General features: G+C 71.3%; 56 protein-coding genes, 1 tRNA gene and 1 riboswitch (2 of these 58 only partly in view). Of the genes, 31 read left to right on the forward strand and 26 right to left on the reverse strand.

Translation table 11 applies throughout. The annotated features are described in order from the left end of the window. The 3 genes from BIU95_RS02575 to BIU95_RS02585 all read left to right on the forward strand — a co-directional run. Positions 1 to 536, forward strand: the final stretch of a protein-coding gene (locus BIU95_RS02575; RefSeq protein WP_042539805.1) for an ABC transporter ATP-binding protein. The gene continues 1,273 nt to the left of window position 1, outside the view; the window shows 536 of its 1,809 coding nt (coding positions 1,274–1,809); its start codon lies off the left edge, out of view; it ends in the stop codon at positions 534 to 536. 119 nt (positions 537 to 655) lie between these two features. Further along, positions 656 to 2,455, forward strand: a complete 1,800-nt coding sequence (locus BIU95_RS02580; RefSeq protein ID WP_031260262.1) for an ABC transporter ATP-binding protein — start codon at positions 656 to 658, stop codon at positions 2,453 to 2,455. A 37-nt stretch (positions 2,456 to 2,492) separates the two neighbouring features. Beyond that, positions 2,493 to 2,921, forward strand: a complete 429-nt coding sequence (locus BIU95_RS02585) for a DUF805 domain-containing protein (protein WP_017888146.1) — start codon at positions 2,493 to 2,495, stop codon at positions 2,919 to 2,921. A gap of 22 nt (positions 2,922 to 2,943) precedes the next feature. Here BIU95_RS02585 and BIU95_RS18905 read toward each other — a convergent pair whose 3' ends face one another. From BIU95_RS18905 to BIU95_RS02625, 8 genes are all read right to left on the reverse strand, one after another. Next, positions 2,944 to 3,282, reverse strand: coding sequence for an MGMT family protein (locus BIU95_RS18905; RefSeq protein ID WP_017888145.1), 339 nt, complete (start codon positions 3,280 to 3,282; stop codon positions 2,944 to 2,946). 14 nt (positions 3,283 to 3,296) lie between these two features. After that, a complete protein-coding gene (locus tag BIU95_RS18910) occupies positions 3,297 to 3,752 on the reverse strand; it encodes a GNAT family N-acetyltransferase (protein ID WP_017888144.1) in 456 nt (151 codons plus the stop codon). A gap of 104 nt (positions 3,753 to 3,856) precedes the next feature. After that, the gene (locus BIU95_RS02600) at positions 3,857 to 4,606 is read right to left on the reverse strand and encodes an SDR family NAD(P)-dependent oxidoreductase (RefSeq protein ID WP_042539809.1); all 750 of its coding nucleotides are present in this window, start codon (positions 4,604 to 4,606) and stop codon (positions 3,857 to 3,859) included. Further along, positions 4,606 to 5,403 carry an SDR family NAD(P)-dependent oxidoreductase gene (locus tag BIU95_RS02605; RefSeq protein ID WP_231564095.1) on the reverse strand — a complete coding sequence of 266 codons (798 nt, stop codon included), beginning with the start codon at positions 5,401 to 5,403 and terminating at the stop codon, positions 4,606 to 4,608. The genes BIU95_RS02600 and BIU95_RS02605 overlap by 1 nt, the downstream gene beginning before the upstream one ends. Then, entirely contained in the window at positions 5,400 to 6,749 is a 1,350-nt protein-coding gene (locus BIU95_RS02610; RefSeq protein WP_082046967.1) for an MFS transporter, read from the reverse strand. Before BIU95_RS02610 ends, BIU95_RS02605 begins: the two co-directional genes overlap by 4 nt. A gap of 82 nt (positions 6,750 to 6,831) precedes the next feature. Then, positions 6,832 to 7,896, reverse strand: coding sequence for an asparaginase (locus tag BIU95_RS02615; protein ID WP_071250222.1), 1,065 nt, complete (start codon positions 7,894 to 7,896; stop codon positions 6,832 to 6,834). After that, entirely contained in the window at positions 7,893 to 8,267 is a 375-nt protein-coding gene (locus BIU95_RS02620; RefSeq protein WP_017888139.1) for a hypothetical protein, read from the reverse strand. The genes BIU95_RS02615 and BIU95_RS02620 overlap by 4 nt, the downstream gene beginning before the upstream one ends. After that, complete coding sequence (locus tag BIU95_RS02625) at positions 8,267 to 9,169, reverse strand: polysaccharide deacetylase (RefSeq protein WP_017888138.1); 903 nt, start codon at positions 9,167 to 9,169, stop codon at positions 8,267 to 8,269. Before BIU95_RS02625 ends, BIU95_RS02620 begins: the two co-directional genes overlap by 1 nt. Before the next feature lie 195 nt (positions 9,170 to 9,364). Between BIU95_RS02625 and BIU95_RS02630 the strand changes: the two genes are divergently transcribed. The 4 genes from BIU95_RS02630 (at position 9,365) to BIU95_RS02645 (ending at position 15,610) form a co-directional block, all read left to right on the forward strand. After that, positions 9,365 to 10,417 (forward strand): LacI family DNA-binding transcriptional regulator, encoded by a 1,053-nt coding sequence (locus tag BIU95_RS02630; protein WP_082046968.1) that lies wholly within the window; start codon positions 9,365 to 9,367, stop codon positions 10,415 to 10,417. Positions 10,418 to 10,520: 103 nt separating this feature from the next. Continuing rightward, on the forward strand, positions 10,521 to 11,855 hold the full coding sequence (locus tag BIU95_RS02635) for an ROK family transcriptional regulator (protein WP_071250224.1): 1,335 nt from the start codon (positions 10,521 to 10,523) through the stop codon (positions 11,853 to 11,855). Positions 11,856 to 11,956: 101 nt separating this feature from the next. Next, the gene (locus BIU95_RS18095; RefSeq protein ID WP_071250226.1) at positions 11,957 to 12,934 is read left to right on the forward strand and encodes a hypothetical protein; all 978 of its coding nucleotides are present in this window, start codon (positions 11,957 to 11,959) and stop codon (positions 12,932 to 12,934) included. Between the two features lie 267 nt (positions 12,935 to 13,201). Then, positions 13,202 to 15,610, forward strand: a complete 2,409-nt coding sequence (locus tag BIU95_RS02645) for a lamin tail domain-containing protein (RefSeq protein WP_071250228.1) — start codon at positions 13,202 to 13,204, stop codon at positions 15,608 to 15,610. 162 nt (positions 15,611 to 15,772) lie between these two features. Here the strand turns inward: BIU95_RS02645 and BIU95_RS02650 are convergent, their stop codons facing one another. After that, positions 15,773 to 16,285, reverse strand: a complete 513-nt coding sequence (locus BIU95_RS02650) for a hypothetical protein (protein WP_071250230.1) — start codon at positions 16,283 to 16,285, stop codon at positions 15,773 to 15,775. A 144-nt stretch (positions 16,286 to 16,429) separates the two neighbouring features. On the opposite strand from BIU95_RS02650, the gene BIU95_RS02655 reads away from it, so the two are divergent. The 11 genes from BIU95_RS02655 (at position 16,430) to BIU95_RS02705 (ending at position 30,332) form a co-directional block, all read left to right on the forward strand. Continuing rightward, positions 16,430 to 17,272 carry a PhzF family phenazine biosynthesis protein gene (locus BIU95_RS02655; protein ID WP_071250232.1) on the forward strand — a complete coding sequence of 281 codons (843 nt, stop codon included), beginning with the start codon at positions 16,430 to 16,432 and terminating at the stop codon, positions 17,270 to 17,272. A gap of 201 nt (positions 17,273 to 17,473) precedes the next feature. Beyond that, positions 17,474 to 18,832 carry an extracellular solute-binding protein gene (locus BIU95_RS02660; protein ID WP_017888132.1) on the forward strand — a complete coding sequence of 453 codons (1,359 nt, stop codon included), beginning with the start codon at positions 17,474 to 17,476 and terminating at the stop codon, positions 18,830 to 18,832. A gap of 241 nt (positions 18,833 to 19,073) precedes the next feature. Beyond that, positions 19,074 to 19,958 (forward strand): carbohydrate ABC transporter permease, encoded by an 885-nt coding sequence (locus BIU95_RS02665; protein ID WP_236559590.1) that lies wholly within the window; start codon positions 19,074 to 19,076, stop codon positions 19,956 to 19,958. Between the two features lie 62 nt (positions 19,959 to 20,020). Further along, complete coding sequence (locus tag BIU95_RS02670) at positions 20,021 to 20,857, forward strand: carbohydrate ABC transporter permease (RefSeq protein ID WP_031260255.1); 837 nt, start codon at positions 20,021 to 20,023, stop codon at positions 20,855 to 20,857. Between the two features lie 104 nt (positions 20,858 to 20,961). Beyond that, on the forward strand, positions 20,962 to 23,997 hold the full coding sequence (locus BIU95_RS02675) for a glycoside hydrolase family 38 C-terminal domain-containing protein (protein WP_042539820.1): 3,036 nt from the start codon (positions 20,962 to 20,964) through the stop codon (positions 23,995 to 23,997). 421 nt (positions 23,998 to 24,418) lie between these two features. Beyond that, the gene (locus BIU95_RS02680) at positions 24,419 to 25,159 is read left to right on the forward strand and encodes a histidine phosphatase family protein (RefSeq protein ID WP_056071900.1); all 741 of its coding nucleotides are present in this window, start codon (positions 24,419 to 24,421) and stop codon (positions 25,157 to 25,159) included. Next, complete coding sequence (locus BIU95_RS02685; protein WP_017888127.1) at positions 25,149 to 26,012, forward strand: NAD(P)H-hydrate dehydratase; 864 nt, start codon at positions 25,149 to 25,151, stop codon at positions 26,010 to 26,012. Before BIU95_RS02680 ends, BIU95_RS02685 begins: the two co-directional genes overlap by 11 nt. A gap of 228 nt (positions 26,013 to 26,240) precedes the next feature. Continuing rightward, positions 26,241 to 27,383, forward strand: coding sequence for an ABC transporter substrate-binding protein (locus BIU95_RS02690; RefSeq protein ID WP_017888126.1), 1,143 nt, complete (start codon positions 26,241 to 26,243; stop codon positions 27,381 to 27,383). Between the two features lie 5 nt (positions 27,384 to 27,388). Then, positions 27,389 to 28,354, forward strand: coding sequence for an ABC transporter permease subunit (locus BIU95_RS02695; protein ID WP_071250408.1), 966 nt, complete (start codon positions 27,389 to 27,391; stop codon positions 28,352 to 28,354). Next, positions 28,351 to 29,265 (forward strand): ABC transporter permease, encoded by a 915-nt coding sequence (locus BIU95_RS02700; RefSeq protein ID WP_082509733.1) that lies wholly within the window; start codon positions 28,351 to 28,353, stop codon positions 29,263 to 29,265. Before BIU95_RS02695 ends, BIU95_RS02700 begins: the two co-directional genes overlap by 4 nt. Beyond that, entirely contained in the window at positions 29,262 to 30,332 is a 1,071-nt protein-coding gene (locus BIU95_RS02705) for an ABC transporter ATP-binding protein (protein ID WP_071250234.1), read from the forward strand. Before BIU95_RS02700 ends, BIU95_RS02705 begins: the two co-directional genes overlap by 4 nt. 165 nt (positions 30,333 to 30,497) lie before the next feature. Here the strand turns inward: BIU95_RS02705 and BIU95_RS02710 are convergent, their stop codons facing one another. Further along, a complete protein-coding gene (locus BIU95_RS02710; RefSeq protein ID WP_017888122.1) occupies positions 30,498 to 30,977 on the reverse strand; it encodes an NUDIX domain-containing protein in 480 nt (159 codons plus the stop codon). A 60-nt stretch (positions 30,978 to 31,037) separates the two neighbouring features. Between BIU95_RS02710 and nagB the strand changes: the two genes are divergently transcribed. Further along, a complete protein-coding gene (gene nagB, locus BIU95_RS02715) occupies positions 31,038 to 31,823 on the forward strand; it encodes a glucosamine-6-phosphate deaminase (protein WP_056071891.1) in 786 nt (261 codons plus the stop codon). Between the two features lie 160 nt (positions 31,824 to 31,983). Here nagB and BIU95_RS02720 read toward each other — a convergent pair whose 3' ends face one another. Next, the gene (locus BIU95_RS02720; protein WP_056071888.1) at positions 31,984 to 33,159 is read right to left on the reverse strand and encodes a MalY/PatB family protein; all 1,176 of its coding nucleotides are present in this window, start codon (positions 33,157 to 33,159) and stop codon (positions 31,984 to 31,986) included. Between the two features lie 145 nt (positions 33,160 to 33,304). Here BIU95_RS02720 and BIU95_RS02725 point away from each other — a divergent pair, with 145 nt between their 5' ends. The 3 genes from BIU95_RS02725 to BIU95_RS02740 all read left to right on the forward strand — a co-directional run bounded on the left by BIU95_RS02725 (position 33,305) and on the right by BIU95_RS02740 (position 38,513). Then, a complete protein-coding gene (locus tag BIU95_RS02725) occupies positions 33,305 to 35,752 on the forward strand; it encodes a GH92 family glycosyl hydrolase (protein ID WP_254783246.1) in 2,448 nt (815 codons plus the stop codon). A gap of 342 nt (positions 35,753 to 36,094) precedes the next feature. Then, a complete protein-coding gene (locus BIU95_RS02735; protein WP_071250239.1) occupies positions 36,095 to 37,966 on the forward strand; it encodes an alpha/beta hydrolase in 1,872 nt (623 codons plus the stop codon). A gap of 31 nt (positions 37,967 to 37,997) precedes the next feature. Then, positions 37,998 to 38,513 (forward strand): hypothetical protein, encoded by a 516-nt coding sequence (locus BIU95_RS02740; RefSeq protein WP_071250241.1) that lies wholly within the window; start codon positions 37,998 to 38,000, stop codon positions 38,511 to 38,513. A 34-nt stretch (positions 38,514 to 38,547) separates the two neighbouring features. On the opposite strand, the gene nagA is transcribed toward BIU95_RS02740, so the two are convergent. From nagA to BIU95_RS02760, 5 genes are all read right to left on the reverse strand, one after another. Continuing rightward, complete coding sequence (gene nagA, locus BIU95_RS02745) at positions 38,548 to 39,714, reverse strand: N-acetylglucosamine-6-phosphate deacetylase (protein WP_056071872.1); 1,167 nt, start codon at positions 39,712 to 39,714, stop codon at positions 38,548 to 38,550. Beyond that, a complete protein-coding gene (locus BIU95_RS02750; RefSeq protein ID WP_083389186.1) occupies positions 39,711 to 40,118 on the reverse strand; it encodes a YrdB family protein in 408 nt (135 codons plus the stop codon). Before BIU95_RS02750 ends, nagA begins: the two co-directional genes overlap by 4 nt. Before the next feature lie 8 nt (positions 40,119 to 40,126). Then, entirely contained in the window at positions 40,127 to 40,987 is an 861-nt protein-coding gene (gene purU, locus BIU95_RS02755) for a formyltetrahydrofolate deformylase (RefSeq protein WP_031260247.1), read from the reverse strand. A 91-nt stretch (positions 40,988 to 41,078) separates the two neighbouring features. Beyond that, positions 41,079 to 41,234 (reverse strand): hypothetical protein, encoded by a 156-nt coding sequence (locus BIU95_RS18495; RefSeq protein WP_159557034.1) that lies wholly within the window; start codon positions 41,232 to 41,234, stop codon positions 41,079 to 41,081. 126 nt (positions 41,235 to 41,360) lie between these two features. Beyond that, on the reverse strand, positions 41,361 to 41,816 hold the full coding sequence (locus tag BIU95_RS02760) for a MarR family winged helix-turn-helix transcriptional regulator (RefSeq protein WP_056071866.1): 456 nt from the start codon (positions 41,814 to 41,816) through the stop codon (positions 41,361 to 41,363). A gap of 75 nt (positions 41,817 to 41,891) precedes the next feature. Here BIU95_RS02760 and BIU95_RS02765 point away from each other — a divergent pair, with 75 nt between their 5' ends. Beyond that, complete coding sequence (locus BIU95_RS02765; protein ID WP_083389187.1) at positions 41,892 to 42,764, forward strand: NAD(P)H-binding protein; 873 nt, start codon at positions 41,892 to 41,894, stop codon at positions 42,762 to 42,764. 43 nt (positions 42,765 to 42,807) lie between these two features. On the opposite strand, the gene BIU95_RS02770 is transcribed toward BIU95_RS02765, so the two are convergent. Further along, positions 42,808 to 43,281 carry a DUF2017 family protein gene (locus tag BIU95_RS02770; protein ID WP_017888109.1) on the reverse strand — a complete coding sequence of 158 codons (474 nt, stop codon included), beginning with the start codon at positions 43,279 to 43,281 and terminating at the stop codon, positions 42,808 to 42,810. Then, on the reverse strand, positions 43,278 to 43,583 hold the full coding sequence (gene clpS / locus BIU95_RS02775; RefSeq protein ID WP_071250243.1) for an ATP-dependent Clp protease adapter ClpS: 306 nt from the start codon (positions 43,581 to 43,583) through the stop codon (positions 43,278 to 43,280). Before clpS ends, BIU95_RS02770 begins: the two co-directional genes overlap by 4 nt. 38 nt (positions 43,584 to 43,621) lie before the next feature. Then, positions 43,622 to 43,706: riboswitch (ZMP/ZTP riboswitch) on the forward strand. 96 nt (positions 43,707 to 43,802) lie between these two features. Here clpS and glyA point away from each other — a divergent pair. The 3 genes from glyA to BIU95_RS02790 all read left to right on the forward strand — a co-directional run bounded on the left by glyA (position 43,803) and on the right by BIU95_RS02790 (position 46,570). Then, complete coding sequence (glyA, locus tag BIU95_RS02780; protein WP_056071863.1) at positions 43,803 to 45,080, forward strand: serine hydroxymethyltransferase; 1,278 nt, start codon at positions 43,803 to 43,805, stop codon at positions 45,078 to 45,080. Next, entirely contained in the window at positions 45,077 to 46,000 is a 924-nt protein-coding gene (locus tag BIU95_RS02785; RefSeq protein ID WP_083389188.1) for a tetrahydrofolate dehydrogenase/cyclohydrolase catalytic domain-containing protein, read from the forward strand. The genes glyA and BIU95_RS02785 overlap by 4 nt, the downstream gene beginning before the upstream one ends. A 120-nt stretch (positions 46,001 to 46,120) precedes the next feature. Further along, positions 46,121 to 46,570, forward strand: coding sequence for a hypothetical protein (locus BIU95_RS02790; protein ID WP_042539253.1), 450 nt, complete (start codon positions 46,121 to 46,123; stop codon positions 46,568 to 46,570). 161 nt (positions 46,571 to 46,731) lie between these two features. Here the strand turns inward: BIU95_RS02790 and galK are convergent, their stop codons facing one another. Together galK and galT are read right to left on the reverse strand one after the other, a co-directional pair. Continuing rightward, on the reverse strand, positions 46,732 to 47,871 hold the full coding sequence (gene galK / locus BIU95_RS02795; RefSeq protein WP_071250245.1) for a galactokinase: 1,140 nt from the start codon (positions 47,869 to 47,871) through the stop codon (positions 46,732 to 46,734). Further along, positions 47,868 to 48,965 carry a galactose-1-phosphate uridylyltransferase gene (gene galT / locus BIU95_RS02800; protein ID WP_071250247.1) on the reverse strand — a complete coding sequence of 366 codons (1,098 nt, stop codon included), beginning with the start codon at positions 48,963 to 48,965 and terminating at the stop codon, positions 47,868 to 47,870. The genes galK and galT overlap by 4 nt, the downstream gene beginning before the upstream one ends. A gap of 64 nt (positions 48,966 to 49,029) precedes the next feature. Between galT and BIU95_RS02805 the strand changes: the two genes are divergently transcribed. After that, a complete protein-coding gene (locus tag BIU95_RS02805) occupies positions 49,030 to 49,884 on the forward strand; it encodes a DeoR/GlpR family DNA-binding transcription regulator (protein ID WP_017888102.1) in 855 nt (284 codons plus the stop codon). Next, positions 49,881 to 50,813, forward strand: a complete 933-nt coding sequence (locus BIU95_RS02810) for an aldose 1-epimerase family protein (protein ID WP_071250249.1) — start codon at positions 49,881 to 49,883, stop codon at positions 50,811 to 50,813. Before BIU95_RS02805 ends, BIU95_RS02810 begins: the two co-directional genes overlap by 4 nt. 88 nt (positions 50,814 to 50,901) lie before the next feature. On the opposite strand, the gene BIU95_RS02815 is transcribed toward BIU95_RS02810, so the two are convergent. From BIU95_RS02815 to BIU95_RS18100, 4 genes are all read right to left on the reverse strand, one after another. Beyond that, a complete protein-coding gene (locus BIU95_RS02815) occupies positions 50,902 to 51,222 on the reverse strand; it encodes a hypothetical protein (protein ID WP_027466636.1) in 321 nt (106 codons plus the stop codon). Positions 51,223 to 51,398: 176 nt separating this feature from the next. Then, positions 51,399 to 52,235, reverse strand: a complete 837-nt coding sequence (locus BIU95_RS02820; protein ID WP_081612335.1) for an SGNH/GDSL hydrolase family protein — start codon at positions 52,233 to 52,235, stop codon at positions 51,399 to 51,401. Between the two features lie 37 nt (positions 52,236 to 52,272). Beyond that, positions 52,273 to 52,348 (reverse strand) — tRNA-Lys (locus BIU95_RS02825). A gap of 53 nt (positions 52,349 to 52,401) precedes the next feature. Next, positions 52,402 to 52,563, reverse strand: coding sequence for a hypothetical protein (locus tag BIU95_RS18100; protein WP_017888098.1), 162 nt, complete (start codon positions 52,561 to 52,563; stop codon positions 52,402 to 52,404). Positions 52,564 to 52,690: 127 nt separating this feature from the next. Here BIU95_RS18100 and BIU95_RS02830 point away from each other — a divergent pair, with 127 nt between their 5' ends. The 3 genes from BIU95_RS02830 (at position 52,691) to BIU95_RS02840 (ending at position 55,318) form a co-directional block, all read left to right on the forward strand. Continuing rightward, the gene (locus BIU95_RS02830) at positions 52,691 to 53,320 is read left to right on the forward strand and encodes a hypothetical protein (protein WP_017888097.1); all 630 of its coding nucleotides are present in this window, start codon (positions 52,691 to 52,693) and stop codon (positions 53,318 to 53,320) included. Between the two features lie 526 nt (positions 53,321 to 53,846). Then, positions 53,847 to 54,446: an ECF RNA polymerase sigma factor SigK gene (sigK, locus tag BIU95_RS02835; protein WP_056071845.1), complete on the forward strand. Its 600-nt coding sequence runs from the start codon at positions 53,847 to 53,849 to the stop codon at positions 54,444 to 54,446. Next, complete coding sequence (locus tag BIU95_RS02840) at positions 54,443 to 55,318, forward strand: anti-sigma factor (protein WP_071250251.1); 876 nt, start codon at positions 54,443 to 54,445, stop codon at positions 55,316 to 55,318. Before sigK ends, BIU95_RS02840 begins: the two co-directional genes overlap by 4 nt. 275 nt (positions 55,319 to 55,593) lie before the next feature. Here the strand turns inward: BIU95_RS02840 and pstB are convergent, their stop codons facing one another. Then, positions 55,594 to 56,373, reverse strand: coding sequence for a phosphate ABC transporter ATP-binding protein PstB (pstB, locus tag BIU95_RS02845; protein ID WP_017888094.1), 780 nt, complete (start codon positions 56,371 to 56,373; stop codon positions 55,594 to 55,596). A 49-nt stretch (positions 56,374 to 56,422) separates the two neighbouring features. Then, positions 56,423 to 56,463: the 3' end of a phosphate ABC transporter permease PstA gene (gene pstA / locus BIU95_RS02850; RefSeq protein WP_017888093.1), read on the reverse strand. The gene runs 1,045 nt beyond the window's last position; only the last 41 of its 1,086 coding nucleotides appear in the window; its start codon lies off the right edge, out of view; the stop codon is at positions 56,423 to 56,425.

A 56,463-nucleotide genomic window follows, 5' to 3' on the forward strand; every position in this document is an offset into this window, starting at 1 on the left:
GGCACGTCGGCGTCGCCTTCGAGGACGCCACCCTGTTCTCGTCGACCGTGCGTGAGAACGTGCTGCTCGGTCGACCGGACGTGCAGGGTGCCGAGGCCGAGGCGCTCATGCGTGAGGCGCTCGACATCGCGCAGGCGTCCTTCGTGGACGACCTGCCCGACGGCGTCGACACCCGGGTCGGTGAAGAGGGGCTGTCGCTGTCCGGTGGGCAGCGCCAGCGTCTGGCACTCGCCCGTGCGATCGCGGCGCGGCCGTCGGTCCTGGTGCTCGACGACCCGCTGTCGGCGCTCGACGTCGACACCGAGGCGCGGGTCGAAGCGGGCCTGCGACGCGTGCTCGCCGACACCACGTCGCTCATCGTGGCGCACCGTCCGTCGACGGTGACGCTGGCCGACCGGGTCGCCCTGATGGAGAACGGCGTCGTCACGGCCGTCGGGACCCACCATGACCTGATGGCCACCAACGAGCACTACCGCTACGTCATCTCGTCGCTCGACGACGACGACGCGACCGCACGACAGGAGGCGATGGCATGAGCCAGCAAGAGAAGAACCTGCCGCTCGACACGTCGGCCGGGCCGGGAGGCGCGGATCCCGTCGTCGACGACATCGCCGACGCGCAGTCTGCCGCGCCCGTCACCGCCTCGATCACCACCATGGGCGTGCGCGGCGAGGAGCGTGAGGACTTCACGAAGGCCGAGAGCAAGCGCCTGCGGCGCCGGTCCCTCGCCCTGCTCGGGTCCCTCGCCGCACCGCTGAAGCTCCGGCTGGTACTGCTCGGTATCGTGGTCGTGGTCTCGACCGCCGGCACCGTCGCGGGTCCGGCGCTCATCGCGTGGGGCATCGACAACGCCCTGCCCGCGGTGATGGACCAGAACGACTGGGTGCCGGCGTTCGGCGTCGTCTCGACGTACATCGTCGTGGCCGTCCTCGGTGCGGTGCTCACCGCCTGGTACACGGTGCTCGCGGCGCGGATCAGCCAGGCGATCCTGTTCGACCTGCGCAAGCGGGTGTTCCTGCACACGCAGCGGCTCTCGCTGGAGTTCCACGAGACCTACACGTCGGGCCGGATCATCTCGCGCCAGACGAGTGACCTCGACTCGATCCGCGAGCTGCTCGACTCGGGGCTGAACCAGCTCATCCAGGGCGTGCTGTACATGGCGTTCACCGCCGTGGCCCTGGTGCTGCTCGACCCGACGTCCGGGCTCGTGCTCGCGGTGTCGCTCGTGCCGCTCTGGTTCCTGATCCGCTGGTTCCAGACGAACTCGCAGACGCTGTTCCGCTCGACCCGTGTCACCTCGGCGCGCGTGATCGTGCACTTCGTCGAGACGATGACGGGCATCCGCGCGGTGCAGGCGTTCCGCAAGGAGTCCCGCAACCGTGACGAGTACGGCGGCTACGTCGAGGACTACCGGGTGGCGAACACGAAGGTGTTCAACCTGTTCGGGACCTTCGACCCGGTGCTCGTGCTCATCGGCAACGCCACGCTCGCCGCGGTCGTCATCGTCGGCGGCTTCCGGATCGTCGGCGGGACGCTCGAGGTCGGTGCGCTGCTCGCGGTCGCGCTGTACGCCAAGCGCTTCTTCGACCCGGCGCAGGAACTCGCGATGTTCTACAACGGGTACCAGTCCGCCTCAGCGGCGATGGAGAAGATCTCCGGCGTCCTCGAGGAACGGCCGAGCGTGCCGGACCCCGTGAAGCCCACCCGTCTGGCGGACGCCACCGGGAAGATGGACTTCGACGACGTCGTGTTCGCCTACAACAAGGGCAAGGTCGTGCTGCCGGAGTTCGACCTGCACATCCCGTCGGGGCAGACCATCGCCCTCGTCGGTTCCACCGGCGCCGGCAAGTCGACGCTCGCCAAGCTCATGGCGCGCTTCTACGACCCGAGTCAGGGCTCCGTCAAGCTCGACGGTGTGGACCTGCGTGACCTCGACACGAAGGACATGCGCCGCGCGATCGTCATGGTCACGCAAGAGGCCTACCTGTTCTCCGGAACCGTCGCGGACAACATCGCGCTCGGCAAGCCCGGGGCGTCCCGCCAGGAGATCGAGGCGTCGGCCAAGGCGGTCGGCGCGCACGAGTTCATCATGGCGCTGCCCGACGGGTACGACACCGACGTGAACAAGCGCGGTGGCCGTGTCTCGGCGGGCCAGCGGCAGCTGCTCTCGTTCGCGCGGGCGTTCATCGCGGACCCGAAGGTGCTCATCCTCGACGAGGCCACGGCGTCGCTCGACATCCCCTCGGAGCGACTCGTGCAGGAGGGCCTGGAGACCCTGCTCGCCGACCGCACCGCGGTGATCATCGCGCACCGGCTGTCCACCGTCGCGATCGCCCACCGGGTGCTCGTGATGGAGCACGGCCGGATCGTCGAGGACGGTACCCCCGCCGACCTCATCGCCGGCACCGGGCGCTTCGCCCAGCTGCACGCAGCCTGGCGCGACTCGCTCGTCTAGGCCCCGGTCGGGCTGCACCACGTGGTTGGCTTGCTCCATGAGCAACGACAGCGTGGTGCAGCCCGGCGGCGTCGCCCTGCACGACCCCTTCTACGGTGCCCCCTTCACCGAGGCCGTTCGCCGGTTCTGGCGGAAGTACACCGTGTTCACCGGACGGGCATCGCGCGCCGAGTTCTGGTGGTGGTGGCTGACGTCGCTCGCGATCGGGCTCGTACTGCAGCTCGTGCCGCAGGTGTTCACGCCGGACACCCCGGTGCTCGAGAACCCCGTCGGCTCGTACCTGTTCATGCTGTGGGTGCTCGCGACGCTCGTCGGCTCCCTCGGCCTCGGCGCCCGACGACTGCACGACGCGAACCTGTCCGGCTTCTGGCAGTTCCTGCACGTGCTGCCGGGCCTCGGCTCGCTGATCGTGTACGTCCTGTGCCTGCTGCCCGCGAACCCGAAGGGTGCGCGCTTCGACCGCTGAGGTCGACCCGCGCGGCGCGGGGTCAGAACGGGTCGTCCGCGTCCGTTGCCGGTGACCAGCGCGCACGACGCATGTCGAGCCTCCAGGTCGTCGTCCCCTGCACGAGCGGGGTCCCCTCGGCCCGGTAGTGCTCGAGCGCCCGGGCCTCGTGGCGGAGCGGCGGGTGCCCACCCGCGCGCACCACACGCCACCACGGCAGGTCGGCGCCCTCGTGCGCCATCACCTTGCCGACGGCACGAGAGGCCCGCGATCCGAGGACTGCGGCGACGTCGCCGTACGTCATGACGTGACCGGGCGGGATCATCCGCACCACCTCGGCGACGGCGGCGCCGAAGTCGACCGATGCGTCGTCGGTGGGCACGTCGTCGGAGCGTGCTAGAGCGTCAGGACCGCGAAGTGGTCGCCGTACTGGGTCTCGCGCACGACCTCGAAGCCCACGGCGCGGAAGAACGCCTCGGGGCTGTCGTCGCCGCCGGGCTCGTACACGACCGTCAGTCGCTCGAACCCGCGGCTGCGCGCTTCGTCCGCCAGACCGTGCACGGCGAAGCGACCGACGCCACGGCCCTGCGCGCTGGCTGCCACGTTGACGCGCCAGATGCAGCTGCGCAGTTCTTCCTGCGCGTTGTCGGCGTCGAACGAACCGATGATCAGGCCGAGGACCTCGTCGTCGTCGAGGACGACACGGGTCCACGCGGAGCTCGGCTTGACGTCGGTCTCGGCGACCCCGTAGGTGGTCGGCTGCACGAACTGTTCCTGGCCCGGCTTGAGCGTCAGGGAGTTGGCCGCGGCAGCGGTCTTCGCGGAGAGTTCTTCCAGGCGCAGGTCGGACATGCGGCCAGGGTAACGGTGCTGACCCTGCGGAAGCCAGTGGCGACGGCAGACCGAGACCGCACCGTTGTCGCGGCGGAACCGGGCGGCCGACCGGCGGGTGCTGCTCACGGCATGACGTCACCCGAGTTCGGGCCGAGCGTCTGCCCGGTGTACAGGTCACCCGCCGGGGACGACGCGAGGAGCAGTGCGGTCGGCGCGACCTCGGCGGAGACCCCGAAGCGTCCGATCGGGAGCTCGGCGGCCTTGTCCGTCCGCCACTGCTGGGTCATCCGGTCCGTCATCGGGGAGACGATCGGGCCGGGTGCGATCGCGTTGACGAGCACACCCCGCCCGCTCCACTCGATCGCGGCGCTCTTCGTCAGCGCGATGACGCCGGCCTTCGCTGCCGCGTAGTGCGCGACCTCGGAACCGCCCTTGATCGCCAGCTGCGAGGCGAGGTTGATGATGCGCCCGTGCCCGTCGCGGAGCATCCGCCGACCGACTGCTCGCATCACCAGGAAGACCCCGGTCAGGTCGATCGCGATGACACGCGCCCAGTCCTCCGTGGTGAGTTCCTCGAGCGGCGCCTGCGAGAGCACGCCGGCGGCGTTCACCAGGACCTGGATCCCGCCGGACTCCTCGTCGACCGACGCCACGGCGGCCTCCACCTGGTCCTCGTCGGTGACGTCGAGCACGATGGTCCGGACGCCCAGCCGCTCGGCGAGGTCCGCCAGGCCGTCGGCGTCGAGGTCGGCGGCGACGACCCGCGCTCCTGCGGCGACGAAGGTCTCCACGATCGCGAGCCCGATGCCGCTCGCACCGCCCGTCACGAGCGCGGTCGTCCCGGTGAGGTCGAACACCGTCCGGTCTGGCATCAGTCGGCCATCAGGATCGTCAGGCCGCCGTCGACGACGAGTTCCTGCCCGGTGACGTAGCGCGCCTCGTGGCTGAGCAGGAACCGGATGGCCGCGGCGGCTTCGTCGGCGTGGCCGACACGACCCCACGGGATCCGAGCACCCGCGGCGGCGAGGCCCGCCGGACCGAGCGAGTTCTGGGCGTCCGAGGACTGCGGCGTCTCGATGAGCCCCGGGATGATGGTGTTCACCCGGATCCCACGCGGTGCGAGTTCGGCTGCCGCACTCCGGGCGAGGCCGATCACCGCCGCCTTGCACGCGGCGTAGTGGCTGTGCGCGACCCAGCCGTACACCCCGCCCGCGATCGACGAGACGGCCACCATCGACCCGCCCCGGTCGAGGTGTCGGGCGCCGGCCCGGAGCGTGCGCATCACACCGTGCAGGTCCACCTGCAGGATGTCGTCCCACGCCGCGTCGGTCATGGTGTCGAGCGGCTGCCGACGGAGCACCCCCGCTCCCGCCACGACGTGGTCGACGCGCCCCCAGCGGTCGACGGCCGCCTGGAACACGGCGTCGACGTCCTCGGTGCTGCGGACGTCCGCGGTGACCGTCAGCGCGCTGCCACCGGCCGCCTCGACGGCGTCGACGACGGGTGCGGGATCGTGCGGGTCACCCGCGAAGACGGGGATGACGATGTTCGCGCCGTACTCGGCGAGCTGCACGGCGAGGGCCGCGCCGATCCCGCTCGCGGCGCCGGTGATGACGACCACGCTCCCCGAGAACTCGGAGTACACGCCTGCCGGTGTCGTGGCGCTCAATGCTCGATCACCGCCACGCGCTTCGTCGCGAGCATGATCAGGCCGGAGAGGACCATGCCGCCCGCACCGACGATGAGGGCTGCCGGGCCGAGCCCGATGCTCCCGGCGACGAGGGCCGTCAGCACCGCCGAGCCGATGATGGTGCCGGGCTGTCCCATCGCGGTGACGAACGCGGACCCGGTCGCGCGGCAGCTCGAGTCGAAGCACTCCGCCTGCAGGAAGAGCAGCGACGCGTACGGTCCGAGCAGGAAGAACAGCGTCAGCATGTAGGTGACCAGGACGTAGCCGAAGTCGTCCGGCCCGAGCACGAAGAGGGTCCAGCACACACCGGCGAGCACCCAGCCCACGACGATCGTGGTCTTGCGGCCGATGATGTCGCCGAGCCAGCCGTGGAACAGGTAGCCGGCGGCGCCGACCACGTTGGACAGCACGATGATGAGTAGCGACATGCTCGGGTCGACACCCTTGACGCCCTCGAGCATCGTCGTCCCGAGCACGCTCGTGGTGGTGATGCCGAAGTAGTTCACGATCCAGGCGATCGAGAGCACGACGGTGTTGCGTGCGTACCGTCGGCCGAAGATCGCCCGCAGCGGGTTCGGACCCTCGTCGACGATGCCGAAGCGGGCGGCGACCTCGGTGGCCTCCTCGGTGCGACCGGACTTCCGCAGCTGCCGCAGGTACGTGTTCAGACGGTGCTGCGGCGTCTCCTTGATGCCCTTGCGCAGGAACAGCACGAACAGCGCCGGGACGGTGGCGATGAGGAACGCGAGCCGCCAGGACTCCTGTCCGAACAGCCCGTTGATCCCGGCGATGAACGCGGCCGCGAGGAGCGCGCCGATCGGCCACCCGGTCTGGACGAGGCTGTAGAAGAAGCCGCGACGCTTCTTGACGCCCTCGAGCTCGGTGAGCGCGAAGACCTCGTTGAGGTAGGTGGAGTTGACGGACTGCTCGGCCATCCCGAAGCCGCTCAGGGCCCGGAAACCGACGAGCGAGGCGACCCCCGTCGACGCCGCCGTCAGCAGCGAGGACAGGGCCGCGCCGCCGATCGTGATCATCATGCCCCGGCGCCGACCGAGTCGGTCCACGAACAGACCGACGAGGACGACGACGACGAAGACCCCGACGCTCACGAGGGTGTTCGCCAGCAGGGCGGTCTGCTCGTTCCACCCGAAGTCCTCGGCGATGCGGGGGAGGAGCGTGCCGAACATGATGAAGTCGTAGACGGCGAGGGTCCAGGCGAAGAACGCCAGCGTCGCGCCGCGCTTGGTCTCCTTCGGCCCGATCGTCGGGAACGTCCCGGTGGCGAGCTCGAGGTCCTCGGGCTCGTGGATGGTCGTGGTGGACATGGTCTTCCTCTCGGTACGGCGGTGCGGCGCTGCGACGGTGTCGCGGCGCGGGCTGACGGGCGGAGGCGGAGCGTCGGTGCGGTCAGGGGTGTCCGGTCGGGGATGAGCCCCGGCCGTGGGCGTCGAACGCCGCGTGGATGCGGTCGTCCGGGGCGTCGAGGGCGAGCAGCGCGGCCAGCAGGAGGCGCGCCTTGAGGCCGTCGAGGGTGCCGGCGGGGACGAGTCCGGCGCCGAGCAGGTCGATCTCGCCGCCCGCGAAGCCGTACGTCGTCGTGAGCGTCGCGCCGGCGCCGGTCCGCGACGCCAGCACGACCGGCATCTGCGCGGCGAGTGCGCGGACGGCATCGACCGTGCGCTCGGCGACGTGCCCGCCACCGAAGCCCTCGATGACCGCGCCGCGGTACCCGAGTCCGTCCAGGGTCGACAGGACCCGGCCGTCGTCAGCGAGGGTGACCCGCTGCAGGGCCACCGGGGGCAGCGGGGCGACGCGTGTGGTGAGCGCGGGTACTCGGGCCGCCGGAGCGTGGAAGACGGGCGAGCCCTCGGTGACCCGTCCGAGCGGACCGGAACCCGGAGAGGTGAAGGCGCCGGTCGACGAGGTGTGCGTCTTGCGGACCGCCCTGGCGGCGTGCACCTCGTCGTCGAGCACGACGAGGACACCGCGTCCCGCTGCTGCCGGTGCCGCGGCCACGTTCACGGCCGCCAGCAGGTTCGCCGGACCGTCCGCACCGGGCGAGGAGGCGTGGCGCATCGCTCCGGTGACGACGAGGGGCTCTGAGCGGTCCCACGCGAGGTCGAGCAGGTACGCGGTCTCCTCGATGGTGTCCGTGCCCTGCGACAGCACGACGCCCGAGGCTCCGGAGCCGACGGCGTCCCGCGCGGCGTCGAGCGCGCGCTGCACGTCGTCGAAGTCGAGCGAGGGAGAGGGCACCATGCCGAGCTGGCGGGCCTCGACCCGTGCGACCTGCGCGATGGCCGGCACACCGGCGAGGAGGTCACGGGCTGCGATCCGCGGGACGGCGCCGGAACCGCGCGGATCGCCGGAACCGCGCGGATCGCCGGAACCGCGCGGATCGCCCGAGGTGACGCTCGCGATGGTCCCGCCGAGGGCGAGGTACACGATCCGCGGGAGCGTGGGGTCCGTCACGGCCGGGTGTCCCTTCGTCGATCGACCGCGCGGGCGAGGCTGCGGTGTTCCCAGTCGGTGTCGTCCCGCGGGTCGGCCCTGCGGACGCGGGTCGCGACGGCCGACCAGTCGGTGCGCCCGGCTCCGACCTGTTCGACCGCGTCCAGGACGCCGTCGACGCCCTGCGCCACGACGCGCTTGCCGGTCGGCCCGACGATCACGAGCCGGACGGTGCCCGGGACCTCGTGGACACGGATCCGGTCGTCCGCGAAGAGCCGGGTCGCCCAGGCGGCCAGCCGGAGCTGCGCCCGCTTGCGCGCGGCCGGGGAGTCCTCGACACCGGCGGCGTACCAGTCACGGTTCCCGCCGTTGCCGCCACATCCGCCGCACATCAGGACTCGCGTGGACGCTCGGGCTGCGCGAACGGGAAGCGGACGCGGAAGTCGTCGGCGATCTCGTTCATCGTGACGAACCGGACGCCCTCGTGGCCCCTGATGTACTCGATGAGCCGCTCGATCATGAGCAGGACCTGCGGGCGCCCGGAGACGTCGGGGTGGATCGTGATCGGGAAGACGGCGTAGTCGAGTTCGCGGTACACCCAGTCGAACTGGTCCTTCCACATCTGCTCGACGTCGCGCGGGTTGACGAAGCCGTGGCTGTTCGGGCTCGACTTGATGAACATCATCGGGGGCAGGTCGTCGACGTACCAGTTCGCCGCGATCTCGACGAGGTCGATCTCGCTCCCGTGGACGAGCGGCGTCATCCACGTGTGCGGGTCCTGCGAGTAGTCGATCGGTGTCCACTGGTCGCCGACGATCGAGTAGTAGGGGACGAAGTCCTTGTGCTGCTGACTGTGGTCGTAGCTGAACCCGAACTTCTCCAGGAGTGTGGGCGTGTAGCTGCTCAGTTCCCACCACGGAGCGACGTAGCCCGTCGGCTGCCGACCCGTGAGCCGGGTGATCAGCTCGACCGAGCGCTCCATCACCGCGTCCTCCTGCGCCTCGGTCATCGCCACCGGGTTCTCGTGGCTGTACCCGTGCGCACCGATCTCGTGGCCGGCGTCGAACAGGGCCTTGCACTCGTCCGGGAAGGTCTCGAGCGAGTGGCCGGGGATGAACCAGGTCGCTGCGATGTCGGCGCGGTCGAACACCTTCTGCAGACGCGGCACACCGGTGCGCCCCGCGAAGATCCCGCGCTGGATGTCCGAGGGGGAATCCGCCCCGCCGTAGGAGCCGAGCCAGCCCGCGACCGCGTCGATGTCGACGCCGAAGGACACGAAGATCTCTTTCACCATGGGACACCGTCTCTCATCGTTGCTGCAATTCGTGCAATCGTTTGCATTGCCCGGAATCCTGACACCCGACTGTTTCGACCGACGTCCAGCCGTGTAACCAGTGTGTTTCGGATCGTCCGGGCCGTCGTCGGTCGAGGTGCTCGCAAACGTTCGCGCCGCACGGTGTCACGACGATCCGTCACCTAGACTCGACGGATGGGCAGTGCAGGCGACGACCCGGCCGGACACGGTCAGCAGGATCGTCGTGGTGACGTGAACCTCCAGGCCATCGCCGCGCTCGCCGGCGTGCACGTCTCGACGGCGTCGCGCGTGCTCCGACAGGCGGAGCCGACCAAGGGGTGGAGCGACTCGGCGCAGCGGGTGATCGCGGCGGCGGCCGAGCTCGGGTACCGCCCCAACCGGATCGCAGCGTCGCTCCGGACCCGGCGGTCGAACACCATCGGCGTCGTGATGCCGCGGCTCGCCGACACGGTCATCGCGACGATCTGCCAGTCCGTCGAGTCGGCTGCCCGCTCCGCCGGGTACCAGCTCCTGCTCACGACGCCCCCGGACGACATGGGCGCGCAGCTGGACGCGGTCGACTTCCTGCTCTCCCGACAGGTCGACGGCCTCATCGTCAGCTCGCTCCACCTGTCGTCCCCGAACCCGCGGCTGACGGACCTCCCCGTGCCGGTCATCGCGACGAACCGCCACCCCGGGGACTGGATGCCCGCGGTGGTCGGTGACGACGTCGAGGGCGGCCGGATGGCCACGGAACACCTGCTCGCGTTGGGGCACCGCCGCATCGGCGTCATCGCCGGTCCGCGCCACGCCAGCACCGCCGTGGAGCGGGTGGCCGGGTTCCGTCTGGCACACGAGCGACGGGACCTCGTCGTCGACGACGCGCTCGTCGTCCACAGCGACTTCGAGGTCGAGGGAGGCGTCGTCGGCGCGCACACGCTGCTCTCGCTGTCGGACCCGCCGACCGCGATCTTCGCCGTCAACGACACCGCGGCGATCGGCGTGATGGGCGCTGCACGGCAACGCGGCCTCCGCGTGCCCGACGACCTGTCGATCGTCGGCTACAACGACATCTCCGTCGTGGCGCAGCTGCCCACACCCATGACGACCGTGCACTCACCGACCGCCCTGATGGGCACCGTGGCGGTGGAGCGACTGCTCGCGGCGATCGGCGACGGGACACTGCAGGGTGCGACGCTCCCGGTCTCGCTCGTCGTGCGGTCGTCGACGGGGCATCCGGCGGGCTGACCCGGCACAGGGCACCCGGACCGGACCACGCGAGCGGGCGCCAGAGCGGCGGACGCTGGCCCACCCGCCGGGTACCCGGGCGGGGTCGCGGTATCGTCGCGGCATGGCAGAGCATCGACGCGGAGCGAACCTCCCGTCGATCGGCGGGTTCAACCGCACCGTGGTCCTCGACGCCGTCCGCCGCTCGCCCGACGGCCTGAGCCGCGTCGAGCTCGCCGCCCGCACCGGCCTGAGTGCGCAGACCGTGTCGAACGTCACCCGGTTCCTGATCGATGCCGGGATGATCGTCGAGTCCGGCACCGTCGTTTCGGGCCGCGGCAAGCCCCGCACCATCCTGCGGCTCGAGCCCGGCAGCCGGTACGCGGTCGGCGTGCACGTCGACCCGGCCGTCGTCACCTACGTGCTGCTCGACCTCGCCGGCACCGTCGTCGCTGCGTCCACGACCTCGACCCCCACCGCCGACGACCCGTCCCAGGTGGTGCGCACCATCGCCTCGGCCGTCGACGGGCTCGTCGCCGACGCCGGGGTGGCCGTCGACAGCGTGCTCGGCGTCGGGATCGCGAGCCCCGGACCCATCGACGTCGAGGCGGGCATCGTGGTCGACCCGCCGTTCCTGCCGCGGTGGCGGGACGTACCCCTGCGCGACGCGCTCGCCGAGGCCACGGGCTACCCGGTCCTGCTCGAGAAGGACGTCACGGCCGCCGCGGTCGGTGAGATGTTCCTGGCGGGGGAGTCCTCGGCCCGCAACTTCGCGTTCGTGTACTTCGGCACCGGGTTCGGCGTCGGGCTCGTCGTCGACCACGAACCCGTGCGCGGGGTGGGGTCGAACGCGGGCGACGCCGGACACATCATGGTCGACCAGGGGCCGCTCGCGGGCACCCCGGACGGCTCGGGCACGCGTGGCGAGGTCGGCGCTGCCGTCGCGCCGGACCGGCTGGTGCGGGTCGCGCGGTCGCGGGGCCTGGCGTTGTCCGGCGGCGTGAGCGCCGAGGCCGGCGCCGCCGACGATGGCAACGACGCCGAGGCCGACGATGCCGACGGCGCCGAGGCCGGCGCCGCCGACGCCACGGACAGCGGCGCCACCGACGTCGACGCCGCGTGGGACGAACTCGCAACGGCGATCGCTGGCGGGGACGACACCGCCGTCACGCTCGCGGCCGATGCCGGCACCGTCATGGGCAACGCCGTCGTCCTCATCGTCAACCTGCTCGACATCGACCGCGTGGTGTTCGGCGGCCCGTTCTGGTCGCGCATCGCAAGTGCGGCGCTGCCCGCGGCGCGTGCAGCCATCGTCGGGTCGCCGCTGCTCGTGCCGAAGCACCCGGTGCAGGTGGTCGAGAGTGACCGCGGTGCCGACGTCGCCGCCGTGGGTGCCGCCTGCCTGGTGCTCGACGCCGCGCTCTCGCCGCGGGCCAGCACCCTGCTCATCCGGCGCTGACGACCCCGGCAACGAGACGGGCCCGATCCGTGGGCACCGCCCCGGCCCGCTACGCTGCGGTCCGACGCACCCGCCGTGGGTGCGGGGACGACGGGGGACACATGACGGACAGCGGCACGGACAGCACGGACAGCACCGACGGCACGATGGACCCGCGGTGGGCGAGGGTGCGCCCGCTCGTCTTCCGCACGATCATCGGCGCGGTCGTCGCCGCCGGGCTCGTCGGGATCGCCGCGGTGCTCCTCGGCGACTTCGGCATGGTCGCGGTCCAGCTGCTCCTGACGATCGTCGTGGTGGTCGTCTTCGCGTTGCTGTCCTGGTACGACGCCGACGTGTCGTCCCGGCGGTCGGGCATCTTCGCGTTCGCGAGCATCGCCACGTCGATGTACCTGCTCGTCGCCGGCCTGTACAAGGTGTGGATCGTGCCGACGGGGCCGGACGGTGACGGCATCTGGTACGTCCTGGAGCACTTCTGGCACTGGATCTGGCTCGTCGGCGTCGCCCGGGTGGCGCTCCTGCACGTCCACCTGCTGCTCGTGATCCACCGCCGCTACCCGACGCCCGTCCTGCAGGTCGTCGCGAAGACCACCGTCGGCGTCATCGCCCTGCTCGCGCTGCTGCTCTCGATCCCGCTGCTCGCGCCGGACGTCGACTACGCGCGGGGCTACTGGCGGCTCGTCTGGGTGGTGGTGATCCTCGACCTGCTCGGCACCGTCGTGGTGCCCCTCAGCAACGCGCTGTTCCGGCCCCGAGCGCCCCGGTCATCGGCGACGTGGCCGGTGCCCGACCAGCAGCCGGCGTGGGGTGCGACGCCGACGCCCGCCGCTCCGGAGCCCGAGGCTGCCGTGCCCGAAGCGCCCTCGCCGCCCGCGCCGCCCGCGCCCGCACCTGCACTGCACCCTGAGCTCGCCCCGGCACCGACGCCCGAGCCCGGCACGGTCGTCGCGTCCGACGGCCGTCGGTACGCGGCCCGTCCGACGGCCTCCCGCGCGCTGGCCTGGCCCCGCTACGTCGACGGCACGCCCCTGCCCGCGCTGCCCGACGGGACGCCCGACTTCTCGGAGGTCACCGAGCGCTGACACCCCGGGCAACGAGTGTGCAGAAGACGTCGGGTTCGCCGTGCGGACCCGGCGTCTTCTGCGCACCGGGTGCGGTGGGCTGTGCCCACGGCGGACGGGAGGCGCGGTGCGGGCCCGCCCCGAGCCTCCAGGCCGACACGTCGCGCGTCCAGCGCGCCGGGCGCGACCTGGGACACCGCCCGTTCACCGGGCGGCCACCGGCCGGTCGCGTGGATGCTGAACAGTCGTGCAGGTCTTCAGCCCGATCGCCCCCGAGAAGGACCCTGCATGCGCGCTCCTGCCCTGCGCCCACCCACACTCCGCATCGGCGCGGCCGTCGCGACTGCCCTGGTCGTCGCCGCCGGTGTCGTCACCGCCAGCCCGGCCCTCGCCGCCGTCGGTGACGACGACCCGTCCGTCGGTGCCGTCGCCGCGAACGGCCTCGTCGTCAACGAGGTCGAGTCGAACGCCGACGACACCGATTGGGTGGAGCTCGAGAACACCTCGGACGCCGCGATCGACCTGACCGGGTACGCGTTCCTCGACTCCGACAACTCGCACGACGCGTACGTGCTCCCCAGCGGCTCGACGATCGCCGCCGGCGGGTACTTCGTCGTCGACCAGCTGTCCGCGACCGCCCCCGGCTTCGACTTCGGGCTCGGTGGTGCCGACACTGCGCGCCTCTACGACCCTGCCGGCGACCTGGTGCTCCGGTACGCCTGGACGACCCACGCGGGTGTCACCTACGGCCGCTGCGCCGACGGTGTCGGGCCGCTCGTGGACACCACGGCGTCGACCAAGGGGGCTGCGAACGACTGCTCCTCACCCGTGCGGATCAACGAGGTCGAGTCGCAGGACGGCACCCCCGGCGACTGGGTGGAGCTGACCAACACCGGCAGCACCACCGTCGACCTGGGCGGGTACGTGCTGCGCGACAACGACGACGACCACGCGTACACGATCCCCGCGGGTACGACCGTCGCGGCCGGGGGCTTCACCGTCCTCGACGAGGCGGCGTTCGGCTTCGGACTCGGCAAGGCGGACTCCGCGCGGCTGTTCGACGCCCGCGGCGCGGTCGTCGACTCGACCTCGTGGACGGCGCACGCGACCACGACGTACGGCCGCAACCCCGACGGCACCGGGGACTTCGCCGAGACGGCAGCACCCACGAAGGGCGCGGCGAACCGGTTCGCCGGCGTCGTCACCGCCGAGGCCTGGCCCGGCGGCCCGGACGAGACCGTGCTCGACGACGAGGACACCTTCACCGGTGACCTGAGCGGCCTCGACTGGACGACCTCGACGACCTCGCGGGACGGGCAGCTCTGGGCCGTGCAGAACGGCGACGGCCTGCTCTACCACCTGACCTCGGACGGCGCGGGCGGCTGGGCACCGTCGAACGCCGCGGGCACCGACCTGCGCTACGCCGACGGCACGGGCACTCCGGATGCCGAGGGTGTGACCGTCACGAGCGACGACCCCGGCGCCGTCTACGTGTCGACCGAGCGCAACAACGACGTGTCGAGCACGAGCCGCCCGTCGGTCCTGCGCTACGCCACGACCGACGGCTCCGAGGCCACCCTGCGGGCCACCGACGAGTGGAACCTCGCCGCGGACTTCCCCGGGCTCGGCGCGAACGCCGGGCTCGAGGGCGTCACCTGGATCCCGGACACCTGGCTCACCGCGCACGGCTTCACCGACGAGCGCACCGGCGCCGCCTACGCACCGTCGCGCTACGCCGGACACGGCGAGGGGCTGTTCTTCGTCGGGGTCGAGGGCACCGCGAGCGTGTACGCCTACGCCCTGATGGACGACGGGTCCTCGGCGCGCATCGCCACGATCGCGACCTCGCTCGCCGTCGTCGCCGACGTGCAGTTCGACCCGACGCTCGACGCGCTCTGGGTGGTCTGCGACGACGTGTGCTCCGGCCGGACCGCGCTGTACGAGGTGACCGACGGGGCCTTCAGCGCCTCGACGCTGTACGAGGCACCCTCGGCCGCCGACCGCACGCTCGCCAACGAGGGCTTCGCGATCTCGGGCGTCTGCACCGACGGGGAGCGCGCGACCTTCTCCGCCGACGACAACGACACGGACGGGTTCTCGCTGCGGACGGGGACGTACCCGTGCGAGGGCGGCGACACCGACCCGGGCACGGAGCCCACGCCGACGCCGATCCCGTCTCCGGGCGACGGCGGCACGACGCCGACCCCGACCCCGACTCCGGGTGGGACGCCCACCGCGGTCCCGACCCCTGGTCCGTCGGCTGCGCCGGTCGCCCCGGTGGCCCCGTCGGAGACCGGTCTCACCGACGCGAACCGTGCTGGCGTCTCGGCTCCGGCGTCGGCTCGTGCGGGGGAGACCATCACGGTGACGGTGGGCACGCAGTCCGCGGGTGACGTCGTGGACGTGTGGTTGTACTCGACCCCGACGCTGATCGGAACGGTGACGGTCGGCGCTGACGGGACGGTCCGGGTGACGATCCCTGCCGACACGGTGGTTGGTGCGCACCGGTTGGCGGTGACGGCTGCGGACGGCACGCTGATCGGGTGGACCCCGATCACGATCACCGCGGACGGGCAGCTCGCGTTCACGGGCGCCGCAGGGATGGGTGCCGGTGCGCTGGTGGCGTTCCTGTTGCTCGCGGCGGGTGCGGGTGTGCTGGTCGTGCGTCGCCGCCGTCGGGCTGCGGCTGCGGAGTAGTCCCCACGCCCCACGTCGGGGCGATGAGTGTGCAGAAGACGTCGGGTTCGCGGTGCGGACCCGACGTCTTCTGCTCACCATGCGCGGTGGGCGCGACCGCGCGGCGGACTGGAGGCGCGGTGCGGGGCCGCCCCGCGCCTCCAGGCCGGTGGGTGGCTGCGGTCAGTCCGCCGACCCGTGCATGGTCTGGGTGTCGTCCTGACCGGGGATGGCGTCCTTCGTGGTCCAGCCGTACCAGCGGCCGTCGATCTCGGTGACCGCGCGACCGTCGCCGCAGGTGACGAGGCCCTTGGTCGGAAGACGCTCCGGCAGGAAGTCGGCGGTCATCGCCGTGCCGCCGTATGACGTGTCGAGCGGGGTGCAGGCGTCCACGTCCACGCCGTCCTTCGAGGCGAACCCGATGACGTACCCGGGCTGCGAGACGTGGAGGCGGACGTCGATGTCCTTCGCGTCCTTCGGCACCCACTTCGGCATGAAGAAGGCCAGGTCCTCGGACTCCCCGGAGTGCGGGGCGTCGGAGTACGTGTCGAAGTGCTTCTGCGGCGTCTTGTTCGGCACCATGTCCTGGATCGCGCTGCAGCCGGCGGTCAGCAGCAGGGCGGACACCGCAGCCGTGGTGGCGAGGGCGATCCGGAGGGTGCGGCGAGCGGTGGTGGGGCGCGTGTCGGTGCTCATGGATCCAGTCTCACGACGAACGCGTCGCTGAAACATCACGTGCGCACCCGGATGTGGTCGGGGGTTACCCCCACCCGCCACGCCGGGCCACCCGTCGGTGATCGGCCCGCGCACCCCGTCGTGACGCCGCAGTATCGTCGGGGCATGCAGCAGGAGATCCTCCGGTACACCGCGTTCGCCGCCGAGCCGGGCGGCGGCAACCCCGCAGGGCTCGTGCTCGACGCGGCCGGACTGTCCGACGACCAGATGCTCGCGGTCGCCCGGCAGGTCGGGTACCCCGAGACCGCATTCGTCGTGGGTGCGACGGCGACCGGGCCGCGGGTCCGCTACTTCTCGCCGAGCGCCGAGGTGCCGTTCTGCGGGCACGCCACCGTCGCGCTGGCCGTCGCGCTGGCCGAGCGCGAGGGGCCGGGCCGCCGGGTGTTCACGACCCTGGCCGGCGAGGTCACGCTCGATGCCACCGTCGGTGCGGACGGCTCGGTGCTGGTCGCGATGACGAGCGTCGAGCCGGCGACACGGGACATCGACCCGGTTCTGCTGGTGCGGCTGTTCGACCTGCTCGGGCTCTCGGCCGCGGACATCGCTCCGGGGTTCCCGGTGCTGGAGTCCTTCGCCGGCAACTGGCACCCGGTGCTCGTGCTGCACGACTACGAGCTGTTCCACCAGTTCCGGTTCGCGCCGGGGCCCCTGGCCGAGCTCAAGCGCGAGGCCGGTTGGGCGGGGACGGTCACGGTGCTGCACCGCACCGGCGACCGGGAGTACGAGGCGCGCAACCTGTTCCCCGCCGGGCGCATCACCGAGGACCCGGCGACGGGATCGGCAGCGGCGTCGACCGGGGCGTACCTGCGGCAGATCGGTGCAGCGCATCCGGGCGACCGCGTCACGATCCGGCAGGGGCGACACGTCGGGCGTCCGAGTCTGCTGCTCGTGGACGTGCCCGAGGCCGGCGGGATCACGGTGACGGGGAGCGCGACCCCGATCTCCTGACGGACGTTCCTTCCCAGGACGCACGCGATGGGAAGCGGAATCGGGCGTACCTGGTCGAAACTTCCGACCCGGTACGCCCGATTCGACCCGGCACGCCCGAATCCGCCAGGCAACCACTTGACACGGTTAAGTCAATACGGTGGACTAATCCTGCGCGCGGGCGATGGTGCCCGCGGACATCACCCGTGCAAAGGAGCACCGATGAAACGCACCCGCATCATCGCCGGACTCGCAGCTGTGGCCGTGGCCGCAGTCGGTCTGGCTGGCTGCTCGAGCTCGGGGTCCGCCTCGAGCGACACGATCAAGATCGCGTACCAGAAGTTCGGCGCCTTCCAGCAGCTCGACGCCCAGATGAAGGTCGTCAAGAAGCAGTACGAGAAGGACAACCCCGGCAAGAAGGTCACCCTCGTGCCCATCCAGGCGCAGGGCAACGACTACTACACCAAGCTCGCGCTCATGAACAAGGCGCCGGCCACCGCCCCGGACGTCATGTACGAGGACACGTTCCTCGTCAAGGCCGATGCCGAGGCGGGCTACCTGCTGCCACTCGACAAGTACACGGACAAGTGGGACGAGTGGGACCAGTTCTTCGACAACGCCAAGCAGGCCGGGCAGGGTGACGACGGCAAGATCTACGGCGTCCCCATGGGCACCGACACCCGAGCCCTCTGGTACAACAAGGACATCTTCAAGAAGGCCGGGCTCGACGTCCCGTGGAAGCCGAAGACGTGGGACGACGTGCTCGCGGCGGCGAAGACCATCAAGGAGAAGCAGCCCGACGTCATCCCGTTCAACATCTACTCGGGCAAGGCGCAGGGCGAGGCCTCGACCATGCAGGGCTTCGAGATGCTCCTGTACGGCGCCGACGGCTCCGGCAACACCCTGTACAAGGACAAGAAGTGGGTCACCGGCTCGAAGCAGTTCGAGGACTCGCTCAAGTTCGTGAAGGACGTCTACCAGGGCGGCCTCGGCCCGACACCGCAGCAGGCGCTCGACACGAACGTCGGCACGACCATCGCCCAGACGTGGCTGCCGAAGGGCAAGCTCGCGATCGACCTGGACGGTTCGTGGCAGTCCGGCACGTGGCTGAAGTCCGGCACCGCGCCGTGGCCCGAGTGGAACGACGTGATGGGCCAGGCACCCATGCCGACCCAGAACGGGCAGGCTCCCGGCTACAACTCGATGTCCGGCGGCTGGACCCTGGCGGTCGGCGCGAAGTCGAAGAACCCGCAGGCGGCGTTCGACTTCATCACGAGCTTCCTCGACAAGGACGGTTCGCTCAAGTACGACACCGAGAACAGCCAGATCGCCGTCCGGAAGGACGTCGCGGACGACCCGGAGTACACGGCGGCGAACCCGACGTTCAAGTTCTTCTCGGGGCTGGTGGAGAACACCAACTTCCGCCCGGCGACGAGTGACTACTCGCAGGTGTCCAACGCGATCCAGGTCGCGATGGAAGCGGTCATGACCGGTCAGCAGTCGCCGAAGGACGCGGCTGCCGCCTACGACAAGGCCGTCACGCAGGTGGTCGGCAAGGAGAACACCGTCTCCGCTGGTTGACGGTCCGTCACCCACTGACGGACTGGAGGCGCGGGGCGGTCCCGCACCGCGCCTCTCCCAACCGCACGGCCGACGCGCCGCTCCGCAAGCTCCGCGGCGCGTCGGAACCGGCGGTCGGGGCCCAGTCCGTCCTTCCCCACCTTCGGAACCCCTCCGCACCCGGAAGGCACCCATCGTGTCCAGCACCCCCCTCGCGCCGACGCTGTCGGCGCCTGGTGCGCCGAAGCGCACCGATCCACCCGTGCCGCGCAAGCGGCGACCACTGCGGAACGTCGGACGAGCCGTCCCGCTCCTGCCCGCCCTGGTCCTGCTCGTCATCTTCCTGCTCGGTCCGGTCATCTCGTCGTTCTACGGGTCGTTCACCAACTCGGCCCTGACCGGTGCGAGTGCGGCCGACCAGCAGTTCGTCGGCTTCCAGAACTACGTCGAGCTGTTCCAGGACCCGGACTTCCCGAAGTCCGTGATCCTGACCATCGTCTTCCTGCTGGCCTCGGCCGTGGTGGGGCAGAACGTGCTCGGGCTCGGCCTGGCGCTGCTGATGCGCTCGGCGAACAAGGCCATGCGGGCGATCGTCGGCACCTTCGTGGTGGCGGCGTGGGTCCTGCCCGAGATCGTGGCGTCCTTCGCGGCGTACGCGTTCTTCAACGACGAGGGGACGCTCAACACGTTCCTCGCGTCCATCGGGATCACCGGCGCGAACTGGCTCTACACGTACCCGATGCTCGCCGTGATCCTGGCGAACATCTGGCGCGGCACCGCGTTCTCGATGCTCGTCTACTCGGCCGCCGTGCAGGAGGTCCCCGAGGAGATCACCGAGTCCGCCGAGGTCGACGGCGCCACCGGCTGGCAGCGGCTCGTCTACATCACGCTCCCGGTGATCCGCCGGAGCATCTCGACGAACCTCATGCTCACGACGCTGCAGACCCTGTCCGTCTTCACGCTGATCTTCGTGATGACCGGCGGCGGCCCGGGCACGAACTCGTCGACCCTGCCGATCCTGGCGTACCAGGAGGCGTTCAAGTTCTCGCAGCTCGGCTTCGGGACGGCGATCGCGACCATCCTGCTCGTGGTGGGGGCGGTCTTCTCGATCATCTACATCCGAGCTCTCAAGCCGGAGGTGGACTGATGGCCATGACAGCCCCGTCCCTCGACCAGACCACGACCCGATCGGTGACCGCACCGGGGTCGATGCACATGACCTCGCCGCGCGGCCGCACCATGCGGTGGGTGTCGAACGTCGTGCTGCTCGTCATCGCGGTGTGCTTCGCGGTGCCGCTGCTCTGGCTCGTGCTCGCCTCGTTCGACACCCAGGCGTCGCTGTCGGTGAAGCTGCCGTCGCAGTTCACGCTCGACAACTTCGCCAAGGTGCTCACCCCCGAGCTGTCGTTCATCCCGCTCGCGAACAGTCTGCTGCTCTCCGGCGGCACCGCGGTCGTCACCGTGGTGTTCGCCCTGCTGGCCGCGTACCCGCTGTCCCGCTACAAGATGCGCGTCAACAAGCCGTTCCTGTACAGCATCCTGTTCGGCACCGGCCTGCCGATCACCGCGATGATGGTGCCCGTCTACGCGCTGTTCGTGTCGCTCAACCTGATCGACAACGTGTGGGGCTGCATCTTCTTCCTCGCCGCCACCAGCTTGCCGATGGCGATCTGGATGGCGAAGAACTTCATGGACTCGGTGCCGATCTCGCTCGAAGAGGCGGCGTGGACCGACGGCGCCTCGATGCTCACCACCCTGACCCGCATCGTGATCCCGCTCATGCGTCCGGGCATCGCGGTCGTGTTCATCTTCGTGTTCATCCAGGCGTGGGGGAACTTCTTCGTCCCGTTCGTCCTGCTGCTCTCGCCCGAGAAGGTGCCCGCCGCGGTGAGCATCTTCAACTTCTTCGGGCAGAACGGGGCGGTGGCGTACGGCCAGCTCGCCGCGTTCTCGATCGTCTACTCCGTGCCCGTCATCGCCCTCTACGTGATCGTGTCCCGAGGCCTCGGCGGCGGCAACGCCCTCGCCGGTGGCATCAAGGGCTGACGCCGGCCCCACCCCCGCAAGACACCGGTGTTCGCGCGTCGAACACCCGCGAACCGCGGTTCGATCCGCGAACACCGGTGTTCCGCGAACCAGAAAGGAAGCACATGCACCAGGACGAACCGCTCGTCGAGGCCCGGATCGCCCGCCTCGTGCGCGACCGTGTCGACCCCGCCGTCCTCCGTCGCTCGGCGCCGGTGACGATCGAGGCGTGGGAGGTGCCGGGCGAACCGGTGCCGTTCGACGCCGCCGTGGGCGAGACGTACACACCGTTCACGGTGGGATCGCACTGGGGCGGGCGCCCGTGGGGCACGACGTGGTTCCGGGTGACCGGTACCGTGCCGGCGGACTTCGGCACCGCGCAGGGGACCACCGCCGAGCTCCTCGTCGACCTGGGGTTCACCAAGCGGCAGCCCGGGTTCCAGGCCGAGGGACTCGCGTTCCGCGCCGACGGCTCCACGATCAAGGCGATCGAGCCGCGGAACGACACCGTGCCGCTCGAGGTCGGCCCGGGGGAGTCCTTCGAGCTCTGGATCGAGGCCGGGGCGAACCCCGACATCGGCGGCGACTCGTTCCAGGGGGCGACGCCGCTCGGCTCGCGCTCCACCGCCGGCGACGACCCCATCTACCGCCTGAAGGCCCTGGAGGTCGTCGAGCGGGACGACACCGTGTGGGAACTGCAGCAGGACCTCTGGGTGCTGCGCGGGCTGATGGCCGAGCTCCCCACCGACGGCACCCGCGGCGCCGACATCCTGCGCGCGCTCGAACGGGCCGCCGACGCCCTGGACCCGGACGACGTCGCCGGTACCGCCGCGGACGCCCGGCAGGTCCTGGCGCCCGTGCTCGCCGTCCCCGCCAGCCCCGCCGCCCACCGTGCCATCGCCGTCGGGCACGCCCACATCGACTCCGCCTGGCTGTGGCCCGTGCGCGAGACGAAGCGCAAGTGCGCCAGGACGTTCTCGAACGTGCTCGACCTGATGGACCGCGACCCCGACTTCACCTTCGCCTGCTCGTCCGCCCAGCAGTACGCGTGGATCCGCGACGAGTACCCCGAGGTCTTCGCGCGCATCAAGCAGCGCGTCGCCGAGGGCCGGTGGATCCCCGTCGGCGGCATGTGGGTCGAGTCGGACACCAACCTGCCCGGCGGTGAGGCCCTGGCCCGCCAGTTCGTCGCCGGCAAGCGCTTCTTCCTCGAGGAGTTCGGCATCGACACCCCCGAGGCCTGGCTCCCCGACTCGTTCGGCTACTCGGGCGCCCTGCCCCAGATCGTCCGCGCCGCCGGCTCGAAGTGGTTCGTCACCCAGAAGCCGTCGTGGAACGAGACGAACGTCATCCCGCACACCTCGTTCCACTGGGAGGGCATCGACGGCTCACGCGTCCTGACGCACCTGCCCCCGGCCGACACCTACAACTCCGACGTCTCACCGGCCGACCTGCGCCGCGGCGAACGGAACAACAAGGAGCGCGGCACCGCCAACACGTCGATGCTGCTGTACGGCTTCGGCGACGGTGGTGGCGGTCCCACCCGCGAGATGGTCGGTGCCGCACACCGCCAGCACGACCTCGACGGGTCGCCGCACGTGACCCTCGGCACGCCCGCCGAGGTGTTCGAGCAGCTCGAAGCCGAACTGCCGACGCCCGGGGTCTGGTCGGGGGAGATGTACCTGGAGTTCCACCGCGGCACCTACACGTCGCAGATCCGCACGAAGCAGGGCAACCGCCGCTCCGAGCACCTGCTGCGCGAAGCCGAGCTCTGGGCAGCGACGGCGGCCGTCCGGCTCGGCAGCGAGTACCCGTACGCCGAACTCGAGGACGCATGGCACACCGTCCTGCTGCAGCAGTTCCACGACATCCTGCCGGGGTCGTCGATCGCGTGGGTGTACGAGAACGCCGAGGAGCAGTACGCCCGGGTCGCCGAGGTGCTCGAGGGGCTGATCGGGAGCGCGACGACGGCGCTCGCCGCAGGCGGGAGCGGTGCCGCTGCCGGCGCAGCCGACGACACCGCGTCGGTCGTGCGCTTCAACGCCTCGCCGGTCGCGGCGGGGGAGGTGACCGCCCTTGCAGGTTCGGTCGTCCACGCGCCGCGACCCGTGCCTCCCGTCCGGGCAGGCGACCGCTTCGTCTTCGACACCGGCGTCGTCACCGCGACCATCGACGCTGCCGGCCACGTCGTGTCGTTCGTCGACTCCGCGACCGGACGCGACGCGATCGCGCCAGGCGCCACGGCGGCCGAGTACACGGTGTTCCGCGACACCCCGAACCAGTGGGAGGCCTGGGACATCGACCGCGCGTACCAGCGCAACGGCACGGTGCTGTCGGCGTCGTCGGTCGCGATCGCAGGCGACGCGCTCGTGGTCGAGCGGTCCTTCGGATCGTCGACGCTCACCACGCGCTACTCGGCGGTGCAGGGCGAACCCGAGCTGACCGTCGAGACCGAGGTCGACTGGCACGAGCACCAGAAGCTGCTGAAGCTCGCGTTCCCGATCGACGTGCTCGCGTCGTCGGCCTCGAGCGAGATCCAGTTCGGGCACATCGACCGGCCGACGCACCAGAACACCTCGTGGGACCACGCCCGGTTCGAGACCTCGGCGCACCGCTGGGTGCACGTCGCGGAGCCGGGGTTCGGGGTGGCCGTGGCCAACGACTCGACCTACGGCCACGACATCACGCGTGAGACCCGGGCGGACGGCGGGACCACCACGCTCGTACGGGAGTCGCTGCTGCGCGGACCGACGTTCCCGGACCCGAACGCCGACCAGGGGCACCACGTGTTCCGGACGGTGCTGCGGATCGGGGCCTCGGTGCTCGACGCCGCAGACTCCGGGTACCGGCTGAACCTGCCGGTGCGGAGCGTCCCCGGGTCGACCCCGATCGAGCCGCTCGTCACGGTGTCGTCGCCGCAGGTGTTCGTCGAGGCCGTCAAGCTCGCCGAGGACCGCTCCGGCGACGTCGTCGTGCGGCTGTACGAGGGGCTCGGGGGCCGGGCGACGGACGTCGGGGTGGCCTTCGGGTTCGACGTCGAGTCGGTGTCGCAGGTCGACCTGCTCGAGCGGCCGCTGGAGCGCTCGTGGTCGGCCGGTCAAGCAGTCGCGTTGACCCTGCGTCCGTTCGAGATCGTGACGCTGCGCGTGCGTCGGGCCTGAGGCAGCGGGCCCGGCGCACTGCTGGGAGGGACCACGGCGCCGGACGGGACACGGGTGCGTTCCGTTCGGCGCCGTGTTGTGCGCGGGGCGGCTGGGCGGAATCGGGGCTGACCGGGTGGCGGGGCTGGCCGGGTGGAATCGGGCGTCGCTGGTCGAATCGGGCGTACCTGGTCGGAACTTCCGGCCAGGTACGCCCGATCCCGCTTGGCATCGCGCCCGTTCTGGGAAGGAACGTCTTCCCTCCACAACCGCCCAGGCCTGGAGGCCCGTCCACAGTTCGCGACGTCGGCCCGCTGGGCGGGTGGCCGGTCCGGCATTGCGGACGCGGCGTTGCGAGGTGGGTTCGACGTCGGCGACCTCGCGTGGGGTGACCTCGTCGCACCGGTGAACCGGCACAGCACGCTCTGGCTAGCGTGGCGGCATGGCAGTGCAGGAGATCTGGCTCGTCCGTCACGGCGAATCGGTCGCGAACGTCGCAGCGGCTCGGGCCGAGGCAGCGGGGGACGACGTCATCGACGTCGAGTTCCGCGACGCCGACGTCCCGCTCAGCCCGCTCGGCGCCGCCCAGTCACGTGCTCTCGGGCAGGAGCTCGCCGACCGCGGGATGGACGACGTCCCCGTCGCGCTCTGGGTGTCGCCGTACCTCCGCGCACAGCAGACCATCGCCATCGCGCTCGAGGCAGCCGGGCTCGCCGAACCCCGCAAGCGTGTGGACGAGCGCCTGCGCGACCGCGAACTCGGCGTCCTCGACCTGTTGACCCTGCAGGGCGTCCGCAACCGGTACCCCGACGAGGAACGCCGCCGGCAGTGGCTCGGCAAGTACTACCACCGGCCCGCGGGCGGGGAGTCGTGGGCGGACGTGATGCTCCGGCTCCGGACGCTCCTGGGTGACCTCGAGCGGGTCGACGGTGTCGAGCGCCTGGTGATCGCCGCACACGACGCCGTGGTGATGCTCGCCGTCGCGGTGTGCCTCGACCTCGACGAGCCGGCACTCATGGAGTTCGCCCACACCCACGCGGTCGCCAACGCCTCCCTCACCCGACTCCGACGCGACGGCGCCGGGTCGCCGTGGGTCCTCGAGGAGTTCTCCTCGGTCGGACACCTGGACGACGACGAGGTCACCCAGCACACCGGCCGGAAGGACGACGAACATGTCCACTGAACCCGTCACCCCGAACTTCCTGCGTGACTGGCCGCTGCCCGAACCCGGTGCCGGCAAGTACGGCCGCGGGCAGGTGCTCGTCATCGGGGGTGCGGCTCGCACCCCGGGAGCCGCGCTGCTCTCGGCGCTCGCCGCACTCCGCGTCGGCGCCGGTCGCCTCACCCTGGCCGTCGGCCGGAGCGTCGCGAACGAGGTCGCGGTCGCCGTGCCCGAGTCCGGGGTCGAGCCCCTCGACGAGGACGAGGACGGGCACATCGCCGTCGGCGCGATCGAGGGCATCGCGGACAGCGCCTCGAGCGCCGATGCGGTGCTGGTCGGCCCGGGACTCGACGAACCGGACGGTTCCCGTGACCTCGTGGCCGGACTCGCCGACGTCGTCGGTCCGCGGACCACCGTCGTGCTCGACGCCTTCGCCCTCGGTGTCGCCGCCGACGTACGGGACCGCCTCGAACCGCTGCGTGGACGGCTCGTGATGACGCCGAACTCCGGCGAGGCAGAACGCCTGCTCGGTCGGGAGTGCAGCGACGACGACGTGGCCGACGCCGTCGCGATCGCGAACCGGTTCGGTGCGGTCGTCGCCCTCGGTGACGCCATCGCGACACCGCACGGTCGTGCGTGGCTCAAGGGCACCGGCTCGGGTGGTCTCGGCACCAGCGGGAGCGGGGACGTGCTGTCCGGCGCGGTCACCGGGTTGCTCGCCCGCGGTGCCGATCCGGCACAGGCCGTGGCGTGGGCGTCGTACGTGCACGCTGCCGCCGGTGACCGGCTCGCGGTGCAGGTCGGACCACTCGGCTACCTGGCGAGCGAACTCGTGACCGAGATCCCGCGGGTCCTCGTCGAACTCGGAGCCTGAGCGCGCTCGGAACGGCCCGCGGGACCGTCGTCGTGAACCGCATCCGCGCCTCCAGGCCGGGTGCGGGCGCGACCCTGCGCCCAGAACGAGCAATGCGTACAGCCGCACCCGCTGTTCCGCCGTCGTTCACCACCGGAGCACGGGCCGGAAACCGGCTGCGTCCACGATCGACCAGAACCCGGACACCCGGTCTGGCGCAGCACCCTCTCCCACCCGAAAGGCCCACCCGTGCAGCACAAGCGCACCCTGGCCGGCATCGCCCTGGCCGCCGCCGCAGTCGTCACCCTCGCCGGATGCTCCTCGACGAGCTCCGCCAGCACGAGCAAGGGCGACGCCGACTGGAAGACCACCACCAGCGCCCAGTCCGCCGGCGGCATGGACGCCCTGGTCAAGGCCGCCAAGGCCGAGGGCCAGCTCAACGTCATCACGCTCCCGCCGACGTGGGCCAACTACGGCAAGATCATCGACGGCTTCACCAAGAAGTACGGCATCAAGATCAACTCCGCGAACCCGAACGGCTCCAGCGCCGACGAGGTGGCAGCGGTCAAGTCGCAGAAGGGCCAGTCCACCGCCCCCGACGTGCTCGACCTCGGCAACGCCGTGCTGCAGGAGAACCTCGACCTGTTCGCCGACTACAAGGTCGCGAACTGGGACGACATCCCCACCAACCTGAAGGACAAGGACGGCGCCTGGACGCGCGACTACACCGGCCTGATGTCGATCGGGTACGACTCGTCGAAGATCTCCGACGCCCCGAAGGACATGACGGACCTGCTCGGTTCCGAGTACAAGGGCAAGGTCTCGATCGGCGGCGACCCGACGCAGGCCAACCAGGCCGCGTCCGCGGTGTACCTGGCGGCGCTGGAGAACGGCGGCTCGGCCGACGACATCACCAAGGGCGTCGACTTCTTCGGCAAGCTCAAGCAGGCCGGCAACTTCCAGAACGTGCTGCCGACGCAGGCCACCGTCGCCTCGGGTGAGACCCCGGTCGTCGTCCAGTGGTCGTACAACAACCTGGCCTGGGGTCCCGCCGCCGGCGGCTCGGGCAACAAGGACTGGAAGACCGTCGTCCCGAAGGGGCAGGCGCTCGGCTCGTACTACTCGCAGGCCATCAACAAGGACGCCCCGCACCCCGCGGCCGCCCGCCTGTGGGAGGAGTACATCGCCAGCCCCGAGGTCCAGAACCTGTACCTGCAGGCCGGCGCCTTCCCGTCCACCCTCGCCGCGCTGACGAAGTCGGGCAAGGTCGACCAGGACGCCCTCGACGCTGCCGGTGGTGCGCCGAAGGACTACGTCGAGCTGACCGACGCGCAGGTCGCCGCCGCCGCGAAGGTGCTCAAGGCCAAGTGGTCCTCGACGATGGGGTCCTGAGCAGCATGACCACCGCATCGGCAGACGCGCCCGCGACGGCGACGAGCGCCCCGAGCACTGCGCGCACGGCGTCCGCGGCGGCGCCCGCCGATGCCGTCCGACGCGGCGCCGGACCCCGTGTCCGGCGCCGCGTCGGCCTCGCCTGGCTGGGGCTGACCCCCTTCGCCGCCTACGTCCTGCTCTTCCTCGCCGTCCCCGCCGTGATCGCGATCGGCAGCGGGTTCTTCGACGGCTCCGGCGCGTTCACGCTCGCGAACCTCGCAGCCTTCGCCGACCCCTCGGTGCTGCAGGCGTTCGCCGGGTCCTTCGGCCTGTCCGCCGCCTCCGCGGTCATCGGCGCGGTCATCGGCGCGGTCGTCTGCTGGGCGCTCTCGGCGCTGCGGCCGGACGGACTGGTCCGGTCGATGATCGACTCGGCGGCCAGCGTCCTCGCCCAGTTCGGCGGCGTCATGCTCGCGTTCGCGTTCATCGCCACGATCGGCGTGCAGGGACTCGTCACGACCTGGCTGGTCACGGTCTTCCACGTCGACCTCAACGCCGACGGGGCCTTCCTGTACACGGTGCCCGGGCTCGTGATCCCCTACGTCTACTTCCAGGTGCCGCTCATGGTCCTCACGTTCATGCCCGCACTCGAGGGCGTCAAAGCGCAGTGGGGTGAGGCCGCGGCGACGCTCGGCGCCTCGCGCCTGACGTACTGGCGCCGCATCGCGTTGCCCGTGCTGGCGCCGGCGTTCTGGGGGTCGCTCCTGCTGCTCTTCGCGAACGGCTTCTCGTCGTACGCCACCGCCGCGGCCCTCATCTCCCAGGGCGGCATCGTGCCGCTCACCATCCGCACGCAGCTCACCAGCGAGACGATCGTCGGCCTGCAGAACGTCGCCGGGGTGCTCGCCTTCGGCATGGTCGTCGTGATGGCGGTCGTGATGGGCGCCTACTCGCTGCTGCAGCGCCGGGCCGCCAGGTGGCAGCGATGAGCGCCGCGGCTCCGGTGCGGCCGGTGCGGCCGGTACGTCCCGTCCGGTCTGGAGGCTCGTCCCGCGTCCGCCGGTTCGGCACCGCCCCGTCCCGTGGTGCGGCAGCCATCGTGCTCACCGTGATCGGGCTCCTGTTCGCTGTCCCGCTGGTCGCGCTGCTGCAGTTCACCTTCCGGCAGGGCACGGACGGTGGGCTCACCCTCGCGCACTGGGCGGCGATCGGTGACCCGGCCAACGCCTTCACCTACCAGCCGGTGTTCGACGGGCTCGGGGCGTCGTTGCTCATCGCCGTGATCACCGTCGGGATCGTGCTGTTCGTGCTGCTGCCCGCCCAGATCATCACCGCGCTCCGCTACCCCAGGCTCCGGAGCGTCCTGGAGTTCGTCTGCATCGTGCCGATCACCGTGCCGGTCGTGGTGCTCGTCGTCGGGTTCATCCCCGTGTACCAGGTCGTCTCGCAGGTCTTCGGGTCCGGCTCGTGGACGCTGGCGTTCGCGATCGGCATCATCACGCTGCCGTTCGCGTTCCGCCCGATCGCGGCCGCCATCACGGCGACGGACCTGATCGTCCTGTCCGAGGCGGCCCGGTCGCTCGGCGCCTCGTGGTGGACCGTCACCTGGCGCGTGCTCCTGCCGAACCTGCGCCGGGGCATCACCGCCGCGTGCTTCCTGACGATCACCGTGGTCCTCGGCGAGTACACCCTCGCCTCGTTCCTCTCCCGCTCCACGTTCCAGACCGGGCTCGTCCTCGTGCAGGGGACCGACCCGTACGTCGCCGCCATCTTCTCGGTCGCCGCGCTCCTGTTCGGCTTCGTGCTGCTCGTCCTCATCGGCCGGATCGGGACCCGCCGCACCACCCGCGTCCGCCGCACCCGCACCACCCGTCGTCCCCGACTCGAGGAGTCCGCATGACCGTCACCGCCCCGGCAGCCCCGGCGTCCCTCGCCACCACCGGCGCGGTCGTCGAACTGCACGCCGTCGAGAAGCACTACGGCCCGCACCGGGCCCTCGCCGGACTGTCGCTCCGGGTCGAGCCGGGGGAGTTCGTCTCGCTCCTCGGTCCGTCCGGCTGCGGCAAGACGACCGCGCTCCGAGCACTCGCGGGCCTCGAGGCCATCGACGTCGGCTCCATCCGCATCGACGGCCAGGACGTCGCGGACACCCCGGTCAACAAGCGCGACATCGGCATGGTGTTCCAGCAGTACTCGCTGTTCCCGCACATGACGGTCCGGCAGAACGTCGCCTTCGGTCTCGAGATGCGCCGGGTCCCCGCCGCCGAGCGCAAGACCCGCGTCGTCGAGGCCCTCGACATGGTCCGCCTCGGCGAGTTCGCCGAGCGGTACCCGCACCAGCTCTCGGGTGGGCAGCAGCAGCGTGTCGCCCTGGCCCGAGCGCTCGTCACCCGGCCCCGTGTGCTCCTGCTCGACGAGCCGCTGTCGGCGCTCGACGCGAAGGTCCGGGTCTCACTGCGCGACGAGATCCGCCGCATCCAGAGCGACCTCGGCATCACCACCGTGTTCGTCACGCACGACCAAGAGGAAGCGCTCGCCGTCTCCGACCGGATCGCCGTGATGCAGGCGGGTGACATCGAGCAGATCGGCACGCCCGAGGAGCTCTACCGCACCCCGTCGTCGGCGTTCACCGCGGACTTCGTCGGGCAGTCGAACCGGCTGCAGGGCGACCTGCGCGGCGCGGACGTGTTCGTCTACGGGTTCCGCGTGCCGGCGCTCGACTCGTCGATCGCGGACGGACCGGTGCTCGCCTACGTCCGACCGGAGGACATCGCCTTCGCCGCCGAGGGCGTCACCGGCACCGTCGTCAGCTCGAGCTTCCTCGGGTCGATCCGCCGCACCACCGTCCGCCTGGACGACGACACCGTCGTGACCGTCCAGCACGAGGTCGGTGACCGCCGGGCCACCGGCGACCCCGTCGCCGTGCGCCTGCTCGGCGCACCCGTCGCCGTCGCGCCGCTCGCGTAGTCGCGAGGGCGACAGTTCCCGCAGGGCCTGCCCGGTGCCCTCTGCGGAAGCGACAGTTCGCTGCGGAACGTTCGCGGCACACTGTCGCTTCGGCGGGGTGGGCGCGACCGACGGGCGGACGGGAGGCCCGTGGCGGCCTGGCACCGCGCCTCCAGGCCGGTGAGGTCAGCGCTGGAAGCGCGCCTCGCGCTCGTCGGCAAGCCCGGCCTCGACGCGTGCGCGCATGTTCTCGGACATGTCGGGCAGTGCGTCGAGCCGGGCCCAGAACGCCTCGGTGTTCTCGCCGTCGGCGGGGTTCGGCGTGCCGGAGACGTACCGGCAGGCGAAGACCAGGTCGAGGTACTGCGAGCGGTCGCCGTTCGGGTAGGTCATCTCGGGCAGCACCTGGACCCAGGCCAGGCGTTCGGCGACGGCGACGACGTCCGCTTCTTCCAGGACCTCGCGTTCGGCGGCGACGGCGGGCTCCTCGCCCGGGTCGACGATCCCGGTGACCGGGGTGTACGCACCGGTGTCGGCCCGCCGAACCACGAGCAGTTCGCGATCGGCGCCGGAGCCGCGGGTCACGATGGCGCTCACGCCCGACAGCCAGAGCGGCGCCGTGCCGATCTTCTCGCGCAGGGACAGGACGAAGTCGGGGGTCGGCATGCCTCCACGCTACCCACCCGACCCCTGTCGTAGACTGGTCATGACCAGTAGGCTGGTGGTGTGGAGATCATCATCCTGCCCACGCCGGACGAGGTCGGTCGCGTCGCCGCGGCCAAGATCGCGTCCGTCGTCGCCAAGAAGCCGTCCGCCGTCATCGGTCTCGCCACCGGATCCAGCCCGCAGGGCATCTACGCCGACCTGCAGCGCCGGGTGCAGGCGGGCGAGATCTCGTTCGCCGAGGCCCGTGGGTTCGCCCTCGACGAGTACGTCGGCATCCCGCTCGAGCACCCCGAGTCGTACGCGGCCGTGATCGCCCGCGACGTCGTGGCACCGCTCGGCTTCGACGCGTCGCGTGTGCGTGTGCCGGACGGCCGTGCCGCCGACCTGGAGTTCGCCGCCAAGGAGTACGACGCCGCGATCCGTGCCGCGGGCGGGATCGACGTGCAGATCCTCGGCATCGGGGCCAACGGCCACATCGGGTTCAACGAGCCGACCTCGTCGTTCGCCTCGCGCACCCGCATCAAGACCCTCGCGCCGTCGACCCGTGACGCCAACGCGCGCTTCTTCGACTCGCCCGAACAGGTCCCGACGCACTGCATGACGCAGGGGCTCGGCACCATCCTCGAGGCCCGCGAGCTCGTCCTCGTCGCCCAGGGGCCGTCGAAGGCAGCGGCCGTCGCCGCCGCGGTCGAGGGGCCGCTCAGCTCCTTCGTGCCCGGTTCGGCCCTGCAGCTGCACGAGCACGCGACCGTCGTCGTCGACGAGGAAGCCGCCGCTGGGCTGCAGCTCGCCGACTACTACCGCTACACGTACGCGAACAAGCCGGCCTGGCAGCGGTTCGAGTAGGCGCTGCGCCCTTCTCTCCACTCACACGCCGGCGTCTTGCCCCGGCGCCGCCGAAGCGTCGAGACGCCGCCGAATCCCGCGGCGTCTCGACGATTGCAGGGCGTCGAACGCACACGCCGGCGTCTCGCGGCAGCCACACGCCGGTCGACGCAGCTCGGGTTCAGGCGCGGGCGGCTGCGGCCAGGCGGCTGAGTCCCTCGTCGAGGGTCTCCGCCGAGCACCCGAAGTTCAGCCGCGCGAAGCCCCGGCCCTGCCGTCCGAACGCCGGGCCGGAGCCGAGCGCCACCTTCGCCCGGTCGACGAGTTCCGCTGCGGGGTCGTCGCCCCACGGCTGTGCCCGCAGGTCGAGCCACGCCAGGTACGACGCCTGCGGCTGCCGGTACTCGGCGCCGGGCAGCACGTCGCCGATCCGCTCGGCCAGGGTGCGCCGGTTCGCCGCGAGCTCGGTGAGCAGTGACGCCAGCCACGGTCCGCCCTCGCTGAAGGCCGCGACGCTCGCCGTGTAGCCGAGGATGCCGGTGCGCTCGACGACCTCGGTCGGCAGGCCGTCGAACCACGCGCGGGCCCGCTCCGAGGCGCCGATCATCATCGCGCACTTCGTGCCGGCGAGGTTCCAGGCCTTGCTCGCGCTCGTCAGGGCGACGCCGAGCGACGCGGCCTCGGGGCAGGACTCCAGGAACGGCGTGAACACCGCGTCGGCGTGCACGAGCGGCGCGTGGATCTCGTCGGACACCACGACGGCGTCCCACTCGGCGGCCAGCTTCGCGAGTGCGACGAGCGACTCGCGGTCGTGCACCAGGCCGAGGGGGTTGTGCGGGTTGCAGAGCAGCACCGTGCGGGCTCCGTCGGCGAACGCCTGCGCGAGGCCGTCCAGGTCCATCCGCCAGCCGGCCGTGGTGTCGAAGGGGTCGGCCGGGCCCGCGGGGGCGAGCAGCGGGACCTCGGTGACGGTGCCGCCGGCCTCGGACACGTACTCCCAGAACGGCGGGTACACGGGCGGCATGATGACCACCTGGTCACCCGGCTCGATGACCCGGCGCAGCACCTCGACCGCAGCGACCGACACGTCCGTGGTGGTGCGGACCAGGTCGGGGTCGACCCGCCACGCCCACCGGCTCTCGGCGAAGTCGGCGAACGCCTCGGGCAGGGCCCGTCCGTGCCCGACGTAGCCGGTGTCGCCGTTCGTCACCGCGGTGACCAGGGCGTCGCGGATCGGTTCGGCGAGCATGCTGTCCATCTCGGCGACGAACATGGGGAGCACGTCCGGCGGGTAGGCCGTGTACTTCTCGCTCGTGCGGGACCGGTACGCATCGAAGACGGACACCATGACGCTCATGCGCCCATCCTGACAGCGACCCCCGCGGGGCGCGAGGGTCGGGCCTGGGCGGCGCCGCGTCCGAGGCCGGACCCGACGTGAACAGCGGGAGAGCGATCGGTGACTCGGGCGGCGTCCCCCGTCCGAGGGGGCTAGCGTCGCCGATGTGAACCGATCTCGCGTGCACCGTCGCCCGCTCGTCCGTCCGTTCCCGCTCGCCGCGGTGGCCGCGATCGCCGCCCTGGTGGGAACGGGGATCGTCGCCGCGCCCGCTGTGGGCTCGCCCTCGGCACAGGCCGGGCGGACCGTCAGCGATCCTGCGCGGTACGTCGACCCCTTCATCGGCACGAGCAACAACGGCAACACCTGGCCGGGTGCCACGGCGCCGTTCGGGATGATGCAGTGGAGTCCCACGGGCACCGCGGGTGACCAGACGTCGACCCCGGTCGCGAACGGGTACTCGTACGACGTGAACCGCTTGCGTGGCTTCAGTCTGACGCACCTGAACGGCGCCGGGTGCGCTCCGGGTGCAGCCGGCGACGTGCCGATCATGCCGGTCACCACCCCGGTCACGACCTCGCCGTCGGCAGACTCGAAGGACGCCGTCTACGCCGCCGGGTACTCGCACGACCAGGAGTCGGCGAGCCCCGGCCGCTACGGCGTGACGCTCGACAACGGCGTCCGCACCGACCTCGCCGTGACCACGCGTGCCGGCGTCGGTGCGTTCACGTTCCCGGCGGGCAAGGACGCGAACCTGCTGTTCCGCACCTCGAACTCGATCAACGGCAGCGAGGCCGCGGTCACCCGCGTCGACCCCCGCACCCGCACCGTCAGCGGCAGCGTCCTGACCGGCGGCTTCTGCAGCCGCCGCGCGAACGGCGGCGGCGCCACCAACCCGGACCGTCGCAGCTACTACCGCCTCTACTTCACCGCGACCTTCGACACTGCGTTCGCGAGCACCGGCACCTGGAGGGACGGCACGGTCCAGCCTGGAGGCACGTCCTCCTCCGGTGGGGAGGGCTACCTGACCGGCGCCGACCGCGCCGGACGCGGCTCCGGCGCGTGGGTCGGGTTCGATGCGCGTCGCGGAGCGACGGTGCAGGCGAAGATCGGCATCTCGTACGTGAGCGCGGCCGGGGCGGTCGCGAACCGTGACGGCGAGGTGACCGGGCGCTCGACCGTCGCCAGCGTCGCGGCCGGCACACGGGCCTCCTGGAACCGTGAACTGTCGCGCCTGCGCGTCGGTGGCGGCACGGCGGACCGCACCACCCAGCTCTACACGTCCGTCTACCACGCACTCATGCAGCCGAACACGCTGAACGACCGCGACGGGCGCTACCTCGGGCCGGACCTGCGGGTGCACCGGATGGACCGCGGACACCGGGCCGTCTACGGCACGTACTCCGGGTGGGACCAGTACCGGGCGCAGATCCAGCTGCTCGCCCTGCTGCGGCCGGACGTCGCCGGGGACATGGCGCAGTCGATGCTGCGCTTCGCCGAGCAGAACGGCGGGGTGTGGGACCGGTGGCTGCACCTCGGAGCGCCGACGCACGTGATGACCGGCGACCCCTCGGCCGCGACGCTCGCCACCTGGTACGCCATGGGCGTCCGGAACTTCGACGTCCGGGCCGCGTACGCCTCCCTCAAGCGCCAGGCGACGGTCGAGAACGCGGACGCCGAGAGCGACGTCGGGTGCCCCGGACAGTGCCTGTCGCAGCGGCCCGCGCTCGACGAGTACCTGGATCGGCAGTACGCCGCGAACGACGACTGCGCCTGCTGGGGTGGCGCGGCCGAGACCCTCGAGGACTCGATCTCCGACAGCGCGCTCGGGTACTGGGCAGGCGCACTCGGACTGCACTCCGATGCCCGGATGTTCGCCGCTCGTGGTGGGTACTGGAAGAACACCTTCAACGCGGCGGTCGGCCACCAAGCCGCTCGGCAGGCCGACGGATCGTGGACGCCGGGCTGGTCACCCTCGACCAGCACCGGGTTCGCGCAGGGCACCAGTGCGCAGTACACCTGGCTCGTGCCGCAGGACGTGGGGGGGCTGTCGAGCGCGCTCGGTGGTGACGACGCCGCCGTGGCACGGCTCGACGACTTCTTCCACGACGCCTCGGGCAACTGGGCCGTCACGGGCGGGGACGCCACGAAGTTCGACCCGACGAACGAACCCGACATCCACACACCCTGGATGTACAACGCACTCGGCACGCCCTGGAAGACGCAGGAGACCGTGCGCCGGGTCGTGGACGACGCCTACTCGACCGGCCCCGGTGGGCTTCCGGGCAACGACGACCTCGGCACGATGAGCGCCTGGTACGTCTTCGCCTCGATCGGGCTGTTCCCGCAGACACCCGGGCGAGCGGAGATGCTCATCGGCAGCCCGACGTTCAGCACGGTCGACATCCGACGCTCCAGCGGAGAGCGGCTCGTCATCCGGTCCTCGGGGACCGAGCCGTACGTGCAGGGGGCGCGGTTGAACGGGTGGACGCACGAGCGGTCGTGGGTGCCGGCGTCGTTCGTGACGCGTGGCGGCACCCTGTCACTGCGGGTGGGCAACTCGGCGGACACGGGCTGGGCGAGCGGCGAGCGGGGGCGCCCGATCGATCACTGAACACCCCTTGACACACCGTACTTCAGCGGTGATATGTTGACCTCCTCGGGGAACACGAGGGGGAACCATGGGGGATCTGACGGTCGATCTGCCGACCATGCAAGCGGTCGCGCGAGCGGCGGGGCGAGCGGTCACTGACCTGCATCCCGAGCGACCGTTGTCCGGTTCGGACGGCGGTGCGTTCGGCTCAGGGGCGGTCGCATCCGCGTTCATCGCATCGTCCTCGGCCCACGATGCGATGATCCGTTCGCTCGGCGACGACGCGGACACACTCCGTGCGTACGTGACCACCGCCGCCGAAGCAGTCCTGCGGGCGGACGCCGACCTCGCCCGGCGGGTCCGGTGAGCGCGGACCCCGTCGCGGGCGATCCGGACGGCATCCAGCGGATCGCCCGAAGGCACGAAGACCGCTCGGACGCGGTCCGTGACGGCGCCCGGCACGTGCTCGTCGCTGCCGAGCACGCCGCCTCGGGCTGGGCGGGGCGGGCACAACAACAGTTCCTCGTGGCGGCAGCGGCGATGCCGGCGAGTGCGCATCGCGTCGCGGCGAGGCTGGACGCGGCGTCGGCTGCACTCGCCACCTACGCGCGCCAGGTGCGGGAGATCCAGGACGACGCCGCGAGCCTGCAGACGACGCGGCGGAACACCGCGGACGACATCGCGGCCAACGACCGAGCGATCCGCGACGCGACCGCGGTGGCATCCGGACCGGACGCGGTCGAGTCGGATCGGGCACTCCTGCAGCAGCTGCAGCACAGCGGGGAGTGGCTGGCCGGGCTGGACGCTCGGCTGTCGGCGCAGTGGGACGAGCTCGTCGCCCGCCGGGCCGCAGCTGACCGAGCGGCGGCCGCTGCGCTCGAGGACCGCTCGGTGCTCGGCAAGCTGGTCTCCGCCGCGGTCGTGTCCGCGATGAGCGACGGGCAGTTCCTCACGTGGCTCGCCACCCTCGATCCGGAGAGCATCGCTGCGCTCGGTGGCGACTCGCGGGTCGCGAAGCGGCTCGCCGGCATCGACGCGGCGCAGGTCGCCGGGTGGTGGCAGGCGATGTCGGGCGTCGACGGTGCGCCGTCCGCGGCCCAGCGGGCGTTCGTCGCGGCGATGCCGGCGGTCATCGGCAACCTGAACGGTGTCGCCTCCTGGGCGCGGGCACGGGCGAACACGACGGTCTTGGCCGACCGGCTCGCACACGCACGGCGGCAGGTGCGCCACTGGCGCGAGCTGCACGACGCCGCCCGGAACCCCGCCGACGCGGCCGCGGCGCGCGAGCAGCTGCTCGTCTGGGAACGGCAGCGTGACGCCTACCGGAACATCCAGGACACCCTCGCGACGACGCCGGTCTCACTGGTGGCACTCGTCGACGACCGTCCACCGCTCGCGCAGATCGTCGCGGGTGACCTCGACCGTGCCACGCACGTCAGCGTCATCGTGCCGGGCATGAACACCGCGACGTACCAGGACGGCACGGTGCAGGACTACAGCGCGATCGCCCGCGGGATGCGTCGTGAGGAGGCCCGTGTGGCTGGGATCCGCCGCAGTGACATCGCCGTCGTGTCCTGGATCGGCTACCATCCGCCGATGGCCGACGACCCGTCCTTCCGGACCGTCCTGGCGGACGACCGAGCGCGAGCGGGCGCCGAGCGACTCGTCGCCGACCTCGACGGGTTCCACGCGGCGCGAGCGGCTGCCGGGCGGGACGCCGACCTGACCGTCATGGGGCACTCCTACGGCACGACCGTGGCGACGATCGCCCTGACGAAGACGCACGCCGACCACGTGGTGCTGCTCGGCTCGGCCGGCGTGACGGACGCCGTACCGAACGCGTCCGCGCTGCACGTGCCCGAGGGGCAGGTCTTCGCCACCCAGGGCGCGAAGGACGGCTGGGCCGTCACCGGGCAGAACCTGTCCGGTCGCCGTGACCCGACCGAGTCCACGTGGGACGCGCACGAGTTCAGCTCCGAGACCGAGGGTCGTGGGTCGGACACCCTGCACGGAGTCACCCGCCACGGGCCGTACGACGGCGATGACGACGACGGCCGGTACTCGTACTTCGACGACGGGACCACCGCCCAGCACAACGCTGCACGAGCGGCGATGGGACACGGGGACGAGATCCCCGAGCGGGGCGGCCCCTTCGACCGGATGCGGCAGCAGACCAAGGACGACTGGCTCATGTACGGCTGGCAGACCGGGGGCACCGGTGACACCACGCTCTGAACCGCGGGGCGCCGCACTCGCCGGATCCCTGGTGGTCACCGCACTCCTGACCGGGTGCACCGGCCCCGCCCCGGACTCCCCGATCCAGAAGGACACGTCGATGAACGTCGAACAGTCGCACCAGGACGTCCTGGACATCTTCGCCGCCGTGCGCTCGGTCGTCGGGCAGGACGGTTGGGGTGACGAGGACCCCGGGTGGAACCTCTGCGGAAGTGATGGCGAGGACGCTGCGCAGTACACCTACGCGAGCACTCGGCGGCTCCCGCTTCCTGGTACAGCCGATCAGGTCGCCGAGCGGGTCACCCGGGCCCTCGCAGCGATCGGGTACGAAGGTGCGCGTGTTCAGCACGACACGGAACTCACGCCGGAGCGGACGGTCATCAGCTACCCGAAGGGGTACCTCGGTGGGACAGCAGTAGACGGGTTCGCCATCTTCTTCCAGGCGTTCGATTCGTACGCGGACGTGTCCATCGACGGGCACTGCGTCCCGGGCCGGGCCCCGAGGTTCGGTGAGCCCCTCAACCCCCGCCCGACCGACCTGCCGTGACGTCTCCGAGCGAGCCGTCTACGCCGTGTTCGCTTCAGCGCAGCTCGCGCCCGCCGCCCCAGACGCGCTCGACCTCGAGCGACGGCGACAGCGCCACCAGGTCCGCGGCGAACCCCGGCGCCAGCCGACCCAGGCGGTCGCCGAGCCCCAGCGCGCCGGCCGGCACACTCGTCAGCGCCGCCACGGCCTCGGGCAGGGTCCGCCCGGCGAGCGAGACCGCGTTGCGGAGCGCCACGTCCTGCGTCAGTGTCGATCCCGCGATGGTCTCGGTCCCCGCGACGTGTGCGACGCCGTCGGTCACCGTGACGTCGAGCGACCCGAGTCGGTACGAGCCGTCCGCGGCGCCGGCAGCACCCATCGCATCGGTGATCAGCGCGACACGACCCGGCGTCGCCCGGAAGAGCGTGTCCGCCACGACCGGGTGCACGTGCACGCCGTCCAGGATGAGTTCGAGCGTCACGCGGTCGTCCGCCACGGCAGCGCCGATCGGTCCCGGCGCGCGGTGGTGCAGGCCGGGCATCGCGTTGCACGCGTGGGTCAGGATCGTCGCGCCGGCGTCGAAGGCGGCCCGGGCCTGGTCGTACGTGCCGACCGTGTGGCCGACGGCGACCGTGACACCGGCTTCGACGAACCGACGGACGGCGTCGAGCGCGCCCGGCAGCTCGGGCGCGATGGTGACCTGGCGGATGACGCCCTCGCCCGCTTCGAGCAACGCGTCGACCGCAGCGGGCGTCGGGTCGATCAGGAACGACTCGTTGTGGGCGCCCTTGTTGTGCGGGGACAGGAACGGCCCCTCCAGGTGCACGCCGAGCACGAGTGGGTCGGTCGCCATCACGGCACGGACGTGGGTCAGCGACGCCACCAGCGCGGGGACCGGGTTCGCGACGAGCGACAGGACGGAACGGGTCGTGCCGTGCGCGCGGTGCATCGCGAGCGAGCCGTCGAACGAGTCGTCCTCGTACGCCTCGGTCGCTCCACCGTGCCCGTGCAGGTCCACGAACCCGGGCGTCAGGACCCGGTCGCCCAGGTCGACGACCTGGTCGGCCGCGGGAGCCTCGGGGCCGGAGCCGGTCGCGTGGATCGTGTCACCGACGACCAGGACCCAGCCGTCGGCCGTGGTGCCGGCCGCGTCGACGACGCGGGCCGCGCGGACCAGCGTGCGCTGGGCCTCCCGGCCGGTCTGGAGGCCCGTGGCGGTCATGCGGTCTCCTTGCGGAACGCGATCACGCCGCTCAGGGCGGCGATCACGATGAAGACGATCCCGACGACCGGACGGCCGATGGAGATCCAGGTCGCGCCTGCGGCGACGACCAGGGCGACCTCGACGATGGTCTTGCCGACGATGTCGGTCTCGATCGGGGAGCGCGGTGAGCGGAAGAAGTACCAGACGACCGCGGCGAACAGTGGGGCGCCGACCATGAACAGGTAGCCGGGGAGTGGGAGCTGCCACGACCAGTAGCCCCAGAAGGCCAGGGACAACAGCCCGAACACCATCACGGCGATGCGCAGGACCTTCCAGGCCTCGAACCGCGGTCGAGGCTGCCGGACGGCTGCCGGGTCGGGGACCGATTCCCAGTCGACGGGGGACTGCGGGGCGTTGGTCATGGTGCTGCCTACTTGAAGATGATGGTGCGGGCGCCGTCGAGCAGGACGCGGTCCTCGGCGATCCAGCGCACCGCCTGGGTGAGCGTGCGGGACTCCTCGTCCTGCCCGATGGACACCAGCTCGGCCGGTTCCTTGGTGTGGTCGACGCGGACGACGTTCTGCTCGATGATCGGGCCCTCGTCGAGGTCGCTCGTGACGAAGTGCGCGGTCGCGCCGATGAGCTTCACCCCGCGGGCGTGCGCCTGCCGGTACGGGTTCGCGCCCTTGAAGCCGGGCAGGAACGAGTGGTGGATGTTCACGGCACGGCCCTCGAGCGCGGCGCAGAGTCCGGGCGACAGGATCTGCATGTAGCGGGCGAGGACGACGAGCTCGATGTCGTGCTCCTCCACCGCCTGCAGCACGCGCCGCTCCATCTGCTCCTTCGACTCGGCGTCGGTGACCGGACGGTGCTCGAACGGCACGGAGTAGAACGCGGCGAGCTCGGACAGGTCCGCGTGGTTCGACAGCACGAGGGGCACCTCGATCGGCAGCTGTCCGCCGCGCTGCCGGTAGAGCAGGTCGTTGAGGCAGTGACCGGCCTTCGACACGAGCACGAGGGTGCGCAGCGGACGACCGACGACGTCGAGCTGGACGCGGGCGTCGTAGCGGGTGGCGACGGGGGCGAGTGCTGCCTCGAAGGCGGCGCGGTCGACCGGCGCCATCACCTGCAGGCGCATGAAGAACGTGTTGGTGTCGGCGCTGGAGAACTGCTGCGACTCGGTGATGTTGCCCTGGGCGGCGACGATCGCTCCGGAGACGGCGTGCACGATCCCGGGCTGGTCGTCGCAGACGAGCGTCAGGGTCCAGTGCGTGGGGGTCGGGTCGGTCACTGGATCAGGGTACCGGCCGCGGGGGAGGTGCTTCGTGAGCACGAATGGTCGAGTGCGCCGCGGCGACTCGACCATTCGTGCTCACGAAGCGTCAGCGCCGGTGCGCGAGCAGGCGGCGGACGAAGGAGACCTCCATGCACAGGGCCAGGACCGTCGCGGCGATGCCGATGCCGACGGACGCGGAACCCCGGTCGGCGTTGACGATCGCCGCGATCGGGATGCCGATGCAGAGGATGCCGCAGATCACCACGTTCCAGATCGCGCCTGCCGTGGTGTCACTGCTGAACCCGCCGCTGAGCAGAAGACGTCGGGTGCGGGGGTGCGAGCCGTCGTCTTCTGCTCACTCGGCGTCGGGCGAGGCTTCCGATGTCGTTCAGGGAACGGCGGACCCGTCGTCGCCCGCGTCCGGCTCGAGCAGCGGGAGCAGGGTCGCCGAGATCGGTTCCGCACCGTCGCCGAACCACGCGTTGCTCGCCCGGACGATCGGGTGGGCGCGTGCCAGCAGCGCCTCGCCCTGGTCGGTCAGTCGCATCCGGGAGGCCCGTCCCCGGCCCGGTGCGGCGCCCCGCTCCACGAATCCCCGCGTCGAGAGCCCCCCGACGAGCGTCGTCATGCTCTGCGGTCGGACGCCGACCGCGCGCGCCAGGTCGGCCTGGCTGAGCTCGCCGGCCGCTGCGAGCTGGATGAGCGCGCCGAACTCGACGGGCGTCAACCCGAGCGGCGCCAGCTCGGCCGCGAGTCGGCGGGAGAGCGTCCGTGCGGCCCGGATGACCGTCCACGCCACGATGCCGTCGACGTCGTCGCGCGGGGCTGGGAGTTCCTGGGGCACGGGGCGATCGTACCGGCGTACGTTCTGGTATCAGGAAACTGATACCAGAACGGGTCAGTGGGACGAGGAGCAGACATGGGCGAGATCGTGGCGGTCACCGGCGTGACCGGGGACGTCGGGGGCAAGACCGCAGAGCTGCTGCGAGCGGCAGGGGTGACGGTCCGCGCAGTGGTCCGACGCCCCGAGCAGGTCGACGCGCTCCGGGCACGCGGCATCGACGGTCGCCTGGCCGACCTGGACGATGAGGACGCGCTCACCGCGGCGCTCGACGGGGCCGACCGCTTCTTCCTCGTGACGCCGGTCAGCCAGCGGCAGCGGGAGCAGGGCGCCAGCGGGGTCCGAGCGGCACAGCGGGCCGGGGTCGGACGGATCGTGCAGCTGTCGGGCGGAGACGCCGCCGAGCACTCCCCGATGTCGTGGGCGAGCGCCGCCTGGCACACCGACCGGCTGGTGCGCGAGAGCGGGCTGGCGTGGACGATCCTGCACCCCTCGTCGTTCATGACGAACGTGCAGCCCTCGGCACCGGCGATCCGACGGGGGTGGTTCCCGCACACCACGGGCCGCGGGGTGATCGGCTGGATCGACACCGAGGACATCGCCCGGACGGCGGCGCGGGTGCTGACCGAGGACAGCCACGACGGCACCGAACCGGTGCTCACCGGCCCGGACCTGCTCGATGCGCGGGGTGTCGCCGCCGCGCTCGCCGAAGGGCTCGGCCGACCCGTGCGCCCCCTGCACCTGCCGAGCCGGGTCTACGCCGCTGTGCTGCGCCTGAGCGGGTTGCCCGCCTGGCAGGCCGAGGGGCTCCGGCAGCAGTTCGGCCGGGTCGTCCGCCGCGGCCTCGACGGCGTCGACGTGATGAGCGCCGACGTCCTGCGCATCACCGGCACCGCACCGCGGAGCCTGGCCGACTGGGCGCGAGCCCACCGCGACGACCTGCTGGGGTGACCCGTCGCGCCGGAGGTGATCCGGGCCTCCAGGCCGTGGGCCGTCAGCGCGACGTGAGCGTGACGACCAGGTGTTCCTGTACGAAGCCGAGCCAGTCGTAGACGTCGCGCAGGCCGACGCCCGCGTCGGCCTCGACCGAGCGCTCCTCGTCGTCGGCGTCCTCGATGCCCAGCCGGTCGGCGATCGTCAGCCGCAGGTCGGTGAGGGTGCGGAGCCACGCCTGCTCGTCCTCGGCGTCGAGCGAACCGTCGCGGGTGCCCGTCAGCCACTCGTGCACGATCGAGGCGTTCGTCGTCTTCTGCGTGAGCAGGTCGGACTGCGTGTACTTCCGGAACTCTGCGCTCGCCTCGTCGTCACCGGGGTAGGCGTCCGGGAACATCCGCTCGCTGATCGGGTCGGCGGACAGGTCGCCGCCGAGCACCTGCCGCAGCTGCTCGGTGAGCGAGGCGAGCAGGTCGCGCTCGCCGGAGGACAGGCCGAGGTGGACGCCGTCGGCGCGGCGGACGAACGGGATCACGCTTCGGGGGCCTTGTCGACGGTCGCCTGCAGGCCGTAGGCGTGCATCGACTGGACGTGGGCCTCCATCGACTCGCGCGGGCCCGTTGCCACGATCGCGCGGCCGTCGTCGTTCACCTGGTGCATGAGCCGCTCGGCCTGCGCGCGCGAGAACCCGAAGTGCTGCTGGAAGACGTAGGTGACGTAGGACATCAGGTTGACCGGGTCGTCCCAGACCACGGTGACCCACGGGGTGTCCGCCCGTGCACTGGTCCGTTCGTCCGTGGTGGTCCGTTCGTCCACGTCGGGCGAGAGCAGCGTCATGCATCCAGGGTGACACAGGGCGGGGTCGCTCGGTACGATCGTCACGTCGCGACTGGCGTTGGATGGGTCACCATCAGGGAGCGACATAGACACGGTGCGCGGCCGTACGCCTGGGCTGCACCGACCGACCGTCCGAGTGCGACCAGCTGGTCGTCCGCACACCGTAGGAGTCCCGTGTCCATTGCCGATCTGCCCCCGTTCGTCTCCGACTCTGCCGAGGTGGCCGAGCAGGCCGCCGCCCGCGCCGCGTTCAACGCCCCGCTCACCGAGGTCGACCCCGAGATCGCCGCCGTCCTGCAGCAGGAGCTCGGCCGCCAGCGCGACACCCTCGAGATGATCGCGTCCGAGAACTTCGTGCCGCGTGCCGTGCTCGAGTCGCAGGGCTCCGTGCTCACCAACAAGTACGCCGAGGGCTACCCGGGCAAGCGCTACTACGGCGGCTGCGAGTACGTCGACGTCGCCGAGCAGCTCGCCATCGACCGTGCCAAGGCGCTGTTCGGTGCCGAGTACGCCAACGTCCAGCCGCACTCCGGCGCGACGGCCAACGCCGCTGTCCTGCACGCCATCGCCTCGGCGGGCGACACCATCCTCGGCCTCGAGCTCGCCCACGGTGGTCACCTGACCCACGGCATGAAGCTGAACTTCTCGGGCCGCATCTACAACGCCGTGGCGTACGGCGTCGACCCCGAGACGTTCGAGGTCGACTACGACGACATCCGCGCGAAGGCCATCGAGCACCAGCCGAAGGTCCTGATCGCCGGCTGGTCCGCCTACCCGCGCCAGCTCGACTTCGCGAAGTTCCGCGAGATCGCGGACGAGGTCGGCGCGAAGCTCTGGGTCGACATGGCGCACTTCGCCGGCCTCGTCGCCGCCGGGCTGCACCCGTCCCCGGTCCCGCACGCCCACGTCGTCTCGTCGACGGTCCACAAGACCCTGGGCGGCCCCCGCTCGGGCATCATCCTGTCGAACGACGAGACCCTGTTCAAGAAGCTGAACTCCGCGGTCTTCCCGGGCCAGCAGGGCGGCCCGCTCATGCACGTGATCGCCGCCAAGGCCACCGCGTTCCTGCTCGCCGGCACCCCCGAGTTCAAGGACCGTCAGGAGCGCACGATCCGCGGCGCCCAGGCCCTCGCCGCCCGCCTGACCGCGGACGACGCCAAGGCCGCGGGCATCGACGTGCTCACCGGTGGCACCGACGTGCACCTGGTGCTCGTCGACCTGCGCACGTCCGAGGTCGACGGCAAGCAGGCCGAAGACCTGCTGCACGAGGTCGGCATCACCGTGAACCGCAACTCGGTGCCGTTCGACCCGCGCCCGCCGATGGTCACCTCGGGTGTCCGCATCGGCACCTCGGCGCTGGCGACCCGCGGCTTCGGCGACGCCGAGTTCACCGAGGTGGCCGACATCATCGCGCTGACCCTCATGCCGAACCCGGACGTCGCAGCGCTCTCGGCACGGGTGAAGGCCCTGACCGACGCGTTCCCGCTGTACGCGTGAGCGGCACCATCCCTCGGACGCTCTGGGACGGAGAGGGCAGCGCCGTCCGCATCGACGGCACGGCCCTCGCCGCCCGGACGCTCGACGAACTGCGGGGCCGGATCGACCGCCTGCACGAGCACGGCATCCGTCCGGGCCTCGGCACGATCATGGTCGGCGCGAACCCCGGCTCGATGTCCTACGTCGCGGGCAAGCACCGCGACTCGGGGTCGATCGGCCTCGACTCGCACCGCATCGACCTGCCGTCGTCCGCGAGCGCCGCGGACATCCGGGCCGCGATCCTGCAGATGAACGACGACCCCCGCGTCACCGCCTTCATCGTGCAGCTCCCGCTGCCGCAGGGCATCGACCCGACGCCGATGCTCGAGCTGATGGACCCGGCGAAGGACGCCGACGGCCTGCACCCGACGAACCTCGGCGAGCTGGTGCTCGCCGTGCCGGGTGGTGCCGGCACGATCGACGCACCGCTGCCGTGCACCCCGCGGGGCATCGTCGCGATGCTCGACGCGTACGAGATCCCGATCCGTGGTGCGCACGTGACGATCATCGGCCAGGGGCTGACCGTCGGACGGCCGCTCGGCCTGCTGCTCACGCGACTCGAGGCCACCGCGACCCTGACGCACTCGCTGACCGCCGACGTCGCCGCGGAGTGCCGTCGCGCCGACATCATCGTCGCCGCTGCCGGGGTCGCCGGGCTCGTCAAGCCGGACTGGGTGCAGCCCGGTGCCGCCGTGATCGACGTGGGCATCACCCGCGTGGTCAACGAGGAGACCGGCAAGGCGAAGCTGCACGGCGACGTCGACCCCGCGGTCGCATCGGTCGCGGGCTTCCTGTCGCCGACTCCCGGTGGTGTCGGGCCGATGACCCGCGCGATGCTGATGAAGAACGTGGTCGAGGCCGCCGAGCGCCAGCTGTCGTAGCACGCGCGGTCGCGCGGGGCTCGGCGCGGTCGCGATCGTGAGCAGCAATGGTCGGGTGGCGTCATCGCACCCGACCATTGCTGCTCACGAGGTGCACCCCGCCGGTGCTACGGTCGCGGCATGGGGGACGAACGACTGCAGACGGCGCCGGTGATGCGACCCCGGACCGAGCCGTCGCAACTGACGAAGGACGCCCGGTGGCTGATCGTCATCGTGGCGATCTGCGTGCTGTTCCAGGCTCCGGGGTCGACCTGGGCGACGACCTTCGTGCACGCCGGCCAGGAGTACACGTTCACGTCGGGTCCCTGGTTCGGGTGGACGCTCGCGACGGTGGGGTTCGCAGTCGTCGGGTTCGTCGTCGCGATCGCCCGCCGTGGGGCAGCCCGGTTCGACGAGCACACCGTGATGGGCCTGACCCTGGCCGCCGTGCTCGGGACCACCGCGCTGGTGTGGCTGCTCATGCCGGCGCAGTCCGCGTGGGTGGAGTGGGCCGTGGAGCACGGTCGGGCGCACCCGTTCGTGCTCGGGAACGTCGTGGAGCACGTCCGGTACGCGGACTACCTCGGCTGAGTCGAGCCGTCGAACGCACGGCGGGCACGGCTCGTCCGGCCTCGCCGTGCTTTCGTGCTGAACGACAGCTCACGGGCTGATCGCCGCGTGACCTGTCGCTGAGCGCGAAACGTCGAGCGCCGAGCGGCCGAGCGCGCGGGTGACGGCCTGCGCCGCAGCGGTCAGTCGCGCCGAGCGCCCTGCGCGGCGCGCACCGTGAACACGTTCGGCTCGCGGTACCCGGCGTCGGCGAACGCGGCGGTGACTGCTGCGGCGATCGCGTCACGCGACGCCTGGTCGACGAGCGCGATCGCCGCACCGCCGAACCCCCCGCCGGTCATGCGGGCACCGACGGCGCCGTGCTCGACGGCCGTGGCGACGGCCAGGTCGAGCTCCGGAACGGAGATCTCGAAGTCGTCGCGCATCGACTCGTGCGACGCGACCAGCAGCGGACCGATCGCCCGGGGGCCCTGTTCGCGCAGGGTGCGGACGGTGTCCAGGACACGCTGGTCCTCGGTCACGATGTGCCGCACACGACGGAAGGTCTCGTCGTCCAGGAGCTCCTGCGCACGGGGCAGGTCCTCGATGCTGACGTCACGCAGTGCCTCGACGCCGAGCACCTCGGCGCCCTTCTCGCACGAGGCCCGACGAGCGGCGTAGGCACCGGTCGCGTGGGCGTGCTCGACACGGGTGTCGATCACCAGGACCTCGAGCCCGTTCGCTTCGAGCGCCAGGTCGACGACGGCGGTGTCGAGCGTGCGGCAGTCGAGGAACACGACGGCGTCCTGCTCGCCGAGCAGCGAGGCCGACTGGTCCATGATCCCCGTGGGGGCGCCCACAGCGTGGTTCTCCGAGTACTGCCCGACGCGCGCCAGGGACTTCCGGTCGAGGCCGAGTGCCCACAGGTCGTTGAACGCCAGCGCGACACCGCACTCGATCGCGGCACTGGACGACAGGCCGGCGCCGACCGGGACCTCGGACTCGATGAAGACGTCGAACCCGGTCTTGTCGCTCAGATCGGCACCCGCCTGCTCGCGCAGGGCCCAGCCGATCCCGAAGACGTAGGCCGACCAGCCGTCCATGGCCCCGGGCGACAGGTCGTCGAGGGACAGCGCGACAGGCTCGCTCGCGGCGTCGAAGGCCGATGCCACGCGGATCATCCGGTCGTCGCGCTGGGCGATGGACGCGGTGGTGCGACGGTCGATCGCGAAGGGCAACACGTAGCCGTCGTTGTAGTCGGTGTGCTCACCGATCAGGTTGACGCGACCCGGTGCGGAGTACCGCACCGTCGGCTCGTACCCGTAGACCTGCTGGAACGTCATGCGCGCTCGACTCCTTGTCGGATGAACTCGGCCGCCTTCTCGGGCACGAGGTCCCCGATCCAGGCGCCCATGGCGGCTTCGCTGCCGGCCAGGAACTTCAACTTGTCCGCCGCGCGTCGCGGCGAGGTGATCTGCAGCATCAGCCGCACGGTGTCGCGGGCGGTGTGCACCGGCGCCTGGTGCCACGCGGCAATGTACGGCGTCGGGTCGCCGTAGAGCGCGTCGAGCCCACGGGTGAGCCGGAGGTGCATGTGCGCCAGCTCGTCCTTCTCGGCGTCGGTCAGGCCGGCGAAGTCGGGCACGTGGCGGTGCGGCAGCATGTGGATCTCGATGGGCCAGCGCGCGGCGAACGGGACGAAGGCGGTGAAGTGCTCGCCGGCGAGGACGACCCGCTCGGAACCCCGCTCGTTCGCGAGGTGCTGCTCGAACAGGTCCGGCCCGAACCGCTCGATGCTCGCGAGCAGGCGCTGGGTGCGCGGCGTGATGTACGGGTACGAGTAGATCTGCCCGTGCGGGTGGTGCAGCGTGACGCCGATCGCCTCGCCCCGGTTCTCGAAGGGGAACACCTGCTGGATGCCCGGCATCGCGGAGAGCGCGGCGGTGCGGTCGGCCCAGGCTTCGACGACGGTGCGGGCACGCGACTCGGAGATGGAGGCGAAGGAACCGGAGGTCTCGGGGGAGAAGCACACGACCTCGCACCGGCCGACCGAACGGAGCTGGCGGTTCAGGCCGACGTCGCTCAGGGAGTCGAGCGACTCGGGGGCGTCGTCGGCTTCGAGCAGCGGGCCGAACGACGGCGAGCGGTTCTCGAACACCGCGACGTCGTAGCGGCTCGGGATCTCGGACGGGTTGGCCGGGCTCTGGGGCGCGAGCGGGTCCTGGTCGGCCGGCGGCAGGAACACACGGTTCTGCCGGGACGCAGCGATCGACACCCACTCACCCGTCAGGACGTCCTGCCGCATCCGCGCCGTCTCGGGCCGCGGGTCGAGTACGCGGTCGTCGATGCTGCGTTCCGCGGGCAGCGTCGAGTCGGCGTCGTCGAAGTAGAAGAGGTCGCGGCCGTCCGCGAGCTTCGTCACGCGCTTGGTGATCACCGGAACAGCTTAGCGCCCATCCGAAGCGTTGCGAAGGACATCGGAAGCAAGCGAAACTGTCCACATGACGGACGCCGACCTCTCCTTCCTCGCCGGCGCGCTGCCCGCGCCCCTGCGGCAGGACCGCATCGTCGCGATCGTCGACGGTGCCCCGGGCATGGTCCGGACGGCCGCGTTGGCCGCGTCCCTCGGCACCAGCGAGGTGACCGTCCGCCAGGACCTCGCCGTCCTCGACCAGGAGGCCCGGATCCGCCGGGTGCACGGGGGCGCGGTCCGCCTCGGGGCCGGCTCCACCGAGCGCCCCTTCGAGGAGACCGCCGTCGAGCACCAGGTGGCCAAGGCAGCCATCGGCCGTGCGGCCGCGGCGCTGGTGCGGCCGGGGGAGTGCGTCGTCCTCGACGTCGGCACCACGCCGGCCGCCGTCGCCGAGGCGCTCGTGGCCCGGACCGAGCTCACGGGCGTCACCGTCGTGACGAACTCCCTCACCACCGCGCTCGCGCTCGAGCGAGCGGTCCCGCGCTTCACCGTGATCGTCACCGGCGGCACCCTCCGGCCCCTGCAGCACTCGCTCGTCGCACCCTTCAACGGCGCCGTCCTGCCGATGATCGCGGCCGACCTCGTGTTCCTCGGCGGCACCGGCCTCGACGTCGACCACGGCCTGACGAACGTGAACCTGCCCGAGACCGAGGCCAAGCGGATGCTCGCCACGACGGCCCGGCGTACCGTCGTGGTCGCGGACGGGTCGAAGTTCGGCCGGGCCCACATCGGGGTCGTCCGCGCGCTCGAGGACATCGACGTCGTCGTCACCGCCGAGGCCGACGCCGACGCGGTCGCCACGATCCGGGCGGCCGGGGCCCAGGTGATCGTCGCCGACGGCGAGCAGCGCACCGAACCAGCCGGAAGGAAGAACACCCCATGACCGCAGCACCCACTGGTGGCCAGTACCGCCTCCACCACGCCGGACCCGACGGGGTCGTCGAAGCCGTGGTCACCGAGGTCGCCGCGGGCATCCGCGAACTCCGTGTCGCCGGCTTCGACATCACCGAGCCGTTCCCCGTCACCGAGCACCCGCCGGGCGCGAACGGCATCGTCCTGGCGCCCTGGCCGAACCGCGTCGCCGGTGGTGTGTGGGAGCTCGAGGGCAAGCGGCAGCAGCTCGACATCTCGGAGCCGAAGTACGGCAACGCCTCGCACGGGCTGCTCCGCTTCGCCCCGTACCGGGTGGTGTCGCAGACCGAGACCTCGATCCAGCAAGAAGCGACGATCCACCCGCAGCACGGGTGGCCCTTCACCCTCGAGACGCGCGTGCTGCACGAGCTCGTCGACGACGGCATCCGTGTCACGCACGAGGTCACGAACCGCTCGGGCGTCCGCGCACCCTTCGCCGTCGGCGCGCACCCGTACCTGCGTGCCGGTGACACCCCCGCCGACGACCTGGTCGTCACGCTCGACGCCGCGACCGCGTTCACCGTCGACGAGCAGAAGGTGCCGAACGGGTCGGTGCCGGTCGAGGGCACGCCGTACGACCTCCGTCAGGGCCGGCGGGCCGGGGACTCGGACCTCGACACCGCGTACACGGACGTCACCCCCGACGCCGAGGGGATCCGCCGCACGACGATGCACGGGCCCGAGGGCGACGGGGTGGAGCTCTGGCAGGACGCCTCGTTCCCGTACGTGCAGGTCTTCACGTCGCGCGAGTACCCGCGCGGCGACGGGAAGGGCCTGGCCGTCGCGGTCGAACCGATGACGGCACCCGCGAACGCCCTGAACTCCGGCGAAGGTCTGCGCTGGCTCGAGCCGGACGAGACCTGGACCGGTTCGTGGGGGATCCGCCGCGTCTGGTCCTGAGGACTCCGGTCGGCTCGCACCGCTGACACGACGAAGGCCCCGCCGGGTGTCCGGCGGGGCCTTGTACGTTCGTGTCGGAAGCCGGGCGTCAGCCGCGGCGCATCCGGAGTGCCTCGACCGCGAGGGACTCGGTCGCGTACCGGCCGACCTCGTGTGCCCAGGCTGGGTCGTCGCCGCGGAGCGCGATGAAGTCCTTGCGCTGGCGGCAGACGTAGCCGAGCACGGCGGTGGCGGTCGCGACCTCGATGAAGTCCTTGCGGATGTGGCGGGTCGTGACCTGGGCGTTGCGGCGGAGCGTGTCGAGCAGGAGCTCGTTGCTCATCGTCGTGTTGGTCGCTGCTGCGAGCTCGACGATGCGGCGCGCGTCACCGGTGGTGCTGGTCTGCGTGGCTTCGATGGGCTCGATCACGGTGTACCCCGTTCGTTCGTGGTGGTGCGGTGCTGCAGGATCCGGTGATCGGATCCGGGAACGACACTATCGGCGGGAGCCCAACAGTCCGCTGGGGACCGACTGTGCTGTGCAGGGGATCTCCCATGAGCTCGCTGGGGACGGGTTGTACCCCGTTCAGGAGCGGACGGCACCCGTCAGGCGCACCGGGCACTGTCGGCGGGGGTGGCGAGGGCGTCCAGCGCCTCGCTGACGCGGTCAGCCAGGTACTGGTGGCCGGCGTCGTTCGGGTGCCCGCCGTCGGGCGCCGAGTACCCGGGACTGTTCGTGGTCGTGAACCACCGGCCGGCGAGGGCATCGATGTAGGGGACCCCGACTGTGGCTGCAGCCGACGAGACCGAGGCGGCGACACCGACCGTGGTCTTCGCGTGCGGCAGGGGTGCCGACGGACCGAACGCGACGACGACCGCGTCCGGCCAGGTCTGCTGCGCCGTGCGGAGCGTGCGCTCGACGGCGGCGCGCAGGGTGTCGGCGTCGACGAGCCAGTCGTTCTGGCTGCCCTGCACGATCACCAGTTCCGGGTCGAAGGAGGCGTCTCGTTCGATCCGGGGACCGAACGTGAAGTGCGACGAACCGGAGGCGCCGACGTCGACGTAGCCGGTGCCCGGGTAGTCGTCGATCTTTGCCTTCCACCCGCGGTCCTCGCTGATGTCCTGGGCCCAGCCGTGGATCCCGCTGGTCGACCCACGACCGGACGTGTACGAGTCGCCGACGATCAGGACACGCGATCCGGGCTCGATCGCCGCCGCGATCCGCTCGGCCGAGACCCCGGGGGCCGCGACGGCCGAGGCCGAGGTCGACGAGGAGACGGGCTGGCAGGCGCTCGACACGCTCGGCAGGATCAGCAGGAGTCCGGAGACCCCGAGTGCCATGGCGCCGAGGGCGAGTGCGGGGACGAGTCTGCGGCGGCGTCGCGGCATCGTCGCCGGGTCGTTGGGGGTGCCCGGCCGTTCGCGCTGCGATCCTCGGCCCATCGGACCGATTGTAGACAAGAGCAACAGGGAAGACTGGTGGTGGGCCCCGTGGGGCTCGAACCCACGACCCTCGGATTAAAAGTCCGGTGCTCTACCAACTGAGCTAGAGGCCCTCACCCGCAAGGCTAGCGGGTGAGGGCCTCTGGGACAGAACCGTGCGAGCGGGTCAGCCCCGGCGTCCGGTGAGCGTTCGCAGCAGCCACGCGATGACCGCGATGATCAGCAGCACGATGCCGACGTAGAGCAGGAACTTCAGGCTCGCGGCGAACCCGCCGACGAACAGCAGGATGACTGCGATCACAGCCAGGATGATGAGCAGGGCGTTCATGGAAGATCCTCTCCTTCACGTGCAGGGAGGAGCGCCTCCCTGCCGCAACACGGTACGCGCGGCGCAGTCGTTGCGTTCTCGGCGAACGGGCCGCGGGCGTGTCACCGGCCGCGCCTACACTGCTGCGGTGCCTCGCGATCACCACCGTCCTGTCCACTTCACCGACGCCGAGTTCGCCGCCATCCAGGGCGGTGAGGACCCGGCGCTGGTGAACCGTGTCGCGCACGAGACCGCGAACGCCCTGCTGCACCGTGTGCGTGAGGACCCGGACCCCGCCGTGGTCGAGCGGCTCGTCACCTACACCGACGTGCACGGCATCGACGCCATCGCGGAGCTGTGGGCGCGGGTGGGGGCGCACACCCTGCCGGGGGCGCTCTGGCGGGTCTACCTGGTGCGGATCGTCATCCGGCAGAACCCGGAGGAGATCGCGTACCTGTTCGAACGGGGCACGGCGCAGATCGGCACGATCGACCAGGCGGTCGCGGGTGCCGAGGAACCGACCGGCCCGGCCGAGATCCTGACGCTCGCCGACCGCATCCTGCACGGCCTGTACACGGGCGACCTCGCGGTGGCGCTGGACCGCGGGGCATCGTTCTGCCGCCTGACCGCCGCCGGTGCGACCGCCGTGGCGGACGAGTCCGACCTGGTCGCGTCCGAGCGGGCGGGCGAGCTGACGACGCGGGCGCTCCGCCTGACGGAGCTGGCGGCCGACCTGACCGAGGCGGCGGCGCTCTGGCGTCGCGACAGCCTGGACTGAGCGGGCGGCGGGGCGGACCCGCACCCAGCCTCCAGGCCAGGGGCGCGGAGCTTCGCGACGACGCGCACGGCCGCGCGAGCGCGCGACGCATCCGGGCATGGAGAAGCCGAGCCGCAGAAAGCGCCTCTCGGCGCGAGGCCGCTCGAAGCGGCGAATTTTGGAGCCCGGGGCTTGCTGCGGCCCGGCGATCACCAGTCTACGAGACGTCGGCTGATCACTCGACCCTGTTCACTCATGGTGGACAGAACCGGCCCCGGGCGTGCCAGCGCACCGCCCGCGGGGAGCCCGCCGCGCCCGCGCCGCCGAGAAATCCCGATCCCCGCCCAATCCACAGCGGGGACCGCGCCGAATCATCATCGTGGCGGACGGAATGCCCGTCACGAAGCGAGAGGCCCGGTGTGACCCGGACCGGCACCGCCGGTCAATTCCCTGTGGGTCACGCCGGCCCCTCGTCTCGACCGCCCATGCGGGGGCTTCGTGCTACCCGCCTGGTCAACGAAAGCAACCGAGAGGAGGGAAACCTGCAATGCTTGCCCTCGTGGATAGCGACACCGAACGCTGGAGCTCGTCAGAGCCAGCTCAGGCATCGCCGGACGACCTCCTCGCCCGGGTCGCCTCCGGTGACCAAGCCGCCTTCGCGGACCTCTACGACGCACTGTCCGGCCGGGTCCTCGGTCTGATCACGCGGCTCCTCCGGGACCGCGCGCAGTCGGAAGAGGTCACGCAGGAGGTCTTCCTGGAAGTCTGGCAGCAGGCCACCCGCTTCGACCGGAAGCGCGGAACGGCCGCCAGCTGGGTCCTCACCATGGCCCACCGCCGCGCGGTCGACCGGGTCCGCGCCTCGCAGTCCTCGCACGACCGCGACACCAAGATCGGCATCCGCGACCTCGAGGCCGGTTTCGACCAGGTCTCCGAGTCCGTCGAGATCCGCATCGAGCACGAGCGCGTCGGCCGAGCGCTGGCGAAGCTCACGGAGTTCCAGCGGCAGGCTGTGCAACTCGCGTACTACGGCGGCTACTCGCACAGCGAGATGGCCGAACACCTCGGTGTCCCCATCGGCACCGTCAAGACCCGTCTCCGTGACGGGATGATCCGACTCCGAGACGAGATGGGGGTGACCTCATGACCGAACGCCACGACGACCCCGCACTGATGACGGGGTCCCACGCACTCGACGCGCTGTCCGATGACGAGCGCGCGCTCCTCGAGGACGCCCTCCGGACGTCCCCCGAGCTGCAGGCCGAGAACGACTCGCTGCGCGAGACCGCGCTGCAGCTCGCCTACGCCGTCGCACCGATCGAGCCCCCCGCGTCGCTGAAGGCGTCGCTGCTGGCCCGGATCGCCACGACCCCGCAGGCCGCACCCCTCGCCGACACGACGGTCGACCAGACCCCGGTCGCCGAGACCACCCCCGCTCAGGAGGCCCGCCCTGCGCCCGCCGCGCCCGTCACCTCGATCGCCGACGGCCCCACCGCCGGTGGCCGGGCGTCGTCCGAGGCTCGCCGCCGCTGGTTCCAGCGTCCGGCGGTGATGCTGACGGCCGCTGCTGCCGTCGCCGCGGTCTTCTTCGGGGGACTCGGCGTCGGATCGGTCTTCGACCCGAACGGCTCCGGACCGGGCACCACGCAGGCCTCGAGCGGCCTTGACCGCATCTACGCCGCGTCGGACTTCCAGCGCACCACGACCAAGGTCGCGGGCGGCGGTTCGGCGACGGTCGTGTGGTCGAACGACCTCGGCAAGTCCGCGGTGATCCTGGACGGCGTCGAGCAGGCGCCGAAGGGCAAGACGTACGAGCTCTGGTACATCGGCTCCGAGGAGCAGGGCGGTGCCATCAAGTCGGCCGGCCTGGTCGACGGCGCGGCGGACGGTGTGCACTCCGCTGTGCTGAAGGGTGCGATGTCCGAGGGTGCGACGATCGGCATGACGGTCGAGCCCGCCGGTGGTTCGAAGCAGCCGACCTCGTCGCCGATCATGGCTGTCCCCACCACCACGGCCTGACGGTACTCCGGAAGGTGCCCGTGCAGTCGATGCGCGGGCACCTTTCGTCGTTCCACGAGTCGATCGACGCGCGGACTGTCGGAACATGCGCACGCAACGTCTGCGTGCGCATCGAACGACGAACCACGAGTCGATCGACGCGTGGATCGTCGGAACATGCGCACGTCCGGCGGGCCGCCGCGGCACCCGGCGCAACCACGAAGGCCCGGTGCGCGTCCGTGACGGACGTGCACCGGGCCTCCAGGCCGTCCGTCAGCGCGACGGACGGATGCCGATCAACCGAAGCGGCCCGAGACGTAGTCCTCGGTGGCCTGCACGGACGGGTTCGAGAACATCGTCGCGGTGTCGTCGAACTCGATGAGCTTGCCCGGAGCGCCGGTGCCGGCGATGTTGAAGAACGCCGTCTTGTCGCTGACGCGCGACGCCTGCTGCATGTTGTGGGTCACGATCACGATCGTGAACTCCTTCTTGAGCTCCTCGATCAGGTCCTCGATGGCCAGGGTCGAGATCGGGTCGAGGGCCGAGCAGGGCTCGTCCATCAGCAGCACGTCCGGCTCGACCGCGATCGCGCGGGCGATGCAGAGCCGCTGCTGCTGGCCACCGGACAGGCCCATGCCGGGCTTGTCGAGGCGGTCCTTGACCTCGTTCCACAGGTTCGCACCCTGCAGCGAGCGCTCGACGATGTCGTCGGCCTCGGAGCGGGAGACGCGCTTGTTGTTGAGCTTGACGCCCGCGAGCACGTTGTCGCGGATCGACATCGTCGGGAACGGGTTCGGTCGCTGGAAGACCATGCCGACCTGACGGCGGACGAGCACGGGGTCGACGCCGGGGCCGTACAGGTCGTCGCCGTCGATCTTGACCGATCCCTCGACCCATGCGCCGGGGATGACCTCGTGCATGCGGTTCAGGGTGCGGAGGAAGGTGGACTTGCCGCAGCCCGACGGGCCGATGAAGGCCGTGACGGTGCGGGGCTCGATGGTGATGTCGACACCCTCGACCGCCTTGAACTTCGAGTAGTAGACGTTGAGGCCGTCGACCTCGATGCGCTTGGACACGTTGATCCTTCTGGGTGGGTGGTGACGCTGGATCCGCGGGGGCGGACGGTCAGCGGCTGAGCTTGGGGGCGAAGAGGCGGGTGATGATCC

Origin of the sequence: Curtobacterium sp. MCBA15_007 (assembly GCF_001864905.1) — a bacterium.
GTDB lineage: Bacteria > Actinomycetota > Actinomycetes > Actinomycetales > Microbacteriaceae > Curtobacterium > Curtobacterium poinsettiae.

Bases quoted from the DNA above. Each gene is read 5' to 3' on its own strand.
- BIU95_RS02580 (WP_031260262.1), top strand. From the start codon at position 656: ATGGGCGTGCGCGGCGAGGAGCGTGAGGACTTCACGAAGGCCGAGAGC.
- BIU95_RS02585 (WP_017888146.1), top strand. From the start codon at position 2,493: ATGAGCAACGACAGCGTGGTGCAGCCCGGCGGCGTCGCCCTGCACGAC.
- BIU95_RS18910 (WP_017888144.1), bottom strand. From the start codon at position 3,752: ATGTCCGACCTGCGCCTGGAAGAACTCTCCGCGAAGACCGCTGCCGCG.
- BIU95_RS02600 (WP_042539809.1), bottom strand. From the start codon at position 4,606: ATGCCAGACCGGACGGTGTTCGACCTCACCGGGACGACCGCGCTCGTG.
- BIU95_RS02610 (WP_082046967.1), bottom strand. From the start codon at position 6,749: ATGTCCACCACGACCATCCACGAGCCCGAGGACCTCGAGCTCGCCACC.
- BIU95_RS02620 (WP_017888139.1), bottom strand. From the start codon at position 8,267: ATGTGCGGCGGATGTGGCGGCAACGGCGGGAACCGTGACTGGTACGCC.
- BIU95_RS02625 (WP_017888138.1), bottom strand. From the start codon at position 9,169: ATGGTGAAAGAGATCTTCGTGTCCTTCGGCGTCGACATCGACGCGGTC.
- BIU95_RS02630 (WP_082046968.1), top strand. From the start codon at position 9,365: ATGGGCAGTGCAGGCGACGACCCGGCCGGACACGGTCAGCAGGATCGT.
- BIU95_RS02635 (WP_071250224.1), top strand. From the start codon at position 10,521: ATGGCAGAGCATCGACGCGGAGCGAACCTCCCGTCGATCGGCGGGTTC.
- BIU95_RS18095 (WP_071250226.1), top strand. From the start codon at position 11,957: ATGACGGACAGCGGCACGGACAGCACGGACAGCACCGACGGCACGATG.
- BIU95_RS02645 (WP_071250228.1), top strand. From the start codon at position 13,202: ATGCGCGCTCCTGCCCTGCGCCCACCCACACTCCGCATCGGCGCGGCC.
- BIU95_RS02650 (WP_071250230.1), bottom strand. From the start codon at position 16,285: ATGAGCACCGACACGCGCCCCACCACCGCTCGCCGCACCCTCCGGATC.
- BIU95_RS02655 (WP_071250232.1), top strand. From the start codon at position 16,430: ATGCAGCAGGAGATCCTCCGGTACACCGCGTTCGCCGCCGAGCCGGGC.
- BIU95_RS02660 (WP_017888132.1), top strand. From the start codon at position 17,474: ATGAAACGCACCCGCATCATCGCCGGACTCGCAGCTGTGGCCGTGGCC.
- BIU95_RS02670 (WP_031260255.1), top strand. From the start codon at position 20,021: ATGCACATGACCTCGCCGCGCGGCCGCACCATGCGGTGGGTGTCGAAC.
- BIU95_RS02675 (WP_042539820.1), top strand. From the start codon at position 20,962: ATGCACCAGGACGAACCGCTCGTCGAGGCCCGGATCGCCCGCCTCGTG.
- BIU95_RS02680 (WP_056071900.1), top strand. From the start codon at position 24,419: ATGGCAGTGCAGGAGATCTGGCTCGTCCGTCACGGCGAATCGGTCGCG.
- BIU95_RS02685 (WP_017888127.1), top strand. From the start codon at position 25,149: ATGTCCACTGAACCCGTCACCCCGAACTTCCTGCGTGACTGGCCGCTG.
- BIU95_RS02695 (WP_071250408.1), top strand. From the start codon at position 27,389: ATGACCACCGCATCGGCAGACGCGCCCGCGACGGCGACGAGCGCCCCG.
- BIU95_RS02700 (WP_082509733.1), top strand. From the start codon at position 28,351: ATGAGCGCCGCGGCTCCGGTGCGGCCGGTGCGGCCGGTACGTCCCGTC.
- BIU95_RS02705 (WP_071250234.1), top strand. From the start codon at position 29,262: ATGACCGTCACCGCCCCGGCAGCCCCGGCGTCCCTCGCCACCACCGGC.
- BIU95_RS02710 (WP_017888122.1), bottom strand. From the start codon at position 30,977: ATGCCGACCCCCGACTTCGTCCTGTCCCTGCGCGAGAAGATCGGCACG.
- BIU95_RS02720 (WP_056071888.1), bottom strand. From the start codon at position 33,159: ATGAGCGTCATGGTGTCCGTCTTCGATGCGTACCGGTCCCGCACGAGC.
- nagA (WP_056071872.1), bottom strand. From the start codon at position 39,714: ATGACCGCCACGGGCCTCCAGACCGGCCGGGAGGCCCAGCGCACGCTG.
- BIU95_RS02750 (WP_083389186.1), bottom strand. From the start codon at position 40,118: ATGACCAACGCCCCGCAGTCCCCCGTCGACTGGGAATCGGTCCCCGAC.
- BIU95_RS02765 (WP_083389187.1), top strand. From the start codon at position 41,892: ATGGGCGAGATCGTGGCGGTCACCGGCGTGACCGGGGACGTCGGGGGC.
- clpS (WP_071250243.1), bottom strand. From the start codon at position 43,583: ATGACGCTGCTCTCGCCCGACGTGGACGAACGGACCACCACGGACGAA.
- BIU95_RS02790 (WP_042539253.1), top strand. From the start codon at position 46,121: ATGGGGGACGAACGACTGCAGACGGCGCCGGTGATGCGACCCCGGACC.
- galK (WP_071250245.1), bottom strand. From the start codon at position 47,871: ATGACGTTCCAGCAGGTCTACGGGTACGAGCCGACGGTGCGGTACTCC.
- BIU95_RS02805 (WP_017888102.1), top strand. From the start codon at position 49,030: ATGACGGACGCCGACCTCTCCTTCCTCGCCGGCGCGCTGCCCGCGCCC.
- BIU95_RS02810 (WP_071250249.1), top strand. From the start codon at position 49,881: ATGACCGCAGCACCCACTGGTGGCCAGTACCGCCTCCACCACGCCGGA.
- BIU95_RS02820 (WP_081612335.1), bottom strand. From the start codon at position 52,235: ATGGGCCGAGGATCGCAGCGCGAACGGCCGGGCACCCCCAACGACCCG.
- BIU95_RS18100 (WP_017888098.1), bottom strand. From the start codon at position 52,563: ATGAACGCCCTGCTCATCATCCTGGCTGTGATCGCAGTCATCCTGCTG.
- sigK (WP_056071845.1), top strand. From the start codon at position 53,847: ATGCTTGCCCTCGTGGATAGCGACACCGAACGCTGGAGCTCGTCAGAG.
- BIU95_RS02840 (WP_071250251.1), top strand. From the start codon at position 54,443: ATGACCGAACGCCACGACGACCCCGCACTGATGACGGGGTCCCACGCA.